Below are 57,671 nucleotides of genomic sequence, written 5' to 3'. Positions count from 1 at the left end.
CGTAAGTGAATATGGTTCCACTTCTCCCAATTTATAATCAACAATAAATTGAATTGTCACCTTTTTCCTCGGCATTTCAGGACTCTCCCCCTGAAATTCTACTAATTCTAATCCCTCTGTTCCACGATAGTATATCCATCCTGAATTTTGAAAATAATTTTCGAACGATTCACCAATTGAAAAGACTGGATATTCATAAAGCGAGCTTGTACGAACTTTTTGAATAATATCCCGATCAGTTGGGAAAAAGAAATGACTGAACAAAATACTAGCAACTGCTAACATTGTAACGATCGTTGCTCCCATTTTACTCGTTCCTCCACTATCACGAATGAGATAATTTTCAACCGATTCATCTTTAATTTCACGTGCCTTTATGCGGTATATACGTCTTTCTGCAAATTGATAATATAATCCATTCGCAAAAATCCCTAGCCCGAATAAGATAAAAACGAGTAATAAAAACGTGAGAGGCACCATATTAATGATTGGCAATGCTACGTTGAAGCCCATATAATATGAAAACGCATCACACACTACTAATAAAAGTATAAATAGTGCAGCAGGTAAATAATACTTACGATAGCCAAGCCAACCTACATTAAAAATAGCAGCCCAACCATTCCAGCTCCATTTTGCAATTCGCTTATTTTCAAGCTCCCATTTTTTTTTGTAGTACGGATATTGTCTCCCTACATATTCTTCTAATTCTTTGTCTATTAGCGAGCTTCCTTCACCTTGTTTATTATGCAGTTTTTGCTGACAGTTTGCACAATTTAACTGTTCATTCGCACAAGGTTGCCCACAATTTATACATTCCAAAACAATCCCTCTTTCCATTCATACTTCATTTCAAAATACCTTCGTGTTTTAACAGCCACTCTTTCCTCCATAAACCACCCGCATACCCTACAAGCTTTCCACTCTTTCCTATTACACGGTGACACGGAACGATAATTGAAATGGGATTACGACTGTTTGCTCCTCCTATTGCTCGTACAGCTTTCGTATTACCAACCTTCTCCGCAATATGTAAATATGAAGCACTTACGCCATAAGGAATAGTGTAGAGCGCATCCCATACATTTTTTTGAAATGACGTTCCCTCTGCAGACAGTGGTACAGTAAACGCTTTTCTTTTTCCTTTAAAATATTCATCTAGCTCATTTATACATTGATCTATCATTTCATTTGTATTTTCTTCTTGTCGTTCATCAACAAATATAACAGACGTAATTCCTTCTTCGTTCGCTGTAATTTCTAGCAAACCTAATTCACTTTCATAATAAGCCTGGTACATATGTCATCCTCCAATTCAGTTCATATTAGTCATTGTAACACGAATAGACAAAATTTTTCGTATAAGCGTTTTATTAGAGAAACAAAAAAGAGAATGGTAAAATATAAGAAAATTCAATCAAGGAGGCTATTTGATGCATTCCAAACTTTTTTCACCCTACACAATTAAGGATGTTACACTAAAAAACCGTATCGTCATGTCGCCTATGTGTATGTATTCTTCGGAAAATGAAGATGGAAAAGTTACGAATTTCCACCTCGTTCATTATGGAACTAGGGCTGCCGGTCAAGTCGGTTTAGTTATGATTGAAGCAACAGCTGTGTTACCTGAAGGTCGCATTTCTAACAAAGATTTAGGTATTTGGGACGACAGTCTAATTGAAGGATTACATACAACGACAACTTTTATACATGATAATGGTGCAAAAGCTGCCATTCAACTCGCTCACGCCGGAAGAAAAGCTGAGTTAGAAACAGATGCGTTAGCACCTTCAGCAATTCCATTTAATGAAACAATGAAAATACCACTGGAAATGAGTAAAGAGCAAATTAAAGACACCGCACTAGCTTTTCAAAAGGCTGCACTGCGTTCAAAACAAGCTGGATTTGACGTTATTGAAATACACGGCGCTCACGGTTATCTAATTAACGAATTTCTTTCTCCACTTTCCAATAAACGAACGGATGAATATGGCGGCTCATCTGAAAACCGCTATCGTTTCTTACGTGAAATCATCGAATCTATAAATGAAGTTTGGGACGGACCGTTATTTGTTCGTATTTCAGCAAATGATTATCATCCTGACGGACTAACCGTTCAAGATTACGTTCAGTATTCAAAATGGATGAAAGTACAAGGAGTAGATTTAATCGATTGTAGTTCTGGTGCAGTTGTACCGGCACATATTGATGTTTATCCTGGTTACCAAGTACAATATGCTAAACATATTAAAGAACATGCTAACATTGCAACTGGGGCAGTTGGATTGATTACGACTGGGGCACAGGCAGAGCAAATATTAAATAATAACGAAGCAGATTTAATTTTTATCGGACGTGAGTTACTTCGCAATCCGTACTTCCCAAGAATAGCCGCAAATGAACTTGGTTTTGAATTGCAAGAACCGTATCAATATAAGCGGGCTCCTGGGAAAATCAATATGAATAAATAAAACCGAGAAGCCATTCTTCTCGGTTTTATTTATTCTATCGTTGTAATTTCATTTGAATTATAAATGTGGAGACCAGATTCTTCTCGCAGCGCAGTTATATACATCCCTTTCGCCACATCTTTAGCTGAAATTGGTTTATACTTTTTGAAAGCCCCTTTAAATATAAAAGGAATAATTCGAGTTAACTTTTCAGCCATTCGTTCACCAAAACGAAACTCTTGTCGATTTCCAACTAATAGAGACGGCCTAAAAATATGAATACCACCAATCACTAACTTTTGCAATTCCTCTTCCATTTTCCCTTTTACTTGTGAATAAAAGAAAAATGATTTAGGATTTGCTCCCATCGAAGACACAACAAGGAAGTTTTGCACCCCTTGCTTTTCAGCTAAACAAGCAGCTCGTAACGTATATTCATAATCTACTTTTTTGAAATTCGCCTTTGTTTTTGCTTTTTTTATTGTTGTTCCTAGACAACTAAAAACATCATCTACTGCAAAAAATTCTTTATATTCTTCTAATGCCGAATAATCTACTTTCTTCTGCTGTAACTTCTCATGTTGCCATTGCATTGGTTCTCTTACAAAAATAGTAACCGAATCGTAGTAATCTGATTCAAGTAATAGACGCGTTATCTCTTGTCCAACTAAACCACTTGCACCAAGTACTAACGCTGTTCGCTTATTCATATATGCATATACCTCTTATTTTACTTTTCTCTCCTTCAGTGACATGCAACTTTTAGGAGTTTCCTTCTTTTTATTTTACCATAAGTAAAGCACTATGCGTATGCATAGTGCTTTACTTACTCTTTTTTCTTTTCTTTCTCTGGTAATTTCGTTATCGTTGATGCATTCCCTAAATTACTTATTAAGCGTCTTAAAAAGATTAAAACGAAAGATAATGGCAATACTACCGCTAATATCAATAAGATAGCTTCCATTAAATATCCCAAGCGCTCATCCCCCTCTTCACCTTCCTTTCAAATATATGAAAGCAGCGTTGTCACATATGCATGCATTCACAAAAATAATACATCTATATTTGACAACTTTATAACAAAATCAAATCGTAATGATTATTATTTATTGCAACTTTATGAAAGATGTATTATACTAAGTTCGCAAACTAAAACGTAATTATTCCGTTTTGTATTAAAATGATATTTTTCTTCTATAATTGAAGATATATCCGTAAAAAAAGAAAAGAGGAGAACTTCATGCCTAAAAGATTGACTATATTTTCATTCTTACTTATTTTCACTTTAATTTTTACTGGCTGCTCAAATAAAAAAGAAGGTACTGCCAAGAAAGATGGAAAGCTAACTGTTTATACAACTATCTTCCCTCTTGCAGATTTCGCAAAAAAAATTGGTGGCGACTATGTAACAGTAGAAGCAATTTACCCTCCTGGTGCCGATTCACATACATTTGAACCGAGTCAAAAACAAACAGTACAAGTTGCAAAAGCCGATTTATTCGTTTATAACGGTGCTGAATTAGAACCATTTGCTGAGAAGATGGAAAAAACATTACAAAAAGAAAATGTTAAAATTGTAAATGCATCAAAAGGAATTAAACTTCGTGCTTCTTCTGAAGAAGAACATCACGATCACGGAGATGGTCATAAAGAAGATGATCACCATCATGATAAAGACCCGCATGTTTGGATAGACCCTACTCTTGCGATGAAACAAGCTGAAAAAATCAAAAATGCTCTTGTGGAATTACAACCTGACCATAAACAAGAATTCGAGAAAAACTTTGCAGCACTTCAAACTAAATTTACCGATTTAGACGATCAATTTAAAGCTGCTGTAGCAAATGCGAAAACGAAAGAAATTTTAGTTTCTCATGCTGCTTATGGTTATTGGGAACAACGCTATGGTTTAAAACAGATTCCTATCGCCGGAATTTCAGCTTCTGATGAGCCATCTCAAAAAGAGCTTGCTGACATTACAAAAACAGTAAAAGAACACGGTCTAAAATATATTTTATTTGAAACTTTCTCTACGCCAAAAGTCGCATCAGTTATTCAAAAAGAAACTGGTACAACAGTTTTACGCTTAAATCACCTTGCTACTATTTCTGAAGATGATGCGAAAAATAATAAAGATTACTTTACTTTAATGGAAGAAAACGTAAACACATTGAAAGAAGCAACAAACTAATTTACTATATTTTCTAAGCAGCTGAATCTATTGTTCAGCTGCTTTTTTATGTATGTATCCTTGACTTGACCAAAATAACAAGTAAAATTATCCATATTAGCTTTAAGCTATACTCTTTTAGAAGGTGAGTTGGAATTATGAATCTTCACATTTGTGAAGTAACAGCAAAAAATTGGCGTTCAGTAGCTGCTTTAAACGTCGCAAAAAACCAGCAGCAATTTATTGAAAGTAATGCGTTTTCTTTAGCAGAATCATTATATGAAGGAAACGGGACGTCAGTAGGTTTATATGATGGAGAAATACTTGTTGGATACGCAATGTACGGTTGGTATTCAAAAAAACACGAAAGCATCTGGTTAGATCGTTTTATGATTGACCAACAATATCAAGGAAAAGGTTACGCAAAACGTTTCCTTCGCTTACTCATTCAATTTTTACAACAACAATTTACATGTAAAATAATTTACTTAAGTTTACATCCGAACAACAAACTTGCCATGGGCCTATATGAATCATTTGGTTTCCATTTAAACGGGGATATTGATGATGAGGGTCCAGTTGTAGGTGTTGTAATGGAGTTACTAATAAACGAAAACACAAGCCTGTGAAAACAGGCTTGTTATTATATATTTATCAATGTTATTTTCTATTTTCCGTTTCTTTCCCTTATGTGTTTCGTTATTGAAATCTAGTACAATCTCAATAGAATGCTCATAAAAAAATAAGCCTGCAGTTGACACAGACTTATTTCACACACTCCCCAAAATGTTCTTGGAACCATTCTTTATTAATATCTTTACCGATAAATACGACTTCACTTACTCGCTTTTCACCCTCTTGCCACTCTCTATCATACGAAGCAGCAAATAATGTATGTACACCTTGGAACACGATACGTTTATCTACTCCATCGATAGATAAAATCCCTTTATAACGATATAAATACTCCCCTAGCTCTTGCACGACAGCTGACATCCACTCATTTAGTTTTTGTAAATCTAACGGACGCTCTTCACGTAGTACAAATGATTTTACACCTTCTAAATGATTATGCTCTTTATGAGGATAAATTTGTAACGTATCTTTCGTTTTAAACGTTTGAATTTGTAATAATGATGGTATATCTACCTCACAGTTAGTTGCCTCGATTAACTTTGCAGTGAGGTTAATACCTTGCAGTTCATGCAAAAGATTTTCCTTTTCACTTTCTTCAATTAAATCTAATTTATTCACCAACACTACATCAGCAAATGCAATTTGTTCCTTTGCTTCTAGTCCCTTTTCAAAATGTTTATGTATATGGTAACTATCTACTACCGTTACAACGCCATTAATTTGGTATGCAGATTGAATAACAGGATCTAAAAAGAATGTTTGAATAATCGGGCCTGGATTTGCAAGACCTGTTGTTTCAATTACTAAGCCTTCAAAGTCCATTTTCCCTTCTGCTTTTACGTCCAGTAATTGTTTTAACGCAACGAGTAAATCTTCACGTACAGTACAGCATAGACAACCGTTAGTCATTTCCATAATTTCTTCTTCAACATTCATAATCAACTGATTATCGATACCAATTTGTCCTATTTCATTTACAATCACCGCTAATTTCTTACCGTGATTTTCTGATAAAATACGATTTAATAAAGTCGTTTTCCCTGATCCAAGAAAACCAGTTAATATTGTTACTGGAATCATCCCTTACATCTCCTTATAGCTATATGTGTCTACATTATAGCATATAGAGAAAATCGTTTTTGTAGCAAAACATATTTATTGTTTGTACGCTCCTCAAACTATATAATAATATGTAGTAAGAAAGCCTTTTCAAAATAATAACCATACATCAAGGGGGTACTTATAATGGAACGAGTTCAAATGGCCGAAACACTAGAATTTTCTCGTATTATTCAAGGATTTTGGCGTTTAGCAGAATGGAATATGACGAAACAAGAGTTACTTTCTTTCATTGAAGAATGCATGGATATGGGGATTACTACTTTCGATCACGCTGATATTTATGGCGGATATACGTGTGAAGGGCTGTTTGGAGAAGCTTTACAACTAAAGCCTTCCTTACGAGAAAACATGCAAATTGTTACCAAGTGTGGAATCGCTCCCCCATCACCGAAATTTCCAGAGCGATATGTTGCTCACTACAATACAAGTACTGAACATATCATAAAGAGCGCGGAGGATTCATTACAAAACTTACATACAGATTATATTGATGTATTACTCATCCATCGTCCTGATCCATTTATGGATCCAAATGAAGTGGCAGAAGCGTTCTCACGCTTAAAACAAGAAGGAAAGGTTCGTCACTTCGGTGTATCTAACTTTTTACCTTCACAGTTTCAAATGTTAAGTTCATATTTAGATTTCCCGCTCATTACAAATCAAATCGAGGTATCTGCGCTGCAGCTTGAGCACTTTGAAAAAGGTACGATTAATTTATGCCAAGAAAAACGAATCAATCCAATGATTTGGTCACCTCTTGCTGGTGGCGAAATCTTTACCGGTCAAACTGAACGTGCAGTACGTGTACGTGAAACTGTACAAAAAGTTGCTAATGAGCTCGGTGTTACTAGCATCGATACGGTTATGTATGCATGGCTACTTGCTCATCCAGCTAACATGATGCCAATCGTTGGCTCTGGGAAATTAGATCGTGTAAAAACGGCCGCTCTTGCTACAAAAGTTAACTTAGATCGTCAACAATGGTTTACAATTTTTGAAAGCTCTAACGGTCATCCTGTACCATAATATGAAAAAGAAGAGCTGTTTCTTTACAGCTCTTCTTTTTCATATGTATTTCTCGTCATTGCAAATACACACATATCCCTTAATCCATTTTCATCTACCGCAACACTGGCACTTTCTAAAATACCCTCTAATTTAAAACCTAATTTCTCAGGTATCGCTCTACTCTTTTTATTTAGAGCATCACAACGAATTTCTACGCGGTTTGCTTTCAGTTCAGAAAAAGCATAATCCGTTATACCTTTCGCAGCCTCTACCATATAGCCTTTTCCACTAAATCTCGAATCAATCCAATATCCGATTTCAAATTGAGGTATATCCCAATTAATACGATGTAATCCGGCAGATGCAATAAATTCACCTGTTTCTTTCGAAAATACTAGTAACCTTAAATCCTCACGTTGCAAAAATTGAATATGTGATTTTCTAATACTTTCTTCTACTTCTTGCTCTGTTTGCTCTTTTTGTGCAAACACCATCCAAGGTTTTAGTTCTTGTATTGAAGCTTGAATTGCACCGTATACAACTTTACCATCTCCCGGTTTCGGCATTCGAATAAAAAGCCTGTCAGTATAAAATTCAGAAGGAAAATCGAATAATAACGGATTCACTGTAAACACTCCCTATTTTTCTTTTATATATAATAATATCCATCTCAAGTTATATAGTAAAGAATTTTCTGAATTAAAACTTTTTACTCATTCACTTCCACCGCTACACGAACTCCAGACTCAATCGCACCTTGAATCCATCCGTGATATAACGTTGTATGATCTCCAGCAAAGAATATTTTCCCCTCTGGCTTTACAATCGCTGGTTGTAGCTCAGATTCTTGACCGGCTTGAAAAAGAGCAAATCCTCCAAGTGCATATGGATCCAATGTCCAACTTTTTGATATTCCAGACATAAATTCATCATATACTTGACCACCTAATATCGTTGCTAAGTTGTGTAATGTGTAATAAATACGATCACCCTTCGATAACCCATCCCATAGCAACGCATCATAAGACCATGTATAGCTTCCTAACATCATAGCTGGTCCTTTCTGTCCAATTCCATGGCTTGGATAATAGGCGTAACGAATTGGCAAATCTGTTATAATTCTGCCACCTAATTGCCCTTGTTCTTCCCAAAATCGACTTTTAAATTGAATGCCTATTTTCGTCGCAGGCATATAATGCAATTCACGAATTGCTTTCCACTTTTCATGAGATATAGAGTCAAATGGATCTACTTCCACAAAACGCATTGTCGAAAACGGAATTGTAACAATAACTAAATCCCCTGTAATACTACTATATTCAAAAGTTTCCTCGTTTCGATAGAAAGCCGTCACACCGTTATCGTGTTGATGTAGCTTCATTAATTTTTGATTATAAATAATATTTTCTTCTAATTGCGGTAAAAAAGATTTTGGTAATCTATCGTTTCCACCTATTATTTCACAAAATCCGCTCTCCTCTTGCATAATGTATAAAAAACGTAACGTCTCAACGAATGACCTTTCTAAAAAACCTTCTAAATCTAATAAAACACCAATCATCTCAATCGTTATTGGTGAAAAATACGTATTATATTGATAAGGATGGTACTTTAAAAATTGTCCTGTAGAGTATCTTCCAAAATCCTTTACTACAACATCCCAATTTTTCTCTGGGTTCTTTTTTATAAAATTTATAATGGGCTGTACCGCTAACAATAATAGTTCCTCAGACGTTTTCCCAACTTCATTCATTTCCACAGGATATCTTAAAATACTTGGATCTTTTTCATATTGTTTTAATGTCGTTTTCCGACCATTTACGTAGATGATATCTGTCTCATTCCTATTAATAAAAGGACTCACCTGTAACCCAAACTTTCTTATATATGCCATCGTTAACGTGTGCGAATATGGAATTCTCATCGCCCCAACATCTAAATATAATCCGGTATCTTCCATTCTAACTGTCTCTATGCGGCCGCCTACACGATTGTTTGCTTCAAAAATCTTCACTTCATGTCCTGCAGCCTTTAATAAAGATGCCGAAACTAATCCAGCCATGCCTGCCCCTACTACAATAATTTGTTTCGGACGTGTCGTCTTATTCAATCCCTTATTTATAACTTGTAACGTTTCATCCATCTCAGTGTTATACATTAAGTCTTTCTGCACAATTCCACCCCTTACTTCATAAAATGCGCATTAGTGGTTTAGTGCATTTTATTCATAAATCCCCATAAACATAACACCATTGCAATTTGAATATTCACTAAAAGTACATAAGAGACAGACCTCACATTTCTTTATGCTTCGTATAATATAGCAACTGCAACGAAGGAGTGGTTGAAAATGAAACAGATTTATGATTACGACGCTACAAAAAAACATCTAGAATTAAAGAAACAAAACTTATGTAAAAAACTTAGCAATAAGAGACTATCTGAAAAAGAACGTGAACAGCTAAAACATGAAATTGACAACTATGAATATATTTTAAACTTAGTCGAAATGAATCATTATGAACGGGGATTTTCTCGTTGAAAGCGGATATAATATTATCCGCTTTTCATTTTGAGCATTTCATTACGCATTTTTCGTAAGTAAATATATAATAGGATGTACATTAAGATTGAGAGGTATATTCTATGATCAAATTAAGTGTATTAGACCAATCACCTATTTCAGATGGCAGCACAGCAACCCAAGCTATTTCACATACAGTTACGCTTGCACAAGAAGTAGAAAAACTCGGATTCACACGTTTTTGGGTATCCGAGCATCATAATTCCGTAAGCTTAGCTGGTTCAAGTCCAGAAATACTTATTTCTCATATTGCAGCGAAAACGGGACATATTAGAGTTGGTTCGGGTGGTGTTATGTTACCGCATTATAGCCCATATAAAGTTGCCGAGAATTTCCGCGTTTTAGAAGCACTTTATCCAAACCGCATCGACCTTGGTGTTGGTAGAGCACCTGGTGGTATGCCAATAGCAACTCGTGCACTACAAGAAGGAAAAATGGTCTCACTTGATCAATACCCAGAACAAGTTGCAGATGTTGCAATGTATTTACATGATCAAGTACCAGAAAATCATCATTATGCAAATTTAAAGGCTACTCCAGTTATTCCAACATCACCTGAAATGTGGATGCTCGGTTCTAGCGGAGAGAGCGCTAAAATTGCGGCGCACAACGGAGCTTCTTTTGCATTTGCACAATTTATTAATGGCTTCGGAGGCCCAGAAGTTATGAGGGCTTACCAGGAACAATTTCAACCTTCCTATTTAGGAGATAAACCAAAATCAATTGTCGCGATTTTTGTTATTTGCGGAGAAACAAATGAAGAGGCAGAAAAAATTGCTTCTAGTTTAGATTTATCAATCTTATTACTAGAGCAAGGAAAACGAACAACTGGTACACCTTCTATCGAAACTGCTCAAAATTATTCATACAGTGCGTATGATTTATTCCGTATAAAAGAAAATCGTCAACGTATGATCGTAGGTGATCCGACTTCTGTGAAAGAAAAAATAGTAAATTTAAGTAAAGCGTACAATACTGACGAATTTATGGTTGTCACGATTACTCATCAATTTGAACATAAATTAAATTCTTATCGCTTACTAGCAAATGCTTTTAATTTATAATTGTAAAAGGGAGATACATCAACGACGATGCATCTCCCTTTCTTACTACTTATTGTTTTTACTTCCTATATATTCAATAGCTTCTTTTAATAACTCATCAAAATGATTAGGATAATCATGATTTAAGTTAGGCACAATTTTATACTTATGTTCTATATTCTTATCTCTTAATAATCGTACAAATTGCTGCGTGCATTCGAAACAATCTTCATCTTGATCCCCGCATACTATATATCCCTTTATATGTTTATCCTGTAGCACTTCCAGCAACTCATTCCATTCTTCAATCTCTGGAAGCCACGGTGCCATAAAAATAAAACCATCTACATCTATATCTTTTTGTAAAATCGTAAGTAAAGCTACTCTTGCTCCAGCAGAAAAACCACCTATTATTACATTTTCTACTGTATGATTCTCTATAAATTTATCGTAATGCTCTTTTAATTCTTCTTTCCCTCTATGTATATCATCCCAAACAAACCCATCTGAAAATTGAATTTGCGAAGACTGTGGTAACGCTAACGTATAATCTTGTGTAATAACTGATTTCCAATATGGTTCTATTATTCCTATATTTTCTTGATCACCATGCATTGTAACTAGTAGATTTCCCTTTTCCTCGCTGTAAATATATTTCACATCTGCTCGTTCTGTTTTCTTTGCCACTTCTTCTCTTTCTTTACATAATTGAACCATTTTATGAAACTCTTCAAACTTATGTAGTGGTTTTAAATCGTCGTCGGAAATTAAATATTCATTTCCATACCAAAATCCATTCTCTATAATAGCTTCCTTCATTACATGCAAAGCTTCTTCTTCAAGTCCTGCTGCACTTGCTATTGCATATTTAAAATTATATATTTGTGCCTCATTACCTATTACACCTTTAGCATGTTTCATTATATACGTATACGCTTCAAAACTTCCTTTATTTGCATAACAACGTAACGTTTCATTTAATAACTGGATGTAAGTCATACTATTTTTCATATACCAATCCCCCGAAACCGTTTATAATATTTATTTCTCGAACTTGTATACCATCCTTTGATCATGGTATGTACATTGTTATATTCAATAACTCAACCTAACCATACTTGATCCTCAGAATGATATTTAATAATTACCGTATGTTTACGCATAATACATCACCTCTTCCTATCCAATACGTGTAGTATAAAACTAAATAGACAGAATAGTCAATATATTTTCAACCAAAAAAAGACAACAATATATTATTGTTGTTTTTTACATCTACCCGCTCTTTTGTTTTTTTCTATCCGGTTTACTTGAAACTAAATAATGTTTTTCTGAAATATATAAGTCTCTTTTTAATAGACGATTTAAGTACGGCCCTAGCTTCATTCCGCATATAAGGCGATCTTCACTACCCTCAACAATTGGAAACATTTCTTTTTCTGTTACATATTGATCTACTGCCTTTTGTACGATATCAATTTCTTTAACTAGGTTTAAATTTTCTTCTGTATGTTCAAATACCTCAAGCGTTTCCTTCGTAATAAGAAAAACATTTGTCGGAAATACAGGCAAATACGGCTTTAACAAATCATAATTTACTGTATAATCATCATTTACTAATACTGTATATACGATATTAGCATTTGTTTCTAGAAACTTAGCCATCGCTTGTTCTAATTCATCTTTCGTAATTTCCCGTTCTTCTTTTCCAGTTCTGAAAAAGCGAAACATTGCATCGCCTCCCTTTTACTATATTATAGCATAAAAGAAAACTGAAAAATCACAAAAAAATCCATTGAAAAAATTTTTCAATGGATTTTTCAAAATATATTTATTTTTATTTTAAGAATGCACTTAGCATCCATACATGCTGTTCTAATGTCGTGTGAATTGCTAGTAACATATCAGCTGATGTTTCATCGCCAGCTTCACCAGCAACTTCCATACCTTCTTTTAATTCTTGAATAAGTGCAGAGTAATCATTCACTAAAGTTTGCACCATTTCCTCAGCTGATTCCTTGCTTGTCCCCTCACTGACACTAGATGTTGCAAGATATTCTTTCATTGTCGCTAACGGTTTACCTTCTAACGCCAAAATACGTTCTGCTAACTCATCAATATACGTCCCTGCTTCATTATAAAACTCTTCAAATTTCTCATGTAATGTAAAGAAGTGTGGTCCTGTCACATACCAGTGATAATTATGTAGTTTCACATATAACACATTCCAGTTTGCTACCTGCTTGTTTAATACTTCAACAACATTTGTTTTCGTACTCATACAATCCACTCCTCTTATCGTTTTGTAATGCTTATCTTTTAATAACCTAATTACATTTTACCATACATTTCCTACCCTTTCGAATAATCGGCTCATATGTAACAAAGTTTTAACACCTTTAATATTTCCCTAATATCATACAATTCATGTATTTTTTCAACTACTTCATATGTCTAATCGTCCAAGCTGCTACATATGCATTATAGTAAGTCAAGCTCATCATAGAAGAAAGAGGGATAACATGGACAATCAACAATGGCAAGTAGCAAAGAAAGTTGCTGCTACTTATATCGGAACTGTCGTTGGAGCTGGATTTGCTACTGGACGAGAAATTGTTGAATTTTTTACAGTGAACGGATTATACGGAACAATTGGCATATGTGTAAGTGGATTTTTTTTTATTTGGCTCGGCACAAAGATGATGTTACTTTCATCACAAATCGGGGCATTTTCAGCGCAAGATTTTAACAAATATTTATTTGGAGATGTATTCGGAAATGTTGTAAATACATTATTACTACTCGTATTATTTGGTGTAACGAGCGTTATGCTATCAGGGGCTGGGGCGGTATTTGAAGAGCAACTTCGTTTACCAAGACAACTCGGTATTCTCATTACAGTTATCGCCTGTCTCATTATAGGTAGCCGCGGATTACAAGGTGTTTTTGAAGTAAATACACTTGTCGTACCTATTATGATGATATTTATTATAGGACTTGCTATTACAACCTTTTTCCACAGTACAACACCTATTAGTAATACTATTCCTGCAGAGAGCTGGAATATGAAGTGGATTACTAGCCCTATTACATATGTCGCTTTAAATCTTTCTCTCGCCCAAAGCGTTCTCGTCCCGTTAGCCGGTGAAGTAAAGGATCGAAAAGCCATTTTGTGGGGTGGAATTTTAGGTGGTGCAGGACTTTCTTTAATTTTATTATGCAGCCATTTAGCTATCTTATCAGTCGACCAATTTTATCAATACAATATCCCAATGGCTGAAGTCATAAGAAGATTTAATGCAACTTTTCACTTTTTCTTTGTTCTTATTATTTTCGGTGAAGTGTTTACAACTTTAGTTGGTAATGTGTTCGGGATGACAAAACAAATGCAATCTATCACTGGGTGGAAAAGTAACAATATTATTTTCTTCATTTTACTAATTAGTTATTGCTTTAGTTACATCGGTTACAGTGAACTACTCCACATTCTATATCCAATCATCGGATGGGTAAGTATCGTTCTACTTCCAATCATTGCTTTTAAACAACTTCAAAAAACATAAAGAAAGCATCCATTTTATTGGATGCCTTCTTTATGTTCATTCACAATCATCACATATTTCCCAGTACGGTCCCATTTCCAATGCCAAATATGGCTTTAATTGCAATCGAATCATTCGACTAGGCATGCGCTCTAAAACGAATTGAATCCCTTCTTCATCCTCGTCTAATTCAACTTTTGAAATAGCAATTCTTTGCATAGTAGAAATAGGAATTCCATCTTTATATAAAGTGATTTTCACCTCATCATATTCATTAAAATACAATTCAATACTCATTTGATTTTTCAACATTTCATCAACAATTTCATATTTATCATTTTGTTCTTGGATTATATATTTCCAGCCACCTCTATCTTTTTTTGGAGCTGCTTGAAATAATGTCATCAAATCCTCGTATAGCATAAGATAACCCCTCTCTTACTAAAAAACGATGAGTATTTTATATACCCTTTATCTCTATCACTATCCATAGTCATTGTACCATATATCACCGTTCTTACCGTATTCATTTGCTTCATTAATACTTACAAAACACTTTATTCTATCTTCATTATTATGTATCTTAGTCCGTTACTTACTATTCTACTGTAAGTTTTATTCAACACCTATTTTTTATTTGCTCATAACAAAAAAGAAGAGTGATATATATCACTCTCCCTAAATAAATTTCCCTGTAGCTGCTATTGCTAATACTATAATTAAAATTGTAAATAATAATGAGACAATTAAACTAAAAATGGGTAATGCTTTCTTTTCATTCTTCTTAAAAAGTAACTTTAAACTAAGAAGGATGTTTACTGGTACGAGTATGAAATAGAAATATTTAACAATTTGCACCGAGCTATCCGAAAGTGTTTTTAAAATAAACACTTCAATTAGAAACACCACAAAAAATGAAATACTTAGCCAAAATGAGACATAACTAAGCCAAGAATGTCTTTTTGTACCCCAATACACTCCCATAATAATCTCCTTTATTTGTATTCTATATGATTGTAATTATACACAAAGTTAACAAATACCTCTATTTTTCGACAAATAATATGAGAAATTCAGTTTTAAACATCATTAAGCTATTCTCCATCCTCATTCATTATAAGCATAAATTCATCGCAGTTATTGCGTAAAAAAAAGACTGCCCCAATAGCATTCTGCTATTGGGGCAGTCTTTCTCTTTTAAACTTTAAATCTTTCAATTAATCCTTGCAACTCTTCAGCCATTTGAGATAATGTACCAGCTGCGGAACCAATTTCCTCCATCGAAGCTAATTGTTCTTCAGCAGACGCTGCGACACTTTGTGTACTCGTCGCATTATTCTGTGCTGTCATTGCAATTTGCCCGACTGAAATAGATACTTCATTGGCACCTTTTGACATCCCATTAGCCGTTTCAACCATCGTTTTAATTTGATTAGCAATTTCATTTGTAGATTGTAAAATCTCAGCAAAATTTTGCTTCGTTTCATTTGCAATAACTAGTCCAGATTGAACTTCTTCATTTACATGACCCATAGACTTTACTGTCTTACTCATATCATCTTGTATTTCACATATTAATTTACTAATTTCACTGGAAGATACGCTAGATTGCTCTGCCAATTTACGTACTTCATCTGCAACAATCGCAAATCCTCTTCCGTGCTCACCAGCTCTTGCAGCTTCAATTGCAGCATTTAAAGCAAGAAGATTTGTTTGATCTGCAATATTTTGGATTACTTCTAATATGTCACCAATTTGCTTTGATTTATTATTTAATAACTGTATAACTGCATCAGATTGTGAAACAGATTCTGCAATAGACTGCATTTGATTTACTGTTTTCCCTACTAGCTTTCCACCATCTTCTGCTTTTTCACGAGTATGAGTAGAAGCCGTATTAATAGATGATGAACTATTTGCTACATGTTGAATTCCTTCTGTTACATCAAACAGTAACATCGCACCATTTTCTACACTTGTTGTTTGCGTCGTTGCACCACTTGATATTTCATCCATTGCCATTGTAATTTGTTCCGTTGCTTCACTCGCTTGTCTTACACTAGCAGTTAGCTCTTCTGATGCCGCTGCAACATGCCCGGCCGAATCATTAATCCTTCCAATTAACGTTCGTAGTGAATCTGTCATCTCATTAAAACCTTTTGCAAGTTGACCAATTTCATCGTTTGAATGAATTTCAATTATTTGTGTTAAATCTCCTTCACTTATTTCTTTAGAAGTGGCAACTAATCTCTTTAAAGGTTTTGTAATAGAAAGCGTTACGAAATAAATAAGTGCCCCTCCTACAACTAGTGAAATAATCATAACAATTAACATATTATAAAATACAGGCTGAGCAGCCTCAATGACTTCACTTGAGTACATCGTTCCACCGATTTTCCAACCTGTTTTTAAATTTGTAGCAAATACCATTTTCTTTTCACTACCGTCATACGTGTATGAAAAAGCGCCCTGATTATCTTCGTAAATTCTCTTTGCCCAAGAATCAGCTGCTTTATCTCCTGGTTTTTCTTGCGGGTGAGCAATTATTTTTTGTTTTCCATCTAAAATGAAAGTATATCCTTTTTTACCAATATTGATTAGCTTTGTTGTTTTCAATAAATTCTCTAAACTTAAATCTACCGCAACAACACCATTTTTATCTTCTGTTTGTTTCGCAATCGTTACGACAATATGTCCATTTCCTTTTGCCTTATACGGTTCAGTGACCACGATTCCACCTTGTTTACTCACTGCATCTTTATACCAAGAACGAGTTGTTGGATCATAATCTGCTGCCATTTGTATATTAGGTTCTTGCACAAATTTCTTATCATTGCCGGCAACATATACTTGTTCAATATCTTTATTTAAATTAATATACTGAGATAACACCTTTCTTAATTCATCTTGATTATCTCCTTGATACATATCACTATGAACCACTCGTGCAAAGTTATTTATTTCGTTAAATTTCGCCTCAATCATTTGATTGATTAAATTATCTAATATTTTTATATTATCGTGAGCACTACTCGTAATTTGTGATTCAAAATTCTTTTTAGCCGTTTGATAAGACATGCCCCCAATAATAGAGACAGCTGCAATTAAAATTACCAAAAATGAAATTAATAGCTTTTTTGCTACTTTTATATCTCGAAACCACCTTAACAGTTTACTCATTATAAACCTCCTAAATTTAAATATTAAGTTTTAAGGATTAATAACCAATTATGAATATATCCCATTCCCTATCCTCTATTTTTACAATTCGTTTTTCATAAACACCTTGTAAAGTTTAAACAAATATTCCCCCTTTGTCTATATATATGAATAATATTATTATAAAATTTACAAATACAAAAAACCAAAGGAATAGTCCTTTGGTTTTTTACATTTTTTTATGTTGTTTAGAAATCTTCTTCCACTTATCACGCTCAGCTCTTGCGAGAATAGCATCTTGTTTTCTCATAAAATACGCCAATTCTCTTTGCAACTTTTTATAGCTTTGCAAACGATTTATCGTCATTAGCCCGTTATCAATTGCTTTATGCACTGCGCATCCTGGCTCATTCTCATGTTTACAATCTCGGAAGCGGCATGTTTTTGCAAATTCTTCAATATCAGAAAACGTTGTTTGGATTGCATCGCTTCCATCCCAAAGCTGCAACTCCCTCATGCCAGGAGTATCAATGACTAAGCCCCCACTCGGTAATTGGAACAGCTCACGATGAGTTGTCGTATGCCGCCCTTTACTATCTTCCTCACGTATATCTCCCGTTTTCGCTATCTCAATTCCTACGAGTGCATTTAACAAAGTAGATTTTCCAACCCCTGATGAGCCGACTAAAGCAATTGTTTTTCCTGAAGCAACAAATTGTTGTAACGAGTCAATACCTCTATGCTCTAAACTATCGACGACGAAGATCGGAACACCAATTGCAACAGCTTCCGTTTCTACAATTTTTTGTTCCACATCTTCACATAAACTACTTTTTGTTAAAACAATAACAGGCATTGCACCACTTTCATACGCTAATAGTAAATAACGCTCCAACCTTCTTACGTTAAAATCATGGTTAAGTGCATTCACTAAAAATAAATAATCAACATTTGCTGCAATAATTTGTTCTTCAGTTCTATTACCAGCTTCTTGTCTTGAAAAAGAACTTCTTCTCGAAAAAATACGATGAATGATTGCCTTTTTCTCATTTTCTATTTTCTTTATATACACCCAATCACCAACTGCTGGGTAATCTCCTTTCGCTACCGCTTCATGTCGAAACTTCCCAGACAGTTCTGCCATATATTCACCGTCATTACAAATAATGCGATATATATGCTTATGCTCAAGTAAAATACGCCCTACTTCATAATTCTGCTCTACAGCTTGCTCTTCAAAAAATGAATCCCAGCCGAACGACTCTAAAATATTTTGATTCAAATCAAGATCCTCCCTAGTTTGTACTAAGTGGAAGGATTGCGAACTATCTTATATAATATCGCCCTTTCCATCCACGTTTGTATTTAATTTATTATTCATTACAGTCATATTCGCCATAATACATCACTCCGATCTTATTTTAATTACTCTCATTATATGGAATATCAATTTAAAAAGCTACTTTATTTGACGTAATTTTCAAATAAATATCTCTTTAACATTCTAATTTGTCCACGGTGATTAATTTCATCTTCTATCACATGAAACCAAAGATAGTGCTGGTTATACGCTACACCGTTAGGCCACTTTCTTTCTGACATTAGCCATGTATCACCTACTTTACTCAAATACTTTAGCGACTCTTCTCGAACACTTTGCAAAAATTGTACATAATACTGTATTTCATGACCATGAATTGTTCTCCCAACTTCCCCTAAATACAGTGCATCTTCCCATATTTCTAATTCTTCTTTTGTAAAGTCACGATTTTGAAATGAAATAAGCTGATGGGCTTTTTCTATAGATGCCATATGTTTTAATAAGGCGCCAATTGAATTCCCACCACTTGGCATAATAAAATCTAATTGCTCAACTGATAGATTTTCTATTTCCTGTAATGTTACCGCCCTCGTATGCTCCAGCATACTTACTAATTCCCCTATATTTTTCGTATAACCATCCACACTTCTTATTCGATACTCTATATTCATATCACACACCTCTTTCTGTATTCATATTATTGTAAATATGATTCATATAATAGACTGAAATATATCGGAATTTTCTGTTATAATTAAATTGAATAAGATTTACCCAAACAAACTTTCTCAATATGCTTATATGAAATATGAAAAGGAATCAATATGAAAAAATCGAATCTTATTCACTAAAAGGAGTGGATTCGATGGAAATGTATCAATGGCTAACCGCAATTCTCGTTGGTGGCATTACTGGCTTCGTTTCCCATCTAATCAATAACCAAGGTAAGTTATTGCTTCCACGCCGTTTGAAAACTTTTTTTCATTTTGGATTTTTAACTGATATTTTCACTGGTAGCCTAGCCGCACTTCTTGGACTCGTTTTATTCGATGTCACCGCAATAAAGGAAATTATAAAAGTCTCCATTGTGACTGCTATTTCCGGTCAAACTTTTTTACTTCACCAAGCTCTAGGTGGTGAGCAGGCTAAAAATACGCAAATTGGAAAAGCTGATGAGAAGATTCAAGAAATTGACAAATTATTACGACGTTAGTCTATACTTTCTTTAAAAATTATTGTTATAATGAAAAATATATATTTTCTATTGCGTCGTTTGTCAGAAGAAAGGGTGTTTCGTATGACAAAAAAGAAAATAGAAGATTTCTTAACAAACACCGAAAAAGAGGAACTGCTAGAAAACTATAAATGTTTACGAGAAGCCCGCACAAAAAGCGAAGCTAACTATTTTGGTGAAGAAGTAAACCATCTACTAAATAAAGCAAAACAACGAATTATTAAAGATGCAGGCATACATGATGAAAATGCAGCAACTGTTCAATCAAAGAGAAAAGCGCTGTTTTAGTGATATTAGCTAAAACAGTGCTTTTTATTTACAAAGATTTTCACCATAAGCATTTTTCACATTACTTTCACATCTATTTCACAAATATAAGTAATCCTATATGTTAAACTAAGTATATCCTTTTCCAAGGAACTATATGCCGATATATAAATCCCTATCTTTATAGGGATTTTTTATTTTTATACTATATGCTGTTTATATAGCATAAAAGAAAAGGAGCTTAGCATGCGATCTTCCCCTTCCTCACTACTCTTCTAATATTAACTCGATTTCTTTCATTGCCCCTTCATTCAATGATACATCCACCGCTTTCACACTTTCTCTTATTTGCTCAGCCCGCTTTCCACCAGGTATAACAGTATCAATTCCTTCTTTATTTAATAACCATGCTAACGCTAAATGAGGCAATTCAATATTATTTTCTTTAGCTACGTCTTTTAACTTTTCAACTTTTTTAAAGTTACCTTTATATATATTTTCTTCAAATAGATTTACACTTTGACGCCAATCCCCTTTATCTAAGTCAAAATATTCTGTGTATTTACCACCTAATATCCCAAAGGCTAGAGGCCCATACGGTATAAATGAAATACCTTCTTTTATACAATACGGCAATAGTTCTTCCTCGGCAGTACGATTTAACATATTGTAAGGCGATTGTACAACATCAATATGACCATGTTGATTCGCTTCTTTTAATTGTTCTATGTTTACATTCGATATTCCAATTGAACGAATTTTCCCTTCTTCTTTTAAACGAGTAAGCTCTCCGATTGAATCTATGTAACTTGTTTCAGGATTTGTAAAATGTAAATAATATAAATCAATATAATCAGTCTGTAATCTTCTTAAGCTATTCTCCACAGCATTTCTTAAATAACTTGGTTCATTGTTAATATAAGTTTCTCCATTTAATAACGGTTGAATTCCACCTTTTGTAGCAAGTATAAGCTCATGACGTTTTCCCTTTAATACCTCTCCTACTAATTCCTCTGATCTACCGAAACCATATGAATCTGCTGTATCAAAAAATGTAATCCCTTGCTGAATAGCTTCTTCTACTAATCGCTTCCCTTCTTCTTCATTCACATCAGCATATAAATTATGTCCCCCTACTGCATTTGTACCTAAACCCAACTTTGAAATATTTAGTCCTGCCTTTTGCAATTTTGTATACTTCATTTTTTCTCCCCCTATATTTCTATTGTTCGAATATATTCGAACAATAGAAATATAGCACTTTATATGTTATAGTGCAAATATCTTAACTTATACAAGCAGGTGAAATATGCGTACACTCTATCATCCAAATCGAGAAGAAATTCAATTTTCTTCTGTCTTATATGCACTTAGCGATCAAATTCGTTTACAAATTGTAAATATGTTACTAGAGAAAAACGAACAATCTTGTGGCGCTTTAAACATTCCTATTGCGAAATCAACTTTATCTCACCATTTCAAAGTTTTACGTGAGTCAGGTGTTATGTACACGCGCCTTGAAGGAACACAACGTTTCATTTCAATTCGTGTAGAAGATTTAAATGCTAGATTCCCAGGTTTGTTACAAGTTGTATTACATGCGACAGAGCCATACTAAAAAACATCTCACTTACAAATGAGATGTTTTTTAGTATTTGTTATTCTTTTAATAGATCTATTAATCCATTCCCTTCAGATGTACGCTCATATCCTAAAGGTACAGTTCTTTTAATAAGTTGCGCGTATATTTCTGGCTCTGATAACTTTCTGCCATATTCTCTTTCGTACTGCTTAATGAGAAGTGCTAATGCACCAGCGACATGCGGTGTCGCCATTGAAGTTCCACTTAATACAGCATATTTCCCCTCTGGATACGTAGATAATATTTCATCACCTGGCGCTACTAAATCAATTTCTTGATTTGAATTACTAAAACATGCGATTTTCCGCTCTAAATTGACAGCACCAACTTCAATTACTTCAGCATAAGCACCTGGGAAATCTAGTTCCTCCGTATTATCATCACAATCTCCATCATTTCCTGCAGCACATACAACGAGAACATCTTGATTTACTGCATTTTGAATAGCTTCATGTAATTCCGGAACGTCTTGCGGACCACCAAGTGACATTGAAATAACTCTGACTTCTTCTTTATTAGGTCCTCTCCAATTTACAGCGTAATGAATCGCCTCAATAATTTGCTCATAGCTTCCAGAACCATCTCCCGCTAAAACCTTTAACACTAACATTTTAGCAAGAGGTGCGACTCCTAAAACACCGACATCATTTTCAGTCGCTGCAATCGTCCCCGCTACATGAGTCCCATGGCCGTTATTATCAAGGTAAATGTTCGGATCTCCTTCATAATCTTTCGTGAAATTTCTCCCACCAATAATACGATCTTTTAAATCTATATGATTAATATCACAACCTGTATCTAATACGGCAACGACAACATCTTTTCCTTTCGCACTCTTCTCCCATACTTGTGGAGCGTTAATCAGTTGTACACCTGGTGGAATTTCATTTACTTGTTCAACCACCTTATTTACGGTAAACGGAATCAATTGTATACCTTTTTGTTTATTCGCTGTACTACTGTTCATCGTAATCCCTCCTGAAAATATATTATTTTCATTTCAGACCACTATTGAATAGGTTTACATTTAACATTCGTTTTAACTGTTCTATTTTCCTTCATTTCAAATGTTTCTCAATATAACTTACCAACATTTATCCCGTGCTTTGCAGGCAATAACAGTTCAAATCATTCAATGAATGTATAAAAATAAAAGGACCATTAAATGGCCCTTTTATAGTTTTTTTAAAGAATCATATATAATCTTTAAAATATTATAAATGAAAACTAAATCTCACTTTTTTTTAAAAACTTCTCTATTTCTTTTATTAAATGTTTCGCTCCATCTATACTAACAGTAATGTTTCCATTTGCTAATGATATGTTCTGATCTGAAACATCACCTGTTATTTGACAAGCATTGTAAGGTTCATATTTTTGTAAAATGACTTTATCTTCATCTACGAAAATTTCAAGTGGTGATTTAATTTGTATACCTAATACATCTCTTAATTCTTTAGGAATAACAATTCGTCCTAATTCGTCTACTTTTCGAATAACTCCTGTTGCTTTCATATTACTCCCCCCTTACTCTCTATTAATTTTCCACCTCGCTTTTTCCATTTTATCACTTTTTGGCAATACTTGTATCTTTTTAGAAAATTTTGTACTCAAGTTAAAAAAACACAGTTAACGAATACGTAATCTCTCTTTCAATTGTTTTAAATAACGAGATCGTATTATTAAGAAGTATACAACTTGAATTCCTACGAAAATACTTAATACAATTGTATTTTCTTTAAACAGTGAGTACTCAAACATCTGTCCTAGCGCAGTTAACGCTACTGCCCCATGTAATGTTGCAACACCTATCGGAACGAAGAATAAAATTGCCAATCGAATTGTAACTACTTTCGATAATTCCCCACTCGTTAAGCCAACTTTTCGAATCATTTCAAATAACCGAGTATCATCCTCCAAATCAGAAAATAAACGGAAGTAAAGGAAGCTTCCTGCACATACGAAAAATACAATACCAATAAAGAAACCTACAAATAAAATTGGTCCTGCGATTTGTAAACTTTGGTTTTGTTCGTACTCTTCTGCACTAAACGTTGCATGTTCTTCATAAGGCTTCATCTGACTCGTAAGTTCTTTACCAACCTCAATTTCATCTTTCATTCCTTCAGTTTTATACATATAATCTTTTGTTTCTATAAATCCACCTTGTAATGAATCATATTGATTATTAGGGATTACATAAACATTTCCTCTTAATATTTTCCCCAATGAAGAAGAAGTAACTTTTTTCACTTTTAAATGTTCATTCATATTAGGTAAAGTAATTTCTTTTCTTTCTTTCATCGGTGGTCCTGGTATTTCGGCCGACAAAAATAAAATCTCTTTATTTGCTACAGTATTAAATGGTTCTCCTGTTAACTTTGCATATTCCTTATACTCTGATTCTTTTATAAAAATGGCGCTTCTTAATGACTGCTCCTCCGTTTTCTTCGATGAGATATTAGTTTTTGAAGCTGCTATATTATGTTTTTTTAGTCCCTCATCGATGATCTTTAGATGCTGTGATTCATTACTATTCCCTTGCTTAGAGTGGTAATGAAACGCAATTGGCCTCTCCATAATCCCTTTCGTCATTGATGCAAAGCCAACTAATGTACCTATTGCCGAAAATGCTACAGTTGAAATTATCGTTACAATAAAGAACATTCTTGCGTTATCTCTCATACGGTACGCTAAATCTGACAACGTAATAATATTTGTCTGTGTCCAATAGAAACGTTTACTTTTTTTACATAGCCGAATAATAAAGACACTCAACTGCTTGTACAGCAAATACGTACCAATAATGACTACCGTTGTAACCGGAATCATCATCACAAATACCATAGCACCATGTGACATAAGAGCGCCTGTATAACCAGTACTAAGCAATACTACTGCTAATATAGAAGAAATACTCGATGCTTTCGGTTCTGGCTTCGCCTCTGCTGATCCTCTAAACAATTTCATAATATTATTTTTACGAACCATTCCGGCACTAAATAATGAAATAATCATAAATAATATGAAAAACATAATACTCGTTACAACAACTGCTTTCATTGGAATGTAATAGGATAAGGAAATATCTAGTTTTAATATCATTGGGGCTACAAAAATTAATACTCCTGAAAACAACATACCTGAAAGAATCCCGAAAATAATTGCCCCTATTCCAATCATAATATTTTCAAAGAAGATAAGACGCTTTAATTGATATTTCGTCATACCAAGCATCATTAAAATTCCTAGTTCACGCTTTCTCGTTTTTAAAAACATTCCCATTGAATATAAAATAAAGAAGAATGTAAATACGTAAATAATAGACTGTGCAAACGACATACTTACAAATACATACTGTCCTAATTCTCCTGCACTTAATGCCGGATGAAACGCAAAAAACGAATATACAAAAAAGGCCATAATTGCAAATGCACTACTCAAAAAATATGCTGAATATGTCCGTCTATTTCGCGTTACATTCCGATATGCGAGTTCTCTAATGTTCATATTACTTCTCCGCCCTTCTACTAACTATGCTTTTATAGTAGTAAAGTAGGGAAATACCTTCCATCGATTCAAATGACAAAAACCTTACATTTTTGAAAGGTAAAAAAATTGCTTAAACGAAACAGTTTCATTATAATGACTACATTCATATTCATACACACATCCTATTGTATATTCGTTAGTTTTGCGAAATAATAAAGGATAGAAGTATGTACCAATATATACATAAAAATTTTTTATTTACCGCTTTAATATGAATAGGAGGAAAACATAATGACATTACAAGAACAGATTATGAAAGCATTACATGTTCAGCCTGTAATTGATCCGAAAGTAGAAATTCGTAAACGAGTTGATTTCTTAAAAGATTATGTAAAAAAAACAGGTGCGAAAGGATTTGTACTTGGAATTAGCGGCGGCCAAGACTCTACATTAGCAGGACGTTTAGCACAGCTTGCAGTTGAAGAAATTCGTAACGAAGGTGGTAACGCAACGTTTATCGCTGTACGTCTTCCTTACAAAGTGCAAAAGGATGAAGATGACGCACAATTAGCATTACAATTTATTCAAGCTGATCAATCAACTGCATTTGATATCGCTTCAACCGTTGATGCCTTTTCAAATCAATACGAGAACTTATTAGGTGAATCATTAACTGATTTCAATAAAGGTAACGTGAAAGCTCGTATCCGTATGGTTACACAATATGCAATTGGTGGACAAAAAGGTCTACTTGTTATCGGAACAGATCATGCTGCAGAAGCTGTAACAGGATTCTTTACAAAATTCGGAGATGGTGGTGCGGATTTATTACCATTAACGGGGTTAACGAAGCGCCAAGGACGTGCTTTATTACAAGAGTTAGGTGCAGATGAGCGACTTTACTTAAAAATGCCAACAGCTGATTTATTAGATGAAAAGCCAGGTCAAGCTGATGAAACAGAATTAGGCATTACTTACGATCAATTAGATGATTATTTAGAAGGTAAATCAGTTCCAGCTGACGTTGCAGAAAAAATCGAAAAGCGTTACACAGTGAGTGAACATAAAAGACAAGTACCAGCGTCAATGTTTGATGATTGGTGGAAATAGAACATAAAAAAGAAGCTAATCTTTTAGCTTCTTTTTTATATGTTAGCGATATACCCCTACTCTTTTCTCCAATAAATCTTGCAAGCAATCTTCATGTTGTTTACAAAATAACGGAGGCATTTTGTCTAATGGGAAAAATTTTAAATCTAACGTTTCATCACCGTCTATTTTTTTATTCCCTCCAACTATTGAGCATGAAAAGCACATCACAATTGTCTGTGCTTTATCTCCATTTGGATATGTTTGAAAATATTTTGTATACACTCCAATAAGCTCATGTATTTCTACATCATACCCAGTTTCTTCTTTTATTTCTCGAATCGCAGTTTCCGCAGCCGACTCTCCTATCTCCATTGCGCCACCTGGAAAGCCCCAAGCATTAAAGTCTCCTCTTTTTTGCAGTAATACTTCTCCCTCTTTATTAAACACAAAACCACCCGCAAAGTTTAAGAAAACATAATCATGTCCTACTTTTTCACGTAATTCTTTTATATAATCGGCCATTTCCTTTCCCCTTTTCATACGTCTTCCATCGTTATCTCGCTATTTGCCAGGCAGTAAGATCCCCACCTCAAAATGTAGCGGAAGCAAAGAAATTAGGTGGGATATCAACTACTCGTAAAAGCCTTCACTTTATTTCTTATTTATTTCTAGCAATTCAATAATTCGATCTAGCTTCTGATTCATATTGATAACATGTTGTTTTTTTGCAGCGCTACTTTGCAATAATCTTCTAATAAACAAAGTAAATGATAGGAAAAACAAAACGATAAGTCCGATTACTAAACAAGTATATATCAATATAAATATATTACTTTCGAACAAATCCATTCAAATTCCACATCCTTCCTTTTTATTTTATCACACAATTCTGTTTTTTAAAACGATACATAATAAAAAGAGCACCTTTTACAGATGCTCTTCTTCATTACTTAATACGTAAATGTAATTGTCGCTAATGAATAACCTGCCATTGCACTATATGGTGCTACTTGATAAGATACACGCTTTGCACCTTTTGGCCAATTTATTTCATTTAATACTTTCTTTATATCTTGCATTGTTCCATCCATGGACTGCTTATATCGTACTTCTACCTTTTCTGGTTTACTAGCAAATTGTTGCTGCAACTTTTGCTTAAATTCATTATAATTTTCCGCTCCGTATTGTGCAGATAAGTATTGTAAATTTGTTTCTTTTAACATTTGCTCATATACGACGGTTTTTGAACTACCAGCTTTTATTTTGTTTGTTAACTCACCAAAGTAACTTGTAGTTGCCGCTGGATATTTACTACGATCCCAGTCGTGGTCTTTACTTAATTGTTCGTCAGACATATTAAAATATGAATATGTTACACGTCCAGCTTTATCTGGTACTGGATCATCGAATGTAGTATCAAGGTGGTACCATTTGTTTTCAATGTTCACTAAATTCCATGCATGAGCTTGTCCATTTCCTGTACCAGTTACAATATGATTTTGAATACCTGCTTCTTTTAGTAATTCATATGTTAATAATGTATACCCTTGGCAAACAGCAGAACGGTTCGCTAACGCTTCATATGCTGTATACGCTTGATAAGAAGTGTCGTATGATACATGTTTCACAACATAATCATGAATAGCTTTTACTTTTTCATGCGCATCCATTCCTGGCTTTACAATTGAACTTATAATTGCTTTCGCCTGAGATTTTACATATTGTGTTTGCTCTTTTGATTCACGGTATTTCACTTGTAGTGTAAACGAATAGTTCCCTGGCATCCCTTTAATAGAATATCTAGTAGAGGCTACATTATATTTTACATACTCATCAGCATCTACGATTTTATTAAACTCGCCGTACAATTGGTCCATAATCTTTCTAGCATCTCTATCTTTTGTTTTATATGTGATTGTAATATTTTCTTCACGATTATCAATCTGTTTTTTTAATTCTTTTCTGAAATCATCTAATAACTTTGCATCTGATTGTGTCGTCACTACAGTTGGATTCGTAGCTGCATAAGATACAGTTGACGATTGTAAGCCTCCCATTACAATCGTTGAACAAAGTGCGGCAGCTGTCATATACTTACTTGTCTTTCCCATCTTGTCACTCCTTATATTCTATAACTATACGAAAAAGTATCGTATAGTTTCAGAGTATACAATACTTTTCAAAATAGGTCATATGAGATTATGCATATTAATTAATTCACATAAAAAAGGTTGCTCTTTTAAAAAGAGCAACCTTTTTTATTAACAAGTTTGTAACACACAGCATGTATTTTCAAAACGTCGATTTTTCAAATCTTCATTACCAATACAGAAATATAACATTCCTAACTCTCCCCAAACCATATTACAATTTTTATGATCTGAATCGATTTGGAATAAAAGCGTCATTTGCTGTGGATCTATCCCCATATATTCTCCTGTCTCATGTAGTACTTCCTCTTGTACAGAGAATGGCTCACCAAACATTTGATGGTTATCGTAGTTATCTGGGATTAGTTCTTCAAGTAATTGCAAGAAACGATCTGAATCGGCCTCATCTTCAATGAAAAGTTCTGGTAATTTATACGTCAGTTCAAAAGTAATTGCGCATTGATTATATTTCGCTTGCGTTTCATCCGCTCTTCGTAATTGCTCTACTGGAACATCATAATAAAGTACGCGCCCAGCTTCCATTGGATTCACATCTTCTTCAAAGTAATTTTCAATGCTAAAGAAATATAACATTCCTGTCTTAGGTAGATTGTGATTTATACGAACGTTTTGTAAATCATTTAGATTAAATTGCGCGATAAAATGTAACGGATTTCCTGTATACATTGGATATTCAAATGTATCCGGTAAATCAGGAGCTCCCCCCATTTTTGAACTACCAATCGCAACCGTTTCTTGCTGCTCAGGCACAACTTTTACACAAGGAAATACAGTATTAATAAGTTCCTCTTTTAAATGTGTCAGTCCATATTTATCAATTAACACTTCAATTTTGTTATCCATATATTCTCCTTACATCTCTATACTTATTTGTATCATAGCACAAAGATTATACTCCATTTATCACAAAATCAACAAGCCTTCCAAAAAACGGGCTTATCCCTCATACGCGAACAAGTTTAAAAAAGCATAGTATACATTGTTCCTACAAACACGATAGTTCTTTATTCCTTCCAGTACATTTTCCCTTCGTTCATTTTTAATTTAAGGAGGAATTCCACATGGGTTACGGATATAGTTGCGGCGGTTACGGTTACGGCGGTAGTTGTGGTGGATGTGGTTATGGAGGTTTCGCTTTATTAATCGTTTTATTTATCCTTCTAATCATCATCGGAGCTAGCTGTTGGGGCGGCTTTGTAGGCTGCTAGTAAACTTAAAAACTATTGTAAAAAAAAGCACGTATATTACGTGCTTTTTTTACATTTTCATTTTTAGAAAGGAAGTATGTGCAATGAAAATTGATGGTGTTTTTGAAGGAGGCGGTGTGCGTGGAATTGCACATGTAGGGGCAATTTGCGCGTTAGCTGAAAAAGGGTATGAATGGGAGCGTGTAGCTGGAACATCGGCTGGTGCTATTATTGCAGCTCTTTTAGCTGCTGGCTATACTTGTTCAGAATTAAAAACAATTATAACTGATATTGATTATAACAAATTTATGAAGAAAACTTTCCTTGATAGAATCCCGTTTATCGGTAAAGGAATAAGTGCATGGTCTACTCTAGGTATTTATTCCAATGTATTTATAGAAGAATGGCTTGAAGAATTACTACGAAAAAAAGGAGTTCACTTATTTACAGATTTACCTGATTTAAACAAACTTAAAATTATTGCTTCTGATATAAGCAACGGTAAAATGGTTGTCTTTCCCGATGACTTGCCAAACTACGGATTTTTAAATTATCGCTTCTCGATTGCTAAGGCAGTAAGAATGAGTAGTACCATTCCTTTCTTCTTTGAACCAGTAAAATGGAGAACACCAAAATGGAAACAACCTTGTTATATGGTTGATGGTGGGATTTTAAGCAATTATCCCATTTGGATTTTTGACTCCCCTACCTCACCTCGCTGGCCAACTTTTGGATTTCATTTTGTAAAAGATGAAATTCAAGCTGATCCCGCCCATTATAAAGAGCCCATTTCCATGTTCAAAGGACTATTTAAAACAATGATGCAAGCTCATGATTTACGGCATTTAGATAAAGAATCAAAAGCAAGAACAATTACAATTCCTACAGGGACGATTACAAGTACAAATTTTGAATTAACGAAAGAGGAAAAAGAATGGCTTTACAATTCTGGTTATAACTCCGCAAATAAGTTTTTACAATCTTGGAACTTCAAACAATATGTTGATGAATATAGAAATAGAAATCAAGATCGCAAAACCAATCGATTTTTCCGTCAGCTTGACTCATAATATTATTATTTTCATACGAGATTTCTTGACGCTTTAATAATAAATAAGCCTAGTAATTTCATATATTACTAGGCTTATTTACCAACTACGTACCCCACACATTGCTTACGGATAAGTTAACCCTTTCGCTTCTTCCGCGGTAATTACTATGTAACGATTTCCCGTTCTTAATCCTAGCAGTTCTGCTTTTTCGACTGCGTCCTGCTTCGTCTCTGCATAAGCAGCTAAATATTTATCTCCATCGATAATTTGGCAAATTACATATTGTTTCATCACTTTCTCCTTTTACATTTTAATTAGTTGTGCAAGTTTTTTTATACCTATTTCAATTTCTTCTAACGTTGCATATGAATACGATAGTCGCAAAAATTGGTTTGCACTTCTATCATACAAAGTACCTGGATTTAATAAAATCTTTTCTTGTAAAGCTTTGTCAAATAAGCTACGATTCGAAACGGGTACATTCATATGTAACCAAATATAAAAACCACCTGTCGGTTCATACCATGTTGCTATTTCACGACAATATTTCTCTAACATATGTAACATAAAATCTCTACGTTTCTTCAATTCATTTCTTACAAACTGTAAATGTTCATCATATAATCCATTTGTAAACCATTCTGCTGCAATTTGCTGGGATATAGAACTCGAACCATAATCTGTTTGCATTTTTATATCTGCCAACCTTTGAATTACTGATTCAGGTCCAACAATCCATCCAATTCTTAAACCTGGACTAATCACTTTAGACATACTCCCGATATGTAGTACAATTCCGTTTTTATCATATGCTTTTAAAGGCTTTGAAACAGGCTCATCAAACCATAAGTCTTGATACACTGCGTCCTCTATAATAGGCAATCCAATTTCATTACATATCTCCATTACTTCTTTCCGCTTCTCTGCATTCATACTAAAGTTCGTCGGATTATGAAAAGACGGAATTGTATATAAAATAGATGCGTTAAATTGCTTCTTATATTTCGCAATATATGATGCATTTAATCCATTCTCATCCATTGGTATTCCAATTAAACGCATTCCTGCTGATTGAAAAACATTAAGCGAATATAAATAGGATGGTTTTTCTAGTAAAATCGATGCCCCTTTCGGAAGAAGCCCCATAGAAATAAGTTGCAACGCTTGAATTGCTCCTGAAACAATTAAAATAGAATCAGGAGATACATATACACCATGCCCTTTTAAGTAGCCCGCAATTTTCTCCCTTAAATAGAGATTTCCTTTCGGCTCTTCATACCCAAGTGGCACGTTTGATTGCAACAGCTTATTCATTATTAGTTTCATCTTTTTTTCAGGTAAGAGACTCGGCGCGAGTTCACCTGTTCCTAAACGAATTACATGCGGATAAAATTCAGCTTGATTAATATCTTGAATAGCAGGAAGGTTCGGATAATGAAGCCCTGTTTCTACATAAGACTGCCAATTAGGAGGCGGAGCATATGTTGAAGTGTTCTCATTATTATTTACAACAATCGTTCCCTTTCGGCCATTTCCCTCAATGTACCCTTTTACTGCTAGTTCATCGAAAGCCATTACAATTGTACTTCGATTCACACCAAATGTATGTGCCAAATCTCTTTGTGAAGGTAACTTTGTTCCAACAGTCCATTCTCCATTAACGATTCTTTCTTTTATATACGTTTCTATTTGTTTATACAAAGGAGACGCTAAAGACATATCAGGCTTCCAAACTAACCTTTCCATCATACATATCACCTTACATTCTTTTTGGTTGGTGACCTCCCCAACCATATGGATGGATACAAATTTTCATTTCTTCTATACAATATACACTATCATAATGAATTAAAGTAGGAGGTAATATAATGAGTGAAGCGATTATTCACGGTATCATCCTTGCATTTGGCCTTATCATTCCATTAGGTGTCCAAAATGTTTTCGTATTTAACCAAGGTGCGAGCCAACCTAATATTTGGAGGGCAGCCCCTGTAGTATTAACTGCTTCTCTATGTGATACGTTACTAATATTAATTGCAGTACAGGGTGTATCCCTTGTACTCCTTACTTTTTCTTGGCTAACGACGACATTATATACGATTGGATTTATCTTTCTCATATATATGGGCTTCGTTATTTGGAGAAGTAAGCCTTCCAAAGATGTAAAACAAGAAAAAAGCATGCCTTTAAAAAAACAAATTATTTTCGCTGTATCGGTTTCGTTATTAAATCCACATGCGATTTTAGATACGATCGGTGTAATTGGGACAAATTCTATTCAATATATAGGAAGTGAAAAATGGGCTTTTACATCTGCAACGATTATCATTTCTTGGATTTGGTTTATTAGCTTAGCTTTAGCTGGAAAGTTTTTAAAGAGGTTAGACTCAACTGGAAAGACAATCGTATTATTAAACAAAATTTCAGGCCTCGTCATATGGGGAGTCGCACTTTATATGTTAAAACAAGTTATTTTCCCTAACTAAATTAATAGGATTGCACGCTAATTATAGGCCATGCAATCCTATTTCAAATTATGCAGTCGGTTCTGGCTTCTGTTTTATTACCTTTTCATCTTTTGCTGGTTTAATCCAAATCATTGCTATAACGGCACCAATAACAGCGAAAATACTTGTCAAATAAAACACTTCATGGTCCGACCCTTTCATAAAAAATGAATATAGGGGTGGTCCAGCTGCTACACCGATAAATCGCATCGAACTATAAAATGACGTAACCGTGCCTCTCTGCTCCTTTTCAATCCCTTGTGTAATTAGGGCATCTAAACATGGGAGTGCCATACCAATTCCTACTCCCATAATAACGAGACATAGAAGTAGTAAATAGATCCCTTTTATAAATAAAGGGATTATGACTGATGCCGCAGCCAGTAAAAAGCCAATATAAATACACTTCTTCATAACATTTTGATTATCTCCAATTTTTTTACCAGCCATATATGAACTAATCGATAATACAAGCAAAGGAATAGCAAGTACACACCCTTTCCATATACCATGAATGTCATACTTTGACTCCAGTATAGTAGACAAATAAAAGAGAATTCCGAATAAAATAAGCATTATAATTGCACCTAGTGCAAAAATGGCAATTAACCATCTTCCCTTTTCTCGAAACGTAGAGATAATAGCTTGAATAAACTCTTTTAGTGGTGGTACTTCTCCTTCTTGTTTTTTTGCTTTTACTAGTACCAGTAATAAAACAATCGATACTACACATAAAACTGGAATCGCCCAAAATGGTAAGAACCATACAATGGCAGCTAGAGCAGATCCTAAAATAGGGCTGAGTACTTTTCCAAATGTATTTGATGTCTCAATGATTCCTAAACCTGCGCTAACCTGTTTTTCATCTTTGTATAAATCACCAACACACGGTATAACAACTGGCATTGCACCAGCAGCACCAATACCTTGAATCGCTCTACCGATAAGTATCCAAACGTAGGGATTATCAACTTTCCATGATACCCAACCAGTTACCGCTCCTCCGATAGCCGCAATCAGTAAACTCGGAACCATTACCATCTTCCGTCCCCATCTATCTGATAAATAACCAGCAATCGGTATAAGTAAAATTGCAACTATGGAGTAAATTGTAATAATCATGGATACTTGAAACGATGAAATATGTAATTTCTTTTCAATAGTCGGCAGTATTGGAATGAGCATTGAATTCCCTAATGTCATAACAAGTGGAACTGATGCAAGCGCAATTAAACAACAGTTTTCTTTTTTTAACATGTTGACTTCGGAACCTTTCATCATATATTTCTTACCATATAATAGCCCTGGTGGAACGTAATTTTTCATTCCACCAGGGCTATTACATCTTTACTACTTCCCATTCATAACGAAAGAAATTGGGTAAAATATAGTATTATTCCTATTGTTTGAATCCAGTTCGCTATATATCCATACCAATTAATTGAAAAAAAAAGAAAGGAAGAATCCTTCCTTTCTCCTATAACCTTCTACATTTAGCGAGTATATCCGCCACCAAGTTGTTGTTCTGCCATCGCTACAAGGCGTTTCGTGATTTCACCACCTACAGAACCGTTTGCACGTGAAGAAGTTTCAGCTCCAAGTTGTACACCAAACTCTTGTGCAATTTCATATTTCATTTGATCTAGAGCCGCTTGTGCTCCATGTGATGCTAATTGATTAGAATTACGATTTCTAGCCATTACCAATCACCTCCTTGATATATATATAAATTGTGCCAAATTCGAATTTAAATACATGGTAATTTTTGGTTATTTTTAACTATAAAAAAAGAGACTCTAAATAGAGACTCTTTTATCATTTTATATTACGAAGTTACTACCTCTAATCTTCTATCTGTTAATACTTTCATTTCTTCTTTTAATATATCTTTCGCGTTGTGTCCAAACCATTCTAGCGAAGCAAAATAGTCCGTATCTCGCACTTCCCGAATGATATCATCATAATTTACAATACCTTCAAATAATGGAACCATACCAATACGACTTCCCGCTGCGGCATATACATTATTAGGTTCAAATACATGTAAATAATCCGCTGACGATATATTCTTAAAATGGTAATGTTGTATCCACGGTCTTAGTCGATGAAAACTGTCTATTGGATCTGCACCAGACTCCCATATATGAAGAAAATCAAGGTTTATTTTCAAATTCGGATGGTCTACTTCTTCTAATAACTCCAAAGTAGACGGCAACGTGTCCGTTAACGTATTTGGATGTGTTTCTAAAAGTACATACATATCATGCTGAGCAAATAAATCACAAATCTTGTGAATTCGCTTTACATACTCTTGTCTCTCTTGTTTCGAGAAGTCTACACTCCCTTTTTGTCCGGCAAACGTACGAATTTTATTCGTATTAAACCAATTTGCTAACATTACGAGTTGTTCACATTTCCCCATCGTTTTTTCAAAATCTGCTGATAATGATATGTCTAAATAATCACTTATCATCGTAATTTCTAAGTTTTTATCCTTTAAAAAATTCAACTCTCGTTCTGTTGTTTCACGCTCTTGCACATACAAATTTTGTGCATGAGTTCCCCACAATTCAATTCCTTCAAAACCGTTTTCATATGCAAATTGAACAATATCAGTAAATGAAATTAATTGATGACGAAATGAAATGGTACATAGCGAATATTTCATAACTTTAAACTCCCCTATCTTAAATTCAGTTAGCTTTTTAAAGAGTTACGACAGACTGATTTGTTTTCATACCTTTCCATGATAGAAACTGTCTCTCTAATTCCTTCTTAATTTGCAGTTCAATTGCATTCATTTCATCCAGTTTTTCAATAATCGATACGAGCATACCCTTATTATTCGTCATTGCCATTTTAATTGCACGATACTGTACATTTGTAAATCCTTGTACAATATCCTCTACCCGATCACACCAATAATCAAACTCCTCTTCCGAGTATTGTAACGTTTCACGGAAGTATGCAAAGGCATGTTCATAACTATATTTACGAATTGCAAGTACTGGTATTTGTTTTACTGCTACTACAAGCTTAGAGAGCGAATACCCCTCTTCCTCATTTGCCATTTTTATAATTAAATTTTTTAATTCCATAGTCAGTTCATTATCATACTTTTTGAATGTCTCAGTGAAATAATTAGCTACCATTTCTTGCGTCGGCTCCTGAATCGCCTCTACATCAATGAAATAACCACCACCAAATGGATTATCTTGAACAGAGTGAATCACTTTTTCTCTTTCCATATTCCCTTCCCAACGAAAATCAGGATCTAACATGAACCATTCTTCTTCTTTCTCTGTCTTCGATATCATTAAATAATGCGGAAATGGTTTTTGGTGAAACTTATTTTCCCTCTCTGGTAATAAAGACATATCCACCATTACAATTACATAACGATTTTCCGGCTTATTTTCTACTAATTCTAAAAATGTTTCTACATTTCTATCTTTATCTTTTGCATGATCATACCATTCGTTCACTTTAATACCATACAGTTTTTCATACCAAAGTAAATAATTATCATGGTTAATGTTTTCGGAGTGATACGAAATAATTCCGCCTTCTGTTATATCAAAGTCTCCATCCCATAGTCCAAAATAAAATGGACGAAAATCTATATCACCACGTCTTTTTATAATTTCACAAAAACAGCTCACTAAACAGTGCACTTTAATTGAAGTCATACTCTCATCCACTTTCTCCAAGGTTAGCTATTCACATTTGATTCTTGTAACGGCTGTAACTCTTCCATAAAATCAAGTAAAGATCCTACAGTAAGAAACGCCTTTGGATCTACCTCATCCTCTGGGACACATAACTTCAAATCCATTTCTATGTATACGATAAGCTGCAACATCATTACCGAATCTATATATAAATCTTGATTTAAACGCATTGTTTCTTCTAAATGCGTTACATTTTTCAGTTCCATTTTTTCTGTCATAATTTTCAGCACTGCACTCTTTAACGTTTCACGTCTCATGTTGTAACCTCTCCCATCTCTAGTAACTTTCTACTTACTTTTCCAGTTTTATTTTTCGGAATTTCAGTTACACTTTCAATTTCATGCGGAACTTTATAAGACGGTAAGTGCTGAATACACCATTCTCTTATTTGTACTGGGTCAATATGAGAGATTACTTTCGCTTTTACGATTTCTCCCATCACTGGATGTTTCCCTCGGTATACAATGGCTTCTTGAATACCTTCTAATCGAAGCATCGTTTCTTCCACCTCTATAGGAAACACTTTTAACCCTGAAACATTGATTACATCATCCATACGCCCCATAAAGTGAAGGCCGCGCTCAGATTCATACCCTAAATCTTTCGTATAAATTTCCTTCCCAGCAATTTTCACTACGATTTCTTCAGGCTCGTTTTCATCTGATCCTATGTTTATACTTACATGTGGAAGTGGTTTTCCTAAATCTAAATGACTCTCCATATCATGACATATACTAATACAACCAGCTTCAGAACATCCATATTGCTGCATCATGTACGTTGTCATTTCATTTAGTTTATAAAATAATGTTTCGGGCAAAGGTGATCCGGATGTCATAATTTTATGAAACTGGAACGTTCCTAGTGGAAAACTCCCCATAATATGTAGCATCAATGGTACTGCATATATGATATGTTTTTCTGTATTGCGAATAATATTTAATGCGAATTTAGGGTTTTTATTCGTAATAATTATAGGCTTACTTCCTCTTGTAATAGAAGATAACGTACCACATATTAATCCGTATGAATGTGAAACAGGAGCCATAACAATCGGTACTTCATCTTCTTCACAATTTAAAGCTTCATTATAAGCAACGATTTCAGTATCAACTTCCGTCCATGATCTGCAAATCAATTTCGGTTCTCCCGTGGTTCCTGAGCTATATTGCAATAAAGAAGGCTCTTGTAGTAATGAATTCACTACTTCTAATTTTGTAAATTCGCTACATTCTCCATATAAAAGTCCCGTACAATTTGCACGCCTTGCCATTTTAATAGCCGTATCTTTTGGTGTATCTTCATGTATAAGAAGTACAGATGATTTCTTTTCTTTTAAGAAAAACACAAGTGTAATAATATCAAATGGATCTTTCAGACAAAGTGCAAATCTATTTCCTTTTGCTGCTTGAAATTGTTCCATTTCCTCGTAAACTTGTAATCTCGATTCAAAATCATTTTTACTATACTCTTGTTTATTAACGATTAGCATAATTTCCCCCTGTAACAAATGATTTTTGTATGTTAAGTTGCTTTGCACTATACAATGGATTTGGAACTTCATGAACAAGCGATTCTACATCCAAATATAAACGACGCTTCGTTAATTGCTCCGCATAGAAAGTAGCTGTGTATAATTGAATGGATTCAAATCTCTCTTTCAAATGTGGATATTTTCTAAAATGATTTTCAATTTCTTCGACAATCATCATCCAAAAACGTTCTTCTTTCCATTCATATTCATCCGCAAGTATGAAAGCTAACTCTCCTAGATTAAATAAGAAAAGTGCATCTAAAACCATCTCTTGCAAACATTCGATGCGATCCATTTCAAAGAAATCATTCATTTTTCCGTTCACATACGTTTTATGCATTTTTGTAAACTCAGGGCATTTGTCAATTTCTTTCAAGTATGGACGATAAAACTCAAGTCCTTCATGAAAGTCCTTTAATGCAACCCGGACAGGTAGCCCTTCTTTATGGACTAAAATCATATTTTGACCGTGTGATTCTAATGCGATCCCGTGCTCTACAACAAGATGTAAAACCGGTATTATCGCTTTTTGAATAAGTACTTGCAGCCAATTTTCTATTCCATATTTGTTTAACCATGCATCAATAATTGGTGTACTATCTTTCTTTTTTGCATATAAGCCATTAAAGGGAACTGCATCCTCTTGTTTATCTACATATTTGTGAACGCTTTCACGCCAAATACATCCTAATGAACCATATGTAGCTTTCTTATTCGTATCATACGTTACGCTCGAGAATTCCTTTAATAAAATCAAGCGCGATTCATCCCTTAAATAAGGATCCTGACTTACGACATCACTTAACCAATTTGATATAGCTGGTGCACTCACAACCGAATGTGGTTTCAACGTACGGATAGTTGAAGTATTAAGTAAATTCATCGATAACTTAACATACGGCTTCTTTGGATTCGTCATATTTCTTAACGTTCTCATTGACTGTTGGGCGCAGTAATCATCCGATGATTCCCCTAAATAAATCACATATTTCCCCTGTATATGATCAGCATAATTAGGAATAATAAAGTTCTCCCACTGCCAAGGGTGGACTGGGATAAACAAATACTGTTTTGGATTACATCCCATATTTTGAATACGATTTATATATTCTTCTATTCTCTGCACACCAATTTCTTCTGTTAAAGTATTGCTATAAATCATTTCATTTTCATAACCTACAGTCGCATATTTCTTATGTGCTGCAATCCATATGAGTTTTATTGGCTTCATGAATTCATATCCATATTGAAAATTGTCACGATATTGAAATCCAATGCGCGCTTTATAGCTAGGATGATACGGGTGACCGTCTATTAAATGGCTTTCAAACTCATCGTAAGATTTTCGAGTATATTCCTCCCTTTTATTTCTTTCATATTGTGCAATCGTGTCTTTAAATATTGTTTGTTCTAATTCGTGAATAAAAGAATCTAATCTAGTTCGTTCTACGTTAACAACCCGAAAAACTTCTTCTAAAAATTGCGACACAGATTGTATTTCTTGTTGTTCATCTTGCACTCGTATTAGTAACGAGTCTACAGCAATACGTCCAAATGTCATCCTTTCTCTTCCGTGGCATTGGTACGAAACATTTTTGTTTTCTTCATCAAGTCCTTGTATAATAAAAAGAATTTGTTCTTCCTTCTCTACACGAACTGGCGTTATTATCCCCTCATAAATTAACGATTCTACTAACTGACGTAACACCCTTCTTCGCACTGAAATGTATTCTTCTGATTCAAGTGCCTTCAATATTTTCGTGTGATACATATCCACTTTCATAAACTCCTCCACTTATGACGAAATACCAAATTCCATTATTTGTATTACGTGAAATTTTAACGCTATTTATGAACGAACAGCCACTTCTCTAACGAGTGGATTATGCGCTTGCACATAAATTGCTTGCTCTAATGGATTTGTTAATTCATCGACATCGAAAAATCTCGTTAATAAATTTGCTTTACATGCCAACTTATCCTCTTCCAACAATTCTCTTAAAAATGTAGAAGGTTCACGGTTATATGGAAGGAATGATTCCAATACAGACCTTAATTCAGAAAGTAGAATTTCCTCCTTAATTAATCCTGCCGTACCAAAACCGTTAATAAGTCCAAACATATGATTAAAAATTAAATAGTAACGAAACCTTTCATCTACAATATAATCGTCATATAAATTCCCAGTACGTTCTCCAATACCAGATAACTCATTATTAAGCATCTCTTTCATTGAATTACAGAAATAAAATCCTTGATTATCACGGAAATAATATTTTACTGGATAACCATCCTTCAACTGTACAACACTATTTTGTTGATGAGCTTCTAATGCAACTCCATACTGTAAATACATCCATACCATCGGCTTTAAAGAAATATTTACATACCGTCTAAACCACTCTAAACTTACTTCTTCACAGCTTCTATTTTCTAACTCTGCTATATGATGAATTATATTCGATAAACGAGTGCGCTCTCCAGGAATAGCATCTTGAACTAGTCCAGCAATCAATGTAGCATCATTTGCATGTTCACTATAGAAAGGGTTCTCGCGAATAATTACTTCAAATCCAGATTCTTGTGTTCCATAATTTAATGTAATAAAGGCTGGATCACAAATAAAATCAAAGCCTGGAAATCTTTCTCGTACTTCACCAATAGCCGTATTTAACATTTCCTTCCCTTCAAGGCCACTCTCAAGTTCTTTCAACTTATTAATGCGCATTGAATTTGTTACTTTCACTGGAAAGGAAAACTTAAGCATATATTTCGAATGAGGATGATATAGCGTCCTAAGTGATGATGTTGCCATATAACACTTACCTACTGGACCAATATATTCAAGCACTCCTTGATTTATCCACTCTTGTACATAAGGTTGATGTAATAACCATTCAGCCTGAAGCGGATGAATTGGAATTAATGAATATTCATCTTCCTTACAGTACTTCTCTATAAATTCCTCATTTACCATCTCATCTTTACTTAATTCTTCTTTTATAATCGTCGTTGTAGAATCTAATAATAATGATTTTTCATTTACTATACTTTTATGTGCGCGAAAATAATGAAGCTGGCATTCTCCTTTTAATTCTGGAGAATACATTGCACTTTTCCAATCCAATATACCTTGTCTACTCTTTGGGGTAGGATGAGTTAAATGCCCAAATAATAAAGATTGCTCCGCCTCTATAAAAGTTGTATGGAAACCATATAATGCAGATGTATCTTCTGCTCTCTCTTTTGTAAATCCTTCAATATTTTGACAACTGCGAATAACTCGAAGCATAAGCTCAGCAGGATTAGTTCCTTCTCCATAGTTGATAGACATCTCTTTTATTAAAAATGTAATAACTGTAACATAATCTGCTTTTATAACAGTTTTAGTTTCTCCAATTTGATAATAAAACTGTTCTCCAAACAAATGGCGATCTGTTGCTGATTTATATATAACTTCTCCATACAAAGTAACATTCTGTGCCGATAGCCGACAACATAAATATGTGGGGACTACATTTCTATTCAACGTATTACTGAAGATACTTTCCATTCTTTCATCCTCTGTAATCCATTCTCCACTCCCTGTTTCTCTTAAATAACAGTTTAAAAAACTTTGTATTGTTGCATGTTCTGCGATTTGTTTCGCATGCTGCATACTGGTCCTCCTCTTTATATTAACGCTATCGAAATTTTATAAAACAACCAATGATTGAATATCATTATCAATTATGATTCTAATTGATTGTTATTATCAATTCAAGAGTATATTTCAGAATTTTTTTATCTAACTAAATTTTTTTCCTTTTCTATCATTTATTTCATCTAATTAAAGATACAATAGAAAAATTTTTACTCTCAAGTTAACTATTCATTATTTTTCACATTACTCGTTATTAATCGATTGAACAGAGTTAAACAAAAAGGTATACCAATTAAAGGTATACCTTTTAAAAACATAAAGTTTACATAATAATATTATTTATATTCCTCCAGCAATACGCTGTTTCTTCTACCTGTACTCTCTCTAAAAATTTCGTATCAATTTTTTCAGGATTATATTTTTCATAAAACTTTTTAGCGGGATTATTAGTAACGACCCAAACTAAAAGAGATTGCATACCATTTTTTATACATTCCGACAGTAACACTTGAAATAATTTTTGTCCTATTTTCATTCCTTGATACTGTTGTAACAGATAAATCGCATATAATTCCCCATCACAATTATATGTACCGCTTCTTTCAACTCCCCCATCAATGAATCCGATTATTTTTCCATTTAACGTTTCTGCTACAAATTTGAATTGGTAATTATCTTCTTTTTGAAAAATATTCTCCCACTGCTTTTTTCTTTGTTCAAATGTTACATTTTCTAAAATTTCGTTTTCGAATATCCCGGTATACGTTGTTTTCCAGCTTTCCACATGTACTTTTGCTATTGCTGCAATATCCGATTTTGTCGCCCTTCTAATGTGTATCTCCACCATTCTCATCCCCTTTAGAGAATAATTATAGCAAACTGTTTTTTTACGCGTAAAAAAACAGTGAATTTTCATCACCCTTTTTTATCTACTTTCAACTTCAACTGAAACAACTCGATCAATCTCTTTTAGTGAACTATATAACTCAGTTGTATATAAATCTTCTGGAGCTAAAATAACCATCTCCAATTGCTGAAATGCACCACTATCAATATCTTTAATTTTCACTCGTTTTACATGCATGCCTAATTTTTTAATTTGCTTAAATATACCATCTAATTCTTGGTGCTCTTTTACAGTAATTTTTATAGATAAGTCCTTTTGTCTTAATGAATACGGGCCTGCAATTTTCACAAGGTGAGGCAGTACGTTAATCGCTAAAATAATTAAAATCATGGCAACGGTCGCTTGTAAATAAAACCCTGCTCCAATTGCTATACCTAAAGCTGAAGCAGCCCACACCATAGAAGCTGTCGTTAATCCAGAAATAACGTCATTACTTCTTCGTAAAATGACACCTGCCCCAAGGAAACCGATTCCGCTCACAATTTGAGCAGCAAGACGCATTGGATCCATATTTGTATGACCTGGAACAGAATATACATGAACTGATTCAATTGAAACCATCGTAATTAAACAACTTGCTACAGAAATAACCATACTTGTTTTCACACCAAGCGGTTTATTCTTTAGCTGCCTATCTATCCCGATGAATAATCCTAAAAAGAGCGCTAAACCTAATTTGAGTAAAAATTCATATGACATGTTTCATTCTCCTTACTTTACAATGTTTCCCTTCGAATAATTCACTATAACTCTTTTATGATATCTATTCCAGTCTTTTCTATTCATTTAACGATAAAAGCCGAAAAAACATTTTTACATGTTTTTTCGGCTTTATATTCCGATTAAGAACTTTCTTTATTTCTGTTCTTTAATCTTAATCTGCGCATCTTTATAAAATGCTAATTTACTGTCATTATACTCTTTTGTATAATTGTTAAACTGCTCTTTCGACTTTTGTGCTTCTCCATTTAACTCATTAAAAGTTTTAACTTTCTCACCAATCTCTTTTAATTTCGTTTCTTTTACCTTTAATTGTTCGTACAGTTCTTTTTCAGTCGCTAACGCCTTCGTGTAGTTTTCATTCATCTTTTGGAATGCATCGTAACGTTTTTTATACGACTCTTCAACTGCCTTTGCTTGCTTTTGCACTTTCTTATCTTCAAGTTTTTCTATATTACTTTGAACGGATTTCGTTTCCTTCTGCGCTTTTTCTAGCATTTCTTTTTCGTTTTTCAATACTTTTTCACGGTCAGCTACATTTGCAGTCGCTTGTTCTATCTTTTTCATAACTGCGTCATTATGATCTTTACCTTCTTGTAAAATTTGAGAATATAGTTCTTGACCTTGCTTCTCTAAATCCTCTAATTTTTTCGCTTCATCAACTAAAGACTTTTCTTGTGTCGCTGCTGTTTCAAAAGCTGTATATAAATTTTCTTCTGGCTTTTCACCGAAACAACCTGTTAATACCCCTACTGATAACGCTCCAACTAATGCTACTTTTCCATACTTCAACATTCATTCCTCCATTACATACGGTTATCATGCCAGAAGTTCACTGGGAAGTGACTTTCTTCATGATAAGCTTCAAACTCATAACCCTTTTCTTTTAACCCCTTTAAAATTGCTGGCACAGCAGCGACTGATTGCGGGTGAATATCATGCATTAAAATTACTTCTTGTGGTTTTGTTGCATTTGTTAATACGTTTTGAGCAATTTGCGCTGCAGCTGCATCAACTTGCATTTTATTATATTTCCAATCTAATGAATCAATTGTCCAATCCCAAACTTTAAAACCGCCTTCTACCACTTTATTTCGAAGGCCTTCATTTAATCCAGGCATCGAACCATATGGTGGACGTGTTAATTTAGGTGATTTTCCAATAATATTAGCAATTAAGCTTTGGTCTTCTTTCATCTCATTTACATATTCACCATTTTTATATAACTTTGCAAAGTTATGTGTCATACTATGCATACCTACATAATGTCCCTCTGCATTTTCACGTTTCACTAAATCCGGAAACTCTTTTACATTCGCTCCAATTAAAAAGAATGTCGCCTTCGCATCATGCTGTTTTAACGTATTTAATAATTCAGCCGTATATTTGCCTGGTCCATCATCAAATGTAAGATAAGCAACTTTTCTTTCTTTTCCATTAAAACGACTTGGTGCCGTTTTATTCAATTCAACTTTTGATTGTTCACTTGCAAGCTGTACTACATTTTCTTGTTTTGCAACAGCCTTTGCTGGTGAAGTAATTGATTGAAACATAAAATACCCAATAGCTACTGCTGCAACCGCTATTAAAACGACTACTACTCGTTTCATATTAAAAGCTTTTTCCATTCTATCGAATTCCTCTCCCTATTAATCTTATATATAAATCACCCAATATAATTATACATCTATTTATTTTATTGCACGATATAAAGTGAAACTTTAATCAGTGGGGGTATTCATCCCCCACTGATTATTAACCTTCACCAATCGAGTGTTTACGGGCAGTTAATTTCCCACCTACCTTCTTTGCTCTAGCCGAATTTTGAGGCGGGAATCTCACTACCCACAAATAGCGTGATAAATAGACTGTATATGTATTATAATGGGAGTTTTATCAAAATTGTTGTTCCTATTCCTTCTTTACTCACAATACTAAGTGTACCTCTATGAAGCTCCACCATTTTTTTTACGATAGCTAAACCAAGGCCTGCACCTGCAGCATGATTATTAATCTGGTAAAAAGACTGCTCTATATATGGTAAATGCTCTTTAGCAATTCCAATCCCTTCATCTTTCACCTTTATCACTGCTTGTCCTTCATTTTTAGTCGCTTCAATGTATACAGTACCATTTTCATGTGAATATTTAATTGCATTTTGAATAATATTCAAGAAAATTTGCTTTAGCCTATTTCGGTCTCCCAACAATTCAATTCGTTCTATAGTATTAATGAATTGAATTTGTTTCTTTTCAGCGTTAGGAGTTAATTGCCAAATCGTCTCCTCTAGTATATCGTACAATTGCACCTTTTGTTTATATAAATTAAAATGATTTGATTGTAATCTTGAAAAATCTAACAATTCTTCTACTAAATGAATCAATCGGTCTGTCTCACCGGAAATAATCCCCATACCTTGCTTGATTTCTTCTTCTGTTAAATGTTCTACTGTTTTAAGCGTCTCACTCCAACCTTTAATTCCTGTTAAAGGTGTTCGTATTTCATGAGAAATAGAAGCGATAAATTCATTTTTCATCTGTTCCGCTTTTTCTATTTTATCAGACATATAGTTTAAACTATGTGCTAATTCACCTAATTCACCAGGATAATCTTCTTTAATTTTATTTTTCAACGTTCCTTCTGCGATTTGTGAAGAAGCTTGAATGATAGATTCAATTGGCTCAACAAAAGAATTTGCCAAGCGTCTACTAATTGAGAAGACAATACACGAAATAACAATACCAACGGCAATAGTAAACATAATAATTTCAATAATCTTTGCATTCACATGTGTTAATACTGTCGTATATTTTAAAACACCGATTGTTTGTCCTTGATGTATAAGTGGGCTTAGCACTTCTAGTTGTTTTTCATTATCTTTCGTAGTAGTAACTTGATTATACATTTCACCTTCCAATAAAGATTGTGGGATATTCACTTTACCTTCTACTTTTTCACCACTTGAAGATTGTATAACCGAACCATGACGATCAATTAACTGTAATTCCGTTCCATCTAATTGAAAACTACTAATTATGTCACCACTATATTCTTGCAAACGAATAAAATATAATGAATTGTATTCTGAGAAAAATCGAGTACTCGTCTTCGCATGAGATTCTATATATTGCACAATACCATTATAATAATATCGATAAATTGAGACCGAAAATACTACCTCAAACAATACAAGCATAAGTGTAATGACCGTCATAAAATATAAAGTCACTTTCCGTTTCATCTTATACTTTCCTTCCACACATATCCTTTTCCCCACACTGTAAGGATAAATTCGGGTTCTGATGGATTACATTCTATCTTTTGGCGTAACCGTCTCATATTTACATCTACGACTTTCGTCTCGCCTACGTAATTCGTTCCCCAAATCATATTTAAAATTTCATCACGTGAAACCGGCTTTGAGGATTGATTCATTAAGTATTGTAAAATCATATACTCTGTAGGTGTTAAATCAACCAATTGTCCATCTCTATATAATCTTTCTTCTATAATATTTAACGAAAACGGACCAGACGTAATTGTATTCGTTTTTTCTTTATGCACTTCTATTCTTCTTAATAGAGATTGTATACGTGCAGTTAACTCTACTGGACTAAACGGTTTTGTAATATAATCATCTGCACCAATTCCTAGTCCTTGCACCACATCTCCATCTTGTACACGTGCGGTTAACATAATAATGCCCATTTTTTTATTTTCTTCCCGAATAGTTTTACAAACTTGAAAACCATCAATTCCTGGTAACATGACATCAAGTAACGCTACATCAACAGTGTGATCACATAAAATCTGTAACGCTTCTTCTCCAGTACTAGCTTCTAATACATAAAATCCAGCACGCTTTAAATTTAAGACAATAAAACTACGGATTGGCATTTCATCTTCTAAAACTAAAATTGTTGACATAATTTCCACCTCCCTACTCTTGTTGATAATCCGCTAGCGGTTTTATATATGCTTTCACTTTTTTAAACTTTGATCGCTTCGGCACTGCATATACGTGAGAAGCCGTTTTCACCGCTGCCTCGAATCCTTTTATTTTGAACCATTCTTTCCGCTTAAAAATTTGGACTTCAAGCCATATTTCATTTGTATTTACGTCTAAAAACTTTTGAGAATTTGATTCCTTCTGCTGATCTGGGATAGTAATTTTCCCAATCAACTCTTCAGGAATTTTCACAAAATACCCTTTTTCTATATCGATGTATCTTTCTTCTATAGGTTTCGTTCCATCTTCACTCCACTGTATGTAACGTTCAAAGAGCGGACTATCTCCATGTGACTTATCTTCCCAACCTTTTGGACGTACAGTACGAACAAATTCAATAATACCGTCTTCATTTACATCTTTACTTTCCACCACATATTCATTGAATAAATCTTCTTTCCCATCTATAGGTAGTACCTCATAATGATCCTTATCAAATTTCGCTACATAAGTTATACCTGAATGAGCCCCAATTCCTGCATCAATTACAATCGCCTTTAATGTTTTAGAAATATGGCCCATTTGTATTCTTTGAATACTATTTATAAATGGATCAAATATAACTTCTGATATTGTCTTAAACTGCTCAATAAGCTCAACTGTCAACTTCTCATCTTTTTCATAAGTAACAAGGCTTATATCATTAAGACCATTTCTATTTAGATCCTCTATAAATAACTTCGTGTAACGCCGATTATAAATCTCCTTCATATCATCATTTTCTTCTGAAAAAGCATACATAACATGTTCTAACGATTCACGATTTACAGAGATTCCAATTAATAATTCTCGCTTCCCATTCCCTGTAAAATCACCGACTTCAACGATATCTATATCCTCACCATCAAATTTATGCGTGGACTTTATTTTCCACTTATAGCCGATTTCCTCATATACAGCTAAATATACGCTACGATCTTCATTCGGCAATTTATAAAATACGATGGCTTCTTTTTTATTATCTTGTTTAAAATCCATTGACCAAATCATTTGTTTATCTTTATTAGACTTTGGAGTAAGCAACCGATAATTAACAGGCAAATCTTTATCTATTTGCTCTTTTAGTTCATTAATCCACTTTTCATTTGCAGGAGCTCCCATTAAATTGGTTGGAGCTTCAGACATTTTACATCCAGTCAATATAAAGACGATTCCCATAATGCTTATCCATTTTTGCATATGTTATCTTTCCTTATAACAGTATTTATCTTTACTTTTTGCTTATCCAATAATCTCATACATATGAGTATAATTTTTCTAGAATAAAAAATCGTTACAGAAAAGTTACAAATCCATTTCCATAAAAAAAGATTGGCAAAGGCCAATCTTTTTTACTTTTCATTTAGAACTGATTTTGGCGTTACACCTAGATGTTGATTCAGTTTATTTGAAATATCTTTCACATTTTTTTCATTTGGAATGTAATAATAAATACCACCAATACGTTTATCAGTACCTTCAATTTGCATCTTTTCCATTTGTAGATCCGATCCTGCCATGTTTTTCGTAATAGCAAGCATATCATCAAATGTTAAGTTTGTTTTCATGTTTTTATCAACTGCATCAAGTAGAGAGCCCATTTTGCTAATTGATTGAACAGACATTGCTTTTTTCGCAATTGCTTCTATTACAAGTTGTTGTCTCTGTCCGCGCATTGCATCACTATCAATTTTACGTGTTCTTGCAAGTGCAAGTGCCTGTTCTCCATTTAAATGTTGGAAACCTTTTTCTAAATGAATCATACCTGCTTGGTCTTTACTATCTTGCTCTGTGAACGTAACAGGTACATCAATATCAATACCACCTAGTGAATCTACAATTTGAACAAATGACTCAAAGTTAAACTTCACATAATAATCAACTGGAACATTTAAAAATCTTTCCACAGTATCTCGTGTACTTTCAACACCACCAAATACATGTGCATGCGTAATTTTATCTAATTTTTTTCTAGATGGAATATAAACACGTGAATCACGCGGAATACTAACTAATTTAACAGATTTATCATCTTTATTAATTGTTGCTAATAAAAGTGCATCTGTTCGAACCGCTTCACCATATTGACTTTTCCGCATTTCACTACCGTCTACACCCATAATTAAAATTGAGATATTATCCTTTAAAGGTTCCACTTCTTTATCACGTTTTGATGATTTATCAATTTGTGCATATGCATCACTTACAACCGCTTTTGCTTTATTATATATTAACGACCCATATCCTACTCCACCAAAAACAAGCAAGAACAATGGAATTATTATAAACCACTTTATTGACTTTCTTTTAGAACGCTTTTTATTACTTCTCGTATTTTGTTCTAATTCAGAGCTCATACCCATTCGCCTCTCTTTCTCTTTCCCTAGTATAATGTATGTCTAGTAATCTTCATATTGAATTTCCTTTCAATTACCTTACAAATTTGTAAGGTTACATTGTGGATTCAATATGTATTCCATTTCACATTATACTCTCGTACTTATTTTTGGCAAGTCACTATTTACTAACTTCAAAAATTTAGCACTTCGTAACATTCGAAATTACAGATTTATCAACCTTTTCATTTCAAATAATCTGACTTTCAACTGAAAGAACGAACAAAATAGTGAGTCAAGTTAGTTATTAACTCTCTATTCATACATTTATATTTCACATTATTGTTTCGCCAACGGCGTATACATGATTTTCTTCCCATTATTATAAATTAAAGCAGTCTTTGCTTTTAATTTCGTTTTTTCTATTTCCACATCTTCATTTGAGAAATTCACAATAATTTTAATATCTTTTCCATATGAAGTAGATTGTACTAGCTTATCTTCTGACAAGTATGCAAAGTTTGTCATTTCTTCTTTTACTGCCTTTTTATGAACTTCATTCCAAACTTTCAGATGCTCTGTAATTTCTTTTTTATGCTGATTCCACTCTACTTCATCTAAATGGTACAAAGGAGGAACATTATACAATAACTCATATAGCATACGGCTTCCTACCTCATCTTTCACTTTCAAACTTCCCCATTCCCAGTGATGCGTTGTAATGACGGAATCGTTGTATACTAATTTATATAAAGGAAGCGAATATACTGGATTTAAATATACTTGTTTATATTCTTCTTTCAATGGTACTTGTTTTGCATATTTTTCTGGAACATTTTGATTTGGTGAATAATATCCACCGACATAATACAGGCTTGTTTTGTTTTTCCGCATATCTTCATCGTCCCATTTAATAACTGGCGTTTCAATTCCATGAGCAAATGCAATCGTACTACTGGCAAAATCATTTCCGCCCTCAGAGCCAACTACCATACCTTTTTCTTGGGCAATATAATCCATTCGTTGTAATCTTGCTTTTAAATCTTGTTCCTGTGTCGTTACATGTTTTGATGAATAGTCATCATAAATTTCACCCGTTGCATCACAATCGATAAACCATGAATTATATTTAGGACCATTTTGCAATATATCGTTCATTCGTTCTTTTACACTAGGAAGTGATAATGTTGGATTTAGTTTTCGCCCTCTACCTAAAAACCCTTGCACCTTTTCTCCATTTTTCTTCGTTACAGTTGCCTCATCATATAACGATGGATCATTAAAGGACGCTGTGTTCCAATTTTTATCACCTTTCTCATGAATGGAATGATAAGAATCATACGGACCAACTAAATATCCCATTTTCTTAGCTTCTGTAACAAAATTAGGTTGCATAAATCCTTGTTCCCAGTTCGGTAGACCAATCCAAGCTTTGTCTATCCCTTCTTCTTTCATTTCCTTTATTATATCCGTTCCATCTGCGTTTCCCCACTTACTTATATCTTCAACTGAATCACCAAGTACTGACTTTAATAAATGCTTATTTAAACTATACAGTTCTGCTTTCGATAAGTGATCTATACCTTTTTTTAATAACTCACTAGCCTCCTGATCAACTTTCGGGAAAATATCCTCTTTATACAATTCCTTCATTGATAACACTTCGTTTACATAACGCAAAATAACATTTTTTTGATACTTATCAATGAAATCTTGTTTACTTACTTGCTCAAATACATTTAATTCCCCAGGCTCTGAACTATTTTTTTGAATAAGCTCTTTTATATGGCTAAACACTGGGCTATTTATTTGCTCTCTTAACTTCGGCCAATTTACATTACTTGCTGATAAACCATTTTGATTCCAAAAATAAAAATGAGCCGCTCCATAAAGTTTTTCAATTTCTTTATTTCTTCTTGCCTTTTCTTGTAATGTTTTAAATTCACCTTTTTCCATAATGTTATCCTTATACAGCTTAGCAATACTTACTGCATCAGTATTTGTGACATATAATTGAAAACCATATGTTTTATTTTTATTTATACTCGGGAATTCATGTATAAAATCAAACCCTATTTTCGGATCCGAATGAAATTTCACTTCATTATTAAATATATTATTCGCAATATATACAATGGAATATTTCGAACCATTTAATGCAAAAAACTTCATAGAAAATGATTCAGCAAATGAATATGCATCATCCTTTAAAAACTTCTTCCAATTCTCATCATTACTTGGAATTTGTTTACCTTCCCATAACGGAAGTGTATAATTTTCAGCCTGTACTTTCGGCCATGTAAAGCTTTCTGCACCAATCGATTCTACTTCAATATTTAAGTGGTCTTTTTTCTTTTCTAAGTTTACTTTTACTTTTTGATCTGGATATTCCCACGACGTACGATCCTTATCTTTTTTTACATTCGACACCTTCATTTTCGGCAGAGCTTGCGATGCCTGTTCCTTTACACCATCATGTTCTACAGTTAACGTGAAAGTCTCTGGATTTACATCGTAAGTAAAATCTTTATACGTCGCTTTCTTTATTTTAGACTCTTGTACAGCATTATTACCTTTTACATCACACCCGACTAAAGTCGAAAATGACATAGTTGTAAGAAGACATATCGCTATCATTTTTTTCATCTCCTTCACCTCCATCCCTGAATATACAGGGGCTTTGTTACAGGAATATGGCAAAAAATAATAGAGCTAGCATAACGCTAACTCTATTATGAGTATAAAAAATTCTCACATAATTATAATTTATTTTTTAATATGTAATACAGAGGGACTTTAATCCTTGTTTTTTATTCTCACAAACAATGTGATTAAACAAATTAAAGTTCCACTAGGCTTTCCTTACCTGAAAAAGTAAGTGTATATAATATATCCTAAAACTAGCACTAAAATTAATATCCCTGTACCTTTCCAATTCATGCCCCCTGTCATATCAACAGGGCTACCTGATTCCGCTCTATTGAGCCCATCATTCAAAGATCCGGTAGGGTTATTTTTTAACTCGCTTTGTCTTATGCGTTCTCTTTTTTCTTCTGATGACTCTTTTGAACTCATATAATCACCTCCAAAATTAATACGCTCTTTACTAAATCATACAATACTCATTTTCATTTTATATGCTGATTTAAAGTATATGTACAACAAAAAAAGCTAGCGATGCTAGCTCTTTTTATAATCCAATATGTTCTTCCTTATTTACAGTAATCCCTTTATGATCGATTTCAAGCTCACATACTTTCATAGCTGTAAATACTTTCGCTAATTGCTCAGCTATTTCTTGACGCTTCTCATACGGCGTTAATATGAAAATGGATGGCCCCGCACCGCTAAGCGCCGTTCCATATGCTCCGAATTCTTTTGCACATTTACGAATTGATGGTAATAACGGTACGAGTTCTAAACGATATGGCTCGTGAAAATGATCTCTTTCCATCATTTCACCTACAACTTCCCACCGCTTTTGGCATAATGCTGCTACTAATACATTACTTATCGCACTAGCTTTAACTGCTTCATGAAACGGAAACATTTCTGGTAATACAGATCGACTTTCATCTGTATTTAGCTCTTCATTTGGAATAAGAGAAATTACGCCTAATTCCTTACTTTCAATTCTTACAACTGAAACATTCTTTCCATCAAGTGCTCCGATTACAGTTCCACCTAATATAGAAGCTGCAACATTATCTGGATGCCCTTCAAAATTTGTAGCAATTTGAACCTTTTGATCAGTCGTTAAGTTCAAATTAGCAAGTTGATTCGCAAGCTCTATTCCTGCTACAATCGCTGAGGCACTACTTCCTAGTCCTCTTGTTAGCGGAATATTACTAGTAACTTCTATTATATGGGGTGATAAAGAAGGACATACTTTACATGCCGTGCTAACGATTAAATTTTTATCATCTGTCGGAATTGAATCTTCAAAGGAATGTATTACTTGCCATTTATCAGCTGTGCCCTTTACAACAACCTCTAAATACAATGACAAAGCTATTCCTACTGAATCAAATCCAGGACCAACATTTGCTGTACTAGCAGGCACACGTACTCTCAATGGTATCACGACATAATCACCCCTTTTATATGTTCTTTAATTTGTTCTATATCATTTGAAACACTTGCAATATCTAATTTATTAGAAGAAATTGCGATATCAGGATCTTTCAAACCATTTCCAGTTAATACCGCAACTACTGTTTCTCCTTTTTTGATTTTTCCAGATTGAACATGTTTCATTACGCCAGCTAATGAAGCATTTGATCCTGGCTCAGCGAAAACCCCTTCCGTTTTTGCTAACAATCTATACGCATGTAATATTTCCTCATCTGATACCATATCTATCTCGCCTCGAGACTGCTCAGCAGCCTCTACTGCATATGGCCAACTCGCTGGGTTACCGATACGTATAGCTGTTGCAATTGTTTCAGGTTCTTCAATTACATGTCCTTTTACAATTGCAGCTGCTCCTTCCGCTTCAAAGCCGTGAATTCTTGGCTTTTTGTAGCCTTTTTCTTTCTCATATTCACAGAACCCTTTCCAGTATGCTGTAATATTCCCTGCATTCCCAACAGGAATAGCGAGAACATCTGGCGCTTTTTGCAACTGGTCACAAATTTCAAACGCTGCTGTTTTTTGCCCTTCAATTCGATAAGGGTTCACTGAGTTTACTAATGTAATTGGCTCTTCCGCAGCAATGTTTCTTACAGCCTTAAGTGCATCATCAAAATTTCCTTCTATTGAAATGATTTCAGCTCCATAAGCGACTGCTTGCGCTAATTTTCCATGCGCAATCTTTCCTTCCGGGATTACGATAATACATTTCATTCCGAGGCGTGCCGCATATGCTGCAGCCGCTGCCGATGTATTACCTGTTGATGCACAAATGATTGCCTCAGAACCTTCTTCTTTCGCTTTAGCAACCGCCATTACCATACCACGATCTTTAAAAGAACCTGTTGGATTCGCTCCTTCATACTTACCATATAAGTGAATCCCTAATTGTTTTGATATATTTAATAATGGAATTAGAGGCGTATTCCCTTCCATTAAACTGACATCAGGTGTGTTTTCATTTACTGGTAAATAAGCAGCATACTGTTTTAATAGTCCTTTATACATATTGTTTTTCCTCCTCAATAATGTAATAACTGTTTATTTCACTTGCGACAGCTTCTATTGCTCCTAAAACTTTTTCGAATTGATATTTTGAAGTTTGATGTGTCACAACAACGACTTCTGCAAGCTCACGATTCAAAGGTAATTGAATCACTTCTTTTAAACTTACAGAATAATTAACGAAACATTCTGTTACTTTTTGCAACATCCCTGGCTCATCTTGTAATGAAATACGTAAGAAGTATTTCGAAACAACTTCTTCATCTCCTTGTAATTCATACGGCACTGGTTCTTTTAACGCACTTTTATTTTTCGGAACTTGATTCATATTTTTAACAATCGAAATAATATCACTTACTACAGCAGAGCCAGTCGGTAACTTCCCAGCTCCAGGTCCGTAAAACATCACTTCCCCTACTGCTTGACCGTGAACATACACTGCATTAAATTCATTATTTACATTTGATAACGGATGACGGCTTGGTAAAAGAGTCGGTTCTACACTTAAATGAATAGCTGATCCTTGTTTCTCCGCTTTACCAATTAGTTTCATAGTAAATCCTAACTTTTCAGCCATTTGTAAATCTTCTTTTTCAACCTTTCGAATCCCTCTTACTTGCACATCATCTAATGAAACATTCATCGAAAACCCTAGATTCGCAAGGATCGCTACCTTTCTCGCCGCATCTAGTCCATCTACATCTGCTGTCGGATCTGATTCTGCGAATCCTAATTTTTGTGCTTCCTGTAAAGCCTCTTCATACGACCATCCATTTTGACTCATCTTTGTTAACATGTAATTTGTTGTTCCATTTACAATTCCCATTATTTTTTCAATTTGATCTGAAGCTAATCCGTCTGTTAATCCTCTTAACACTGGAATACCACCCGCTACACTTGCCTCATAACATAGATCACAATCATTTACGTTCGCTAATTGAAGAAGTTCCGCACCGTATACAGCCATTAAATCTTTATTTGCTGTTACGACATGCTTCTTATTTCGTAAAGCCTTAACAATATGCTGTTTTGCTTCTTCAATTCCGCCCATTACCTCTACTACAATATCAATATTTGAATCATTTAGAACTTCATCTGCATGACTTGTTACTGCAATTCCATTAATACAAACATCGCGTTCTTTTTCCAAATCACGTACAACGACTGTTTTTACTTTCACTTCGTATCCTGTATCAATTGCGATTTTTTTATAATGTTCTTTCAAAATGTGGACAACACCACTTCCGACTGTACCTAATCCTAACACCCCAACATTAATAACGTTATGCATCTTCTAATCTCCTCCTACAATTTTATTTTTTATCTCTATCAATCACCTTGTTCTGCTTTTTAATCATGCAGGTGGTGGTTATTTCCGTACGTACGAATCGTTTCATGTTATAGCACCTCCTTTCAAAGTAATAAAGTGAAACTTTAATCAGTGGAGATTTTGTCCATTCCTCACTGATTATTAGTTGAACCAATCGGGCTTTTACGGACAGTTGATCTCCCATCTAACTCCCTCGCATCTGCCAAATTTTGAGATGGGAGTCTTACTGACCGTTAATGCGGGATAAAAAAACACACTCATCCCTAGGAAAGGGACGAATGTGTTTTCGTGGTTCCACCCTTGTTCCAATCTAGACGTATCTCCTCCTAGATTGCTCAAGTTCAGATAACGGCTGATACCGTCAATAATTACTAGATTACTCTTTCACTATTGAAGTTCAAAGGTGGTAAAATCATTTCTCGTGTTAGGAAGCTCACACCCTTGGCTTCCCTCTCTGTAAACCGTAAAAATGATTTCGTGTCCTTATCGTTACTTTTTCGTTCATGTTTATTTGTTAACTCATTATACTCGCATAAAAAACAAAATCAATACCATTTTTTAATTATTTCAAATTTTCAATCTCTAAGACCATAAAAAAACACACTCATCCCTAGGAAAGGGACGAATGTGTTTTCGTGGTTCCACCCTTGTTCCAATCTAGACGTAT

The 57,671-nt window shown here is 34.2% G+C and carries 60 protein-coding genes and 1 other annotated feature (1 of these 61 running past the window's edge); of the genes, 14 read left to right on the top strand and 46 right to left on the bottom strand.

The genetic code is table 11. The annotated features are described in order from the left end of the window. Both JDS95_RS08165 and JDS95_RS08160 read right to left on the bottom strand, forming a co-directional pair. Window positions 1-822: the 5' portion of a DUF2628 domain-containing protein gene (locus JDS95_RS08165; protein ID WP_000388940.1), read on the bottom strand. Its footprint begins 177 nt before the window's first position; only the first 822 of its 999 coding nucleotides appear in the window; it begins with the start codon at window positions 820-822; the stop codon falls past the left edge of the window. 25 nt (window positions 823-847) lie between these two features. Then, complete coding sequence (locus tag JDS95_RS08160) at window positions 848-1,300, bottom strand: methylated-DNA--[protein]-cysteine S-methyltransferase (protein WP_199690372.1); 453 nt, start codon at window positions 1,298-1,300, stop codon at window positions 848-850. A gap of 133 nt (window positions 1,301-1,433) precedes the next feature. On the opposite strand from JDS95_RS08160, the gene namA reads away from it, so the two are divergent. Beyond that, the gene (gene namA, locus JDS95_RS08155) at window positions 1,434-2,471 is read left to right on the top strand and encodes an NADPH dehydrogenase NamA (protein ID WP_199690370.1); all 1,038 of its coding nucleotides are present in this window, start codon (window positions 1,434-1,436) and stop codon (window positions 2,469-2,471) included. A 29-nt stretch (window positions 2,472-2,500) separates the two neighbouring features. Here the strand turns inward: namA and JDS95_RS08150 are convergent, their stop codons facing one another. Together JDS95_RS08150 and JDS95_RS08145 are read right to left on the bottom strand one after the other, a co-directional pair. Continuing rightward, window positions 2,501-3,160 (bottom strand): oxidoreductase, encoded by a 660-nt coding sequence (locus JDS95_RS08150; protein WP_001042745.1) that lies wholly within the window; start codon window positions 3,158-3,160, stop codon window positions 2,501-2,503. 116 nt (window positions 3,161-3,276) lie between these two features. Next, on the bottom strand, window positions 3,277-3,426 hold the full coding sequence (locus tag JDS95_RS08145; protein ID WP_000540935.1) for a hypothetical protein: 150 nt from the start codon (window positions 3,424-3,426) through the stop codon (window positions 3,277-3,279). Window positions 3,427-3,690: 264 nt separating this feature from the next. Here JDS95_RS08145 and JDS95_RS08140 point away from each other — a divergent pair, with 264 nt between their 5' ends. Together JDS95_RS08140 and JDS95_RS08135 are read left to right on the top strand one after the other, a co-directional pair. Continuing rightward, window positions 3,691-4,641, top strand: coding sequence for a metal ABC transporter substrate-binding protein (locus tag JDS95_RS08140; RefSeq protein WP_001126163.1), 951 nt, complete (start codon window positions 3,691-3,693; stop codon window positions 4,639-4,641). 137 nt (window positions 4,642-4,778) lie between these two features. Beyond that, window positions 4,779-5,249, top strand: coding sequence for a GNAT family N-acetyltransferase (locus JDS95_RS08135; RefSeq protein WP_001048670.1), 471 nt, complete (start codon window positions 4,779-4,781; stop codon window positions 5,247-5,249). Between the two features lie 136 nt (window positions 5,250-5,385). On the opposite strand, the gene JDS95_RS08130 is transcribed toward JDS95_RS08135, so the two are convergent. After that, window positions 5,386-6,336 (bottom strand): CobW family GTP-binding protein, encoded by a 951-nt coding sequence (locus tag JDS95_RS08130; RefSeq protein WP_199690369.1) that lies wholly within the window; start codon window positions 6,334-6,336, stop codon window positions 5,386-5,388. A 165-nt stretch (window positions 6,337-6,501) separates the two neighbouring features. Here JDS95_RS08130 and JDS95_RS08125 point away from each other — a divergent pair, with 165 nt between their 5' ends. Further along, window positions 6,502-7,404, top strand: a complete 903-nt coding sequence (locus JDS95_RS08125) for an aldo/keto reductase (RefSeq protein WP_000442808.1) — start codon at window positions 6,502-6,504, stop codon at window positions 7,402-7,404. Window positions 7,405-7,427: 23 nt separating this feature from the next. Here JDS95_RS08125 and JDS95_RS08120 read toward each other — a convergent pair whose 3' ends face one another. Further along, window positions 7,428-8,012: a GNAT family N-acetyltransferase gene (locus JDS95_RS08120; protein WP_199690368.1), complete on the bottom strand. Its 585-nt coding sequence runs from the start codon at window positions 8,010-8,012 to the stop codon at window positions 7,428-7,430. A gap of 83 nt (window positions 8,013-8,095) precedes the next feature. Then, the gene (locus JDS95_RS08115) at window positions 8,096-9,559 is read right to left on the bottom strand and encodes a flavin monoamine oxidase family protein (protein ID WP_033668497.1); all 1,464 of its coding nucleotides are present in this window, start codon (window positions 9,557-9,559) and stop codon (window positions 8,096-8,098) included. Window positions 9,560-9,736: 177 nt separating this feature from the next. Between JDS95_RS08115 and JDS95_RS08110 the strand changes: the two genes are divergently transcribed. Both JDS95_RS08110 and JDS95_RS08105 read left to right on the top strand, forming a co-directional pair. Further along, entirely contained in the window at window positions 9,737-9,928 is a 192-nt protein-coding gene (locus tag JDS95_RS08110; protein WP_000810136.1) for a DUF3896 family protein, read from the top strand. Window positions 9,929-10,032: 104 nt separating this feature from the next. Next, window positions 10,033-11,034, top strand: a complete 1,002-nt coding sequence (locus tag JDS95_RS08105) for an LLM class flavin-dependent oxidoreductase (protein ID WP_070173049.1) — start codon at window positions 10,033-10,035, stop codon at window positions 11,032-11,034. Window positions 11,035-11,079: 45 nt separating this feature from the next. Here JDS95_RS08105 and JDS95_RS08100 read toward each other — a convergent pair whose 3' ends face one another. The 3 genes from JDS95_RS08100 to JDS95_RS08090 all read right to left on the bottom strand — a co-directional run bounded on the left by JDS95_RS08100 (window position 11,080) and on the right by JDS95_RS08090 (window position 13,294). Beyond that, entirely contained in the window at window positions 11,080-12,024 is a 945-nt protein-coding gene (locus JDS95_RS08100; protein ID WP_199690367.1) for an alpha/beta hydrolase, read from the bottom strand. Window positions 12,025-12,288: 264 nt separating this feature from the next. Further along, complete coding sequence (locus tag JDS95_RS08095) at window positions 12,289-12,744, bottom strand: DUF3939 domain-containing protein (protein WP_000488204.1); 456 nt, start codon at window positions 12,742-12,744, stop codon at window positions 12,289-12,291. 106 nt (window positions 12,745-12,850) lie between these two features. Continuing rightward, a complete protein-coding gene (locus JDS95_RS08090; protein ID WP_000105199.1) occupies window positions 12,851-13,294 on the bottom strand; it encodes a Dps family protein in 444 nt (147 codons plus the stop codon). Between the two features lie 241 nt (window positions 13,295-13,535). Between JDS95_RS08090 and JDS95_RS08085 the strand changes: the two genes are divergently transcribed. Beyond that, window positions 13,536-14,576 (top strand): YkvI family membrane protein, encoded by a 1,041-nt coding sequence (locus JDS95_RS08085; protein WP_000370197.1) that lies wholly within the window; start codon window positions 13,536-13,538, stop codon window positions 14,574-14,576. Between the two features lie 36 nt (window positions 14,577-14,612). Here JDS95_RS08085 and JDS95_RS08080 read toward each other — a convergent pair whose 3' ends face one another. The 5 genes from JDS95_RS08080 to JDS95_RS08060 all read right to left on the bottom strand — a co-directional run bounded on the left by JDS95_RS08080 (window position 14,613) and on the right by JDS95_RS08060 (window position 19,706). Next, window positions 14,613-14,978 (bottom strand): DUF3979 family protein, encoded by a 366-nt coding sequence (locus tag JDS95_RS08080; RefSeq protein ID WP_000965090.1) that lies wholly within the window; start codon window positions 14,976-14,978, stop codon window positions 14,613-14,615. 255 nt (window positions 14,979-15,233) lie between these two features. Further along, window positions 15,234-15,539, bottom strand: coding sequence for a hypothetical protein (locus JDS95_RS08075; RefSeq protein ID WP_000539579.1), 306 nt, complete (start codon window positions 15,537-15,539; stop codon window positions 15,234-15,236). 213 nt (window positions 15,540-15,752) lie between these two features. Beyond that, window positions 15,753-17,735 carry a methyl-accepting chemotaxis protein gene (locus JDS95_RS08070; protein WP_000040622.1) on the bottom strand — a complete coding sequence of 661 codons (1,983 nt, stop codon included), beginning with the start codon at window positions 17,733-17,735 and terminating at the stop codon, window positions 15,753-15,755. Between the two features lie 208 nt (window positions 17,736-17,943). Then, window positions 17,944-18,996, bottom strand: coding sequence for a ribosome small subunit-dependent GTPase A (rsgA, locus tag JDS95_RS08065; RefSeq protein WP_001073069.1), 1,053 nt, complete (start codon window positions 18,994-18,996; stop codon window positions 17,944-17,946). Window positions 18,997-19,178: 182 nt separating this feature from the next. Continuing rightward, complete coding sequence (locus tag JDS95_RS08060; protein WP_198129755.1) at window positions 19,179-19,706, bottom strand: DinB family protein; 528 nt, start codon at window positions 19,704-19,706, stop codon at window positions 19,179-19,181. A 194-nt stretch (window positions 19,707-19,900) separates the two neighbouring features. Here JDS95_RS08060 and JDS95_RS08055 point away from each other — a divergent pair, with 194 nt between their 5' ends. Beyond that, window positions 19,901-20,248, top strand: coding sequence for a DUF4257 domain-containing protein (locus JDS95_RS08055; RefSeq protein ID WP_000426310.1), 348 nt, complete (start codon window positions 19,901-19,903; stop codon window positions 20,246-20,248). An 84-nt stretch (window positions 20,249-20,332) separates the two neighbouring features. Next, complete coding sequence (locus tag JDS95_RS08050; RefSeq protein WP_000162608.1) at window positions 20,333-20,557, top strand: hypothetical protein; 225 nt, start codon at window positions 20,333-20,335, stop codon at window positions 20,555-20,557. A gap of 246 nt (window positions 20,558-20,803) precedes the next feature. On the opposite strand, the gene JDS95_RS08045 is transcribed toward JDS95_RS08050, so the two are convergent. Then, window positions 20,804-21,739 (bottom strand): aldo/keto reductase, encoded by a 936-nt coding sequence (locus JDS95_RS08045; protein WP_199690366.1) that lies wholly within the window; start codon window positions 21,737-21,739, stop codon window positions 20,804-20,806. 106 nt (window positions 21,740-21,845) lie between these two features. On the opposite strand from JDS95_RS08045, the gene JDS95_RS08040 reads away from it, so the two are divergent. Further along, window positions 21,846-22,154, top strand: a complete 309-nt coding sequence (locus JDS95_RS08040) for an ArsR/SmtB family transcription factor (protein ID WP_001259904.1) — start codon at window positions 21,846-21,848, stop codon at window positions 22,152-22,154. Between the two features lie 40 nt (window positions 22,155-22,194). On the opposite strand, the gene JDS95_RS08035 is transcribed toward JDS95_RS08040, so the two are convergent. The 3 genes from JDS95_RS08035 to JDS95_RS08025 form a co-directional block, all read right to left on the bottom strand. After that, complete coding sequence (locus tag JDS95_RS08035) at window positions 22,195-23,145, bottom strand: serine protease (protein WP_001089055.1); 951 nt, start codon at window positions 23,143-23,145, stop codon at window positions 22,195-22,197. Window positions 23,146-23,405: 260 nt separating this feature from the next. Beyond that, window positions 23,406-23,693 carry an AbrB/MazE/SpoVT family DNA-binding domain-containing protein gene (locus JDS95_RS08030; RefSeq protein WP_000648323.1) on the bottom strand — a complete coding sequence of 96 codons (288 nt, stop codon included), beginning with the start codon at window positions 23,691-23,693 and terminating at the stop codon, window positions 23,406-23,408. Window positions 23,694-23,807: 114 nt separating this feature from the next. Further along, entirely contained in the window at window positions 23,808-25,688 is a 1,881-nt protein-coding gene (locus JDS95_RS08025) for an FtsX-like permease family protein (protein ID WP_144467159.1), read from the bottom strand. 273 nt (window positions 25,689-25,961) lie between these two features. Here JDS95_RS08025 and nadE point away from each other — a divergent pair, with 273 nt between their 5' ends. Continuing rightward, window positions 25,962-26,780 carry an ammonia-dependent NAD(+) synthetase gene (gene nadE, locus JDS95_RS08020; protein ID WP_000174898.1) on the top strand — a complete coding sequence of 273 codons (819 nt, stop codon included), beginning with the start codon at window positions 25,962-25,964 and terminating at the stop codon, window positions 26,778-26,780. A 42-nt stretch (window positions 26,781-26,822) separates the two neighbouring features. On the opposite strand, the gene JDS95_RS08015 is transcribed toward nadE, so the two are convergent. From JDS95_RS08015 to JDS95_RS08000, 4 genes are all read right to left on the bottom strand, one after another. Next, window positions 26,823-27,284, bottom strand: coding sequence for an NUDIX hydrolase (locus JDS95_RS08015; RefSeq protein ID WP_000796418.1), 462 nt, complete (start codon window positions 27,282-27,284; stop codon window positions 26,823-26,825). Window positions 27,285-27,413: 129 nt separating this feature from the next. Continuing rightward, window positions 27,414-27,611, bottom strand: a complete 198-nt coding sequence (locus tag JDS95_RS08010) for a DUF4083 domain-containing protein (protein WP_000362875.1) — start codon at window positions 27,609-27,611, stop codon at window positions 27,414-27,416. Between the two features lie 101 nt (window positions 27,612-27,712). Then, window positions 27,713-28,873 carry a transglutaminase domain-containing protein gene (locus JDS95_RS08005; RefSeq protein WP_000520819.1) on the bottom strand — a complete coding sequence of 387 codons (1,161 nt, stop codon included), beginning with the start codon at window positions 28,871-28,873 and terminating at the stop codon, window positions 27,713-27,715. A 150-nt stretch (window positions 28,874-29,023) separates the two neighbouring features. Then, entirely contained in the window at window positions 29,024-29,776 is a 753-nt protein-coding gene (locus JDS95_RS08000; RefSeq protein ID WP_000368924.1) for a YwqG family protein, read from the bottom strand. 218 nt (window positions 29,777-29,994) lie between these two features. On the opposite strand from JDS95_RS08000, the gene JDS95_RS07995 reads away from it, so the two are divergent. Together JDS95_RS07995 and JDS95_RS07990 are read left to right on the top strand one after the other, a co-directional pair. Next, complete coding sequence (locus tag JDS95_RS07995; protein ID WP_000540425.1) at window positions 29,995-30,141, top strand: YjcZ family sporulation protein; 147 nt, start codon at window positions 29,995-29,997, stop codon at window positions 30,139-30,141. 83 nt (window positions 30,142-30,224) lie between these two features. Continuing rightward, window positions 30,225-31,190 (top strand): patatin-like phospholipase family protein, encoded by a 966-nt coding sequence (locus JDS95_RS07990; protein ID WP_000686793.1) that lies wholly within the window; start codon window positions 30,225-30,227, stop codon window positions 31,188-31,190. Window positions 31,191-31,295: 105 nt separating this feature from the next. On the opposite strand, the gene JDS95_RS07985 is transcribed toward JDS95_RS07990, so the two are convergent. Both JDS95_RS07985 and JDS95_RS07980 read right to left on the bottom strand, forming a co-directional pair. Next, on the bottom strand, window positions 31,296-31,463 hold the full coding sequence (locus JDS95_RS07985; RefSeq protein WP_000816372.1) for a DUF3933 family protein: 168 nt from the start codon (window positions 31,461-31,463) through the stop codon (window positions 31,296-31,298). A 12-nt stretch (window positions 31,464-31,475) separates the two neighbouring features. Then, window positions 31,476-32,921, bottom strand: coding sequence for an aminotransferase-like domain-containing protein (locus JDS95_RS07980; RefSeq protein WP_106080521.1), 1,446 nt, complete (start codon window positions 32,919-32,921; stop codon window positions 31,476-31,478). Window positions 32,922-33,040: 119 nt separating this feature from the next. On the opposite strand from JDS95_RS07980, the gene JDS95_RS07975 reads away from it, so the two are divergent. After that, the gene (locus JDS95_RS07975) at window positions 33,041-33,658 is read left to right on the top strand and encodes a LysE/ArgO family amino acid transporter (protein WP_199690365.1); all 618 of its coding nucleotides are present in this window, start codon (window positions 33,041-33,043) and stop codon (window positions 33,656-33,658) included. Window positions 33,659-33,706: 48 nt separating this feature from the next. Here the strand turns inward: JDS95_RS07975 and JDS95_RS07970 are convergent, their stop codons facing one another. The 21 genes from JDS95_RS07970 to JDS95_RS07870 all read right to left on the bottom strand — a co-directional run bounded on the left by JDS95_RS07970 (window position 33,707) and on the right by JDS95_RS07870 (window position 56,965). Next, window positions 33,707-34,936: a bacillibactin exporter BcbE gene (locus JDS95_RS07970; protein WP_033661262.1), complete on the bottom strand. Its 1,230-nt coding sequence runs from the start codon at window positions 34,934-34,936 to the stop codon at window positions 33,707-33,709. Between the two features lie 236 nt (window positions 34,937-35,172). Then, window positions 35,173-35,379 carry an alpha/beta-type small acid-soluble spore protein gene (locus JDS95_RS07965; RefSeq protein WP_000113546.1) on the bottom strand — a complete coding sequence of 69 codons (207 nt, stop codon included), beginning with the start codon at window positions 35,377-35,379 and terminating at the stop codon, window positions 35,173-35,175. A 125-nt stretch (window positions 35,380-35,504) separates the two neighbouring features. After that, complete coding sequence (locus JDS95_RS07960; protein ID WP_000877704.1) at window positions 35,505-36,347, bottom strand: sugar phosphate isomerase/epimerase family protein; 843 nt, start codon at window positions 36,345-36,347, stop codon at window positions 35,505-35,507. A gap of 37 nt (window positions 36,348-36,384) precedes the next feature. Then, entirely contained in the window at window positions 36,385-37,368 is a 984-nt protein-coding gene (locus JDS95_RS07955; RefSeq protein WP_000200694.1) for a DUF6005 family protein, read from the bottom strand. Between the two features lie 23 nt (window positions 37,369-37,391). Further along, window positions 37,392-37,667, bottom strand: a complete 276-nt coding sequence (gene asbD, locus JDS95_RS07950; protein ID WP_001250762.1) for a petrobactin biosynthesis protein AsbD — start codon at window positions 37,665-37,667, stop codon at window positions 37,392-37,394. Beyond that, window positions 37,664-38,902: an AMP-binding protein gene (locus JDS95_RS07945; protein WP_000909554.1), complete on the bottom strand. Its 1,239-nt coding sequence runs from the start codon at window positions 38,900-38,902 to the stop codon at window positions 37,664-37,666. Before JDS95_RS07945 ends, asbD begins: the two co-directional genes overlap by 4 nt. Further along, on the bottom strand, window positions 38,889-40,727 hold the full coding sequence (locus tag JDS95_RS07940; RefSeq protein ID WP_000861776.1) for an IucA/IucC family protein: 1,839 nt from the start codon (window positions 40,725-40,727) through the stop codon (window positions 38,889-38,891). Before JDS95_RS07940 ends, JDS95_RS07945 begins: the two co-directional genes overlap by 14 nt. Window positions 40,728-40,793: 66 nt before the next feature. Next, on the bottom strand, window positions 40,794-42,602 hold the full coding sequence (locus JDS95_RS07935; RefSeq protein WP_001163334.1) for an IucA/IucC family protein: 1,809 nt from the start codon (window positions 42,600-42,602) through the stop codon (window positions 40,794-40,796). A gap of 307 nt (window positions 42,603-42,909) precedes the next feature. Then, window positions 42,910-43,434: a GNAT family N-acetyltransferase gene (locus JDS95_RS07930; protein ID WP_000229285.1), complete on the bottom strand. Its 525-nt coding sequence runs from the start codon at window positions 43,432-43,434 to the stop codon at window positions 42,910-42,912. Window positions 43,435-43,512: 78 nt separating this feature from the next. Beyond that, window positions 43,513-44,193, bottom strand: a complete 681-nt coding sequence (locus JDS95_RS07925; protein WP_000119504.1) for an MgtC/SapB family protein — start codon at window positions 44,191-44,193, stop codon at window positions 43,513-43,515. Window positions 44,194-44,349: 156 nt separating this feature from the next. After that, on the bottom strand, window positions 44,350-45,006 hold the full coding sequence (locus tag JDS95_RS07920) for a YkyA family protein (protein ID WP_033661263.1): 657 nt from the start codon (window positions 45,004-45,006) through the stop codon (window positions 44,350-44,352). Between the two features lie 14 nt (window positions 45,007-45,020). Continuing rightward, window positions 45,021-45,842, bottom strand: coding sequence for a peptidoglycan-N-acetylglucosamine deacetylase (locus tag JDS95_RS07915; protein WP_000409398.1), 822 nt, complete (start codon window positions 45,840-45,842; stop codon window positions 45,021-45,023). 251 nt (window positions 45,843-46,093) lie between these two features. Next, window positions 46,094-47,455 (bottom strand): HAMP domain-containing sensor histidine kinase, encoded by a 1,362-nt coding sequence (locus tag JDS95_RS07910; protein ID WP_000824522.1) that lies wholly within the window; start codon window positions 47,453-47,455, stop codon window positions 46,094-46,096. Continuing rightward, a complete protein-coding gene (locus tag JDS95_RS07905) occupies window positions 47,452-48,141 on the bottom strand; it encodes a response regulator transcription factor (protein ID WP_000104235.1) in 690 nt (229 codons plus the stop codon). Before JDS95_RS07905 ends, JDS95_RS07910 begins: the two co-directional genes overlap by 4 nt. Before the next feature lie 13 nt (window positions 48,142-48,154). Next, window positions 48,155-49,402 (bottom strand): hypothetical protein, encoded by a 1,248-nt coding sequence (locus tag JDS95_RS07900; protein ID WP_001174825.1) that lies wholly within the window; start codon window positions 49,400-49,402, stop codon window positions 48,155-48,157. A 152-nt stretch (window positions 49,403-49,554) separates the two neighbouring features. Further along, on the bottom strand, window positions 49,555-50,559 hold the full coding sequence (locus JDS95_RS07895) for an LCP family protein (protein ID WP_002093782.1): 1,005 nt from the start codon (window positions 50,557-50,559) through the stop codon (window positions 49,555-49,557). Between the two features lie 318 nt (window positions 50,560-50,877). Continuing rightward, on the bottom strand, window positions 50,878-53,184 hold the full coding sequence (locus JDS95_RS07890) for a glycoside hydrolase (RefSeq protein WP_000738142.1): 2,307 nt from the start codon (window positions 53,182-53,184) through the stop codon (window positions 50,878-50,880). A gap of 216 nt (window positions 53,185-53,400) precedes the next feature. Further along, window positions 53,401-53,613 carry a DUF6366 family protein gene (locus JDS95_RS07885; RefSeq protein WP_000095428.1) on the bottom strand — a complete coding sequence of 71 codons (213 nt, stop codon included), beginning with the start codon at window positions 53,611-53,613 and terminating at the stop codon, window positions 53,401-53,403. A 115-nt stretch (window positions 53,614-53,728) separates the two neighbouring features. Next, complete coding sequence (gene thrB / locus JDS95_RS07880; RefSeq protein WP_000612654.1) at window positions 53,729-54,622, bottom strand: homoserine kinase; 894 nt, start codon at window positions 54,620-54,622, stop codon at window positions 53,729-53,731. Next, entirely contained in the window at window positions 54,619-55,677 is a 1,059-nt protein-coding gene (gene thrC, locus JDS95_RS07875; protein ID WP_085449900.1) for a threonine synthase, read from the bottom strand. Before thrC ends, thrB begins: the two co-directional genes overlap by 4 nt. Next, window positions 55,670-56,965 (bottom strand): homoserine dehydrogenase, encoded by a 1,296-nt coding sequence (locus tag JDS95_RS07870; RefSeq protein WP_085449901.1) that lies wholly within the window; start codon window positions 56,963-56,965, stop codon window positions 55,670-55,672. Before JDS95_RS07870 ends, thrC begins: the two co-directional genes overlap by 8 nt. Before the next feature lie 306 nt (window positions 56,966-57,271). Further along, window positions 57,272-57,503 (bottom strand) — a binding site (T-box leader). Between the last annotated feature and the right edge of the window lie 168 nt (window positions 57,504-57,671).

It is taken from the genome of Bacillus cereus group sp. N24, assembly GCF_016483345.1.
Lineage (GTDB): Bacteria > Bacillota > Bacilli > Bacillales > Bacillaceae_G > Bacillus_A > Bacillus_A toyonensis.
This window is presented reverse-complemented; position numbering and strand designations above follow the sequence as displayed.

Bases quoted from the DNA above. Each gene is read 5' to 3' on its own strand.
- JDS95_RS08160 (WP_199690372.1), bottom strand. From the start codon at position 1,300: ATGTACCAGGCTTATTATGAAAGTGAATTAGGTTTGCTAGAAATTACA.
- namA (WP_199690370.1), top strand. From the start codon at position 1,434: ATGCATTCCAAACTTTTTTCACCCTACACAATTAAGGATGTTACACTA.
- JDS95_RS08150 (WP_001042745.1), bottom strand. From the start codon at position 3,160: ATGAATAAGCGAACAGCGTTAGTACTTGGTGCAAGTGGTTTAGTTGGA.
- JDS95_RS08140 (WP_001126163.1), top strand. From the start codon at position 3,691: ATGCCTAAAAGATTGACTATATTTTCATTCTTACTTATTTTCACTTTA.
- JDS95_RS08135 (WP_001048670.1), top strand. From the start codon at position 4,779: ATGAATCTTCACATTTGTGAAGTAACAGCAAAAAATTGGCGTTCAGTA.
- JDS95_RS08130 (WP_199690369.1), bottom strand. From the start codon at position 6,336: ATGATTCCAGTAACAATATTAACTGGTTTTCTTGGATCAGGGAAAACG.
- JDS95_RS08125 (WP_000442808.1), top strand. From the start codon at position 6,502: ATGGAACGAGTTCAAATGGCCGAAACACTAGAATTTTCTCGTATTATT.
- JDS95_RS08110 (WP_000810136.1), top strand. From the start codon at position 9,737: ATGAAACAGATTTATGATTACGACGCTACAAAAAAACATCTAGAATTA.
- JDS95_RS08105 (WP_070173049.1), top strand. From the start codon at position 10,033: ATGATCAAATTAAGTGTATTAGACCAATCACCTATTTCAGATGGCAGC.
- JDS95_RS08100 (WP_199690367.1), bottom strand. From the start codon at position 12,024: ATGAAAAATAGTATGACTTACATCCAGTTATTAAATGAAACGTTACGT.
- JDS95_RS08095 (WP_000488204.1), bottom strand. From the start codon at position 12,744: ATGTTTCGCTTTTTCAGAACTGGAAAAGAAGAACGGGAAATTACGAAA.
- JDS95_RS08090 (WP_000105199.1), bottom strand. From the start codon at position 13,294: ATGAGTACGAAAACAAATGTTGTTGAAGTATTAAACAAGCAGGTAGCA.
- JDS95_RS08085 (WP_000370197.1), top strand. From the start codon at position 13,536: ATGGACAATCAACAATGGCAAGTAGCAAAGAAAGTTGCTGCTACTTAT.
- JDS95_RS08080 (WP_000965090.1), bottom strand. From the start codon at position 14,978: ATGCTATACGAGGATTTGATGACATTATTTCAAGCAGCTCCAAAAAAA.
- JDS95_RS08075 (WP_000539579.1), bottom strand. From the start codon at position 15,539: ATGGGAGTGTATTGGGGTACAAAAAGACATTCTTGGCTTAGTTATGTC.
- JDS95_RS08070 (WP_000040622.1), bottom strand. From the start codon at position 17,735: ATGAGTAAACTGTTAAGGTGGTTTCGAGATATAAAAGTAGCAAAAAAG.
- JDS95_RS08060 (WP_198129755.1), bottom strand. From the start codon at position 19,706: ATGAATATAGAGTATCGAATAAGAAGTGTGGATGGTTATACGAAAAAT.
- JDS95_RS08055 (WP_000426310.1), top strand. From the start codon at position 19,901: ATGGAAATGTATCAATGGCTAACCGCAATTCTCGTTGGTGGCATTACT.
- JDS95_RS08050 (WP_000162608.1), top strand. From the start codon at position 20,333: ATGACAAAAAAGAAAATAGAAGATTTCTTAACAAACACCGAAAAAGAG.
- JDS95_RS08045 (WP_199690366.1), bottom strand. From the start codon at position 21,739: ATGAAGTATACAAAATTGCAAAAGGCAGGACTAAATATTTCAAAGTTG.
- JDS95_RS08040 (WP_001259904.1), top strand. From the start codon at position 21,846: ATGCGTACACTCTATCATCCAAATCGAGAAGAAATTCAATTTTCTTCT.
- JDS95_RS08035 (WP_001089055.1), bottom strand. From the start codon at position 23,145: ATGAACAGTAGTACAGCGAATAAACAAAAAGGTATACAATTGATTCCG.
- JDS95_RS08030 (WP_000648323.1), bottom strand. From the start codon at position 23,693: ATGAAAGCAACAGGAGTTATTCGAAAAGTAGACGAATTAGGACGAATT.
- JDS95_RS08025 (WP_144467159.1), bottom strand. From the start codon at position 25,688: ATGAACATTAGAGAACTCGCATATCGGAATGTAACGCGAAATAGACGG.
- nadE (WP_000174898.1), top strand. From the start codon at position 25,962: ATGACATTACAAGAACAGATTATGAAAGCATTACATGTTCAGCCTGTA.
- JDS95_RS08015 (WP_000796418.1), bottom strand. From the start codon at position 27,284: ATGGCCGATTATATAAAAGAATTACGTGAAAAAGTAGGACATGATTAT.
- JDS95_RS08010 (WP_000362875.1), bottom strand. From the start codon at position 27,611: ATGGATTTGTTCGAAAGTAATATATTTATATTGATATATACTTGTTTA.
- JDS95_RS08005 (WP_000520819.1), bottom strand. From the start codon at position 28,873: ATGGGAAAGACAAGTAAGTATATGACAGCTGCCGCACTTTGTTCAACG.
- JDS95_RS08000 (WP_000368924.1), bottom strand. From the start codon at position 29,776: ATGGATAACAAAATTGAAGTGTTAATTGATAAATATGGACTGACACAT.
- JDS95_RS07995 (WP_000540425.1), top strand. From the start codon at position 29,995: ATGGGTTACGGATATAGTTGCGGCGGTTACGGTTACGGCGGTAGTTGT.
- JDS95_RS07990 (WP_000686793.1), top strand. From the start codon at position 30,225: ATGAAAATTGATGGTGTTTTTGAAGGAGGCGGTGTGCGTGGAATTGCA.
- JDS95_RS07985 (WP_000816372.1), bottom strand. From the start codon at position 31,463: ATGAAACAATATGTAATTTGCCAAATTATCGATGGAGATAAATATTTA.
- JDS95_RS07980 (WP_106080521.1), bottom strand. From the start codon at position 32,921: ATGATGGAAAGGTTAGTTTGGAAGCCTGATATGTCTTTAGCGTCTCCT.
- JDS95_RS07975 (WP_199690365.1), top strand. From the start codon at position 33,041: ATGAGTGAAGCGATTATTCACGGTATCATCCTTGCATTTGGCCTTATC.
- JDS95_RS07970 (WP_033661262.1), bottom strand. From the start codon at position 34,936: ATGTTAAAAAAAGAAAACTGTTGTTTAATTGCGCTTGCATCAGTTCCA.
- JDS95_RS07965 (WP_000113546.1), bottom strand. From the start codon at position 35,379: ATGGCTAGAAATCGTAATTCTAATCAATTAGCATCACATGGAGCACAA.
- JDS95_RS07960 (WP_000877704.1), bottom strand. From the start codon at position 36,347: ATGAAATATTCGCTATGTACCATTTCATTTCGTCATCAATTAATTTCA.
- JDS95_RS07955 (WP_000200694.1), bottom strand. From the start codon at position 37,368: ATGACTTCAATTAAAGTGCACTGTTTAGTGAGCTGTTTTTGTGAAATT.
- asbD (WP_001250762.1), bottom strand. From the start codon at position 37,667: ATGAGACGTGAAACGTTAAAGAGTGCAGTGCTGAAAATTATGACAGAA.
- JDS95_RS07945 (WP_000909554.1), bottom strand. From the start codon at position 38,902: ATGCTAATCGTTAATAAACAAGAGTATAGTAAAAATGATTTTGAATCG.
- JDS95_RS07940 (WP_000861776.1), bottom strand. From the start codon at position 40,727: ATGAAAGTGGATATGTATCACACGAAAATATTGAAGGCACTTGAATCA.
- JDS95_RS07935 (WP_001163334.1), bottom strand. From the start codon at position 42,602: ATGCAGCATGCGAAACAAATCGCAGAACATGCAACAATACAAAGTTTT.
- JDS95_RS07930 (WP_000229285.1), bottom strand. From the start codon at position 43,434: ATGGTGGAGATACACATTAGAAGGGCGACAAAATCGGATATTGCAGCA.
- JDS95_RS07925 (WP_000119504.1), bottom strand. From the start codon at position 44,193: ATGTCATATGAATTTTTACTCAAATTAGGTTTAGCGCTCTTTTTAGGA.
- JDS95_RS07915 (WP_000409398.1), bottom strand. From the start codon at position 45,842: ATGGAAAAAGCTTTTAATATGAAACGAGTAGTAGTCGTTTTAATAGCG.
- JDS95_RS07910 (WP_000824522.1), bottom strand. From the start codon at position 47,455: ATGAAACGGAAAGTGACTTTATATTTTATGACGGTCATTACACTTATG.
- JDS95_RS07905 (WP_000104235.1), bottom strand. From the start codon at position 48,141: ATGTCAACAATTTTAGTTTTAGAAGATGAAATGCCAATCCGTAGTTTT.
- JDS95_RS07900 (WP_001174825.1), bottom strand. From the start codon at position 49,402: ATGCAAAAATGGATAAGCATTATGGGAATCGTCTTTATATTGACTGGA.
- JDS95_RS07895 (WP_002093782.1), bottom strand. From the start codon at position 50,559: ATGAGCTCTGAATTAGAACAAAATACGAGAAGTAATAAAAAGCGTTCT.
- JDS95_RS07890 (WP_000738142.1), bottom strand. From the start codon at position 53,184: ATGAAAAAAATGATAGCGATATGTCTTCTTACAACTATGTCATTTTCG.
- JDS95_RS07885 (WP_000095428.1), bottom strand. From the start codon at position 53,613: ATGAGTTCAAAAGAGTCATCAGAAGAAAAAAGAGAACGCATAAGACAA.
- thrC (WP_085449900.1), bottom strand. From the start codon at position 55,677: ATGTATAAAGGACTATTAAAACAGTATGCTGCTTATTTACCAGTAAAT.
- JDS95_RS07870 (WP_085449901.1), bottom strand. From the start codon at position 56,965: ATGCATAACGTTATTAATGTTGGGGTGTTAGGATTAGGTACAGTCGGA.